The organism is Streptomyces tsukubensis, assembly GCF_003932715.1.
In the GTDB taxonomy this organism is placed as follows: domain Bacteria; phylum Actinomycetota; class Actinomycetes; order Streptomycetales; family Streptomycetaceae; genus Streptomyces; species Streptomyces tsukubensis.
Window position 1 is genome coordinate 403,701 of record NZ_CP020700.1, and the last position, 57,671, is coordinate 461,371.

A 57,671-nucleotide genomic window follows, 5' to 3' on the forward strand; every position below is an offset into this window, starting at 1 on the left:
CGCCCTTGGACCAGGAGCTGAGGAGGTACGGGCCGGTGCCCACGGGCCGGGTGGTGAAGGGGCCGGTGTTCACGTCCTGTCCGACGAGCACGTGCCGGGGCACGATCGGGTGGACGGTGCGCTGGGCGAAGGGCGCGTAGGGGTACTTGAGGGTGAAGACGACCGTGTCGCCGCCGGGAGCCGTGACGTCCTTGACGGCGTCCAGCTCGGACCGGGAGGCGTTGTTGGTCTTCGGGTCGAGGACGGTCTTGTAGGTGAAGACGACGTCCTCGGCGGTGAACGGCTTGCCGTCGCTGAAGGTGACGCCCTTGCGCAGGGTGTAGGTGTACGTCAGCCCGTCGGGGCTCACCTTCGGGAGGGCGGCGGCGAGCGCGGGCTTCAGCTGCATGTCGGGGCCCATGGCGAGCAGCCCGTCGAAGATCTTGGAGTTGCCGTCCTTGCCGAAGCCGAGGAGGGGGCTGAGGCTCTCGGGCTCGGTGGCGATGCCGACGACGGCCGAATCCTTGGCGCCGCCCGCGGAGCCGCTGCCCGGATTCGAGCAGGCGGTGGCTCCCGCGGTGAGCGCAGCCGCCAGGGCGACGGCCGCCGCCCGGTGTATCCGGTGGCCGGAACGGGCCACGCGGGCCGATGGAGCGGACACGGTACCCACACCCCTAATGAAGATCAACCGTTGTTGCGAATTCCTCGCAATTAAACATCATGTACAGGCCACGGGGCACCGGGGCCTCCTGAAACCGGGACACCCCTCCCGCGGCGTTGTGACCGGGGCCACACGCCTGGCCCGCGCACCCGGCGCGCGCCGCCTCGGACCCGGTACGGGTGCCCCGTACCCTGTGCCGGTCCCGGGGCGGGAGGTCCCGCTCCGGTGCGGGCACGGGCGGACGGTCCGGCCGTTGACGACAGGGGGTGGACAGGTGCGACGGGCGATACGGATGCCACAGCCGGTCTGGGGCAAGGTGGTTCCATGGACCGTGGCGGTGCTGGTACCGGTGCTCGTGGCGGGCTGGATCTGGTGGCGGGAGAGCGACACCGGCGCCCGCTGGCGGTTCGAGGACGCGATGGACTCCTTCTGCGGTGGACTGCTCGCCCATCGGGAGGGCCCGCTGTTCGAGGGACTGCCGGTGGGCACGATGCTGGAGAACGACCGTCGACTGCGTCAGGACGCCTGGGCCTGCGGACTGCAGTCCCGGAGGCTGCAGGTGGTCGTGGCGCGACTGCGCGAAGGCGAGGAGGAGCGTGTCGCGCGGGTCGTTCCCGACTTCCGCGGCAAGCGGTCGCCCGCTCCGGTCGGCGGCGGCTGGCAGGGGTCGTCGGACGGCGACCTCACGGTGATCGTGGTCGGCTGCCGGAACAGCGAGGACCGGATCGCGGTCTCGGTGAACTCCTACCGATCCCGTGAGGAACAGGACGAGCACCGGCTCGGCGGCTGGGCGGATTCCGATCTGTTCTGGGCCCGGTTCGCGACCGCGACGGCTGTCGAGGCCGCCGGGCGATGGGACTGCGAGCCACGCGCGGGCGAGGCGCTGACCGCGCTTCCCCCCGTACCCGCCGCGGAACCGGTCGGGCAGGCGGACGGGGCGTGCGCCGGGCTGCCCTTCGCCCGCGACCGACGGCTGGACACCGTCCACGAGACCCCACCGGGCGGGGGCGGCCTGATGGAGGGGTGCACCGTCACATCCGCGGACTTCGACGGCGCCTATGTCTTCCGGGCCCGCTTCGGCCTCGCCGCGGCGCAGCGGAGCGGCGGGGACTTCACCGGTCGCTCCGGAGATGCCGGAGCGGACGGCTCATGGCTGTGGGGCAGCGCCCGGTGCCCCGGGGACGCGGTGCGGAGCACGTTCACCGGATATCTGCCGCCGGAGGCACGGACGGCGCCGGACGGCCGGGCGACCGGCGAACGTTTCGGCCCGCCCGCCTTCCGGGCGTTCGCGGAGCGCGCGGTCGCACGGCACGGCTGCACGGATCTCAAGCTGCCCCCGACCGGGCGCTGACCGGGCCTCACTCCCCCCGGCGGGGCCGGGCGCGGACGTGCATGCGTTCGCCCTGGGGGCCGAAGAGGCTCAGGAACTCCACAGGGGCGTCGCCCGCCGTGCCGAACCAGTGGGGGACGCGGGTGTCGAACTCCGCCGCCTCCCCCGGGCCCAGTTCGATGTCGTGGTCACCGAGGACGAGCCTGAGCCGGCCGGAGAGGACGTACAGCCACTCGTAGCCCTCGTGGGTCCGGGGGTCCGGTTCGCCGGGGCCCGGCTGCTGGATCAGTTTGTACGCCTGGAGGCCGCCGGGCCTGCGGGTCAGCGGCAGCATCGTCCGGCCGTCGCGGACGATCGGCTGCGTACGCACCCGGGGGTCACCGACCGGCGGCGCCCCGACCAGTTCGTCCAGCGGCAGCTTGTGGGCACGGGCGAGCGGCAGCAGGAGCTCCAGGCTCGGCCGGCGCTGCCCGGACTCCAGCCGCGAGAGGGTGGAGACGGAGATGCCGGTGGCCTCGGAGAGCGCTTCGAGGGTGGCGCCGCGCTCCCGCCGGATCCGCCGCAGCCTCGGGCCCACCTCGTCGAGTACGGCACCGATCCCGTCCGTCCCGCCATCGTCGTCCGCCGCCGTGCTCCGGTCCCCGTGCCGCTGTCCATCTGTCATGAGTCCATTGCAGAAGCAGCAAGGCCGTTTGTCAATCCGGCAGATCGGTCCGGGCGGGCGGGGGTACCGTACGGCGCCGGATGCGGTCTAGGATCCGGGCATGGTCGTCGCGCCGGAGCCCCCCAGAGCCCAGGACACCGCCCTGTGCCGCTCGCGGCTCTGTTGTCGCAGCTGACGAGAACCATCACTGCGAAGCCCCTCTGTGTCTTCGCTGCTTTCCGCGCACCCGCCCCGTTCCCGGGGTGTCTCCGTGCGCTCTTCGCCGTCCAAAGCCGTCCGGAGGCCTCCGTGTCCCCTGCTCTCCACCGCCGTGATCTCCTCAGGCTGCTCGCCGCCGCACCGCTCTCCGCGCCCTTGGCCCTGGGGTCCGCCGCCCCGGCTGCCGCCGCGCCGGGGATCGTCAAACCGCTGCCGCCCGAAGTGTTCACCCTGCGGGGAACGAACGCCGAAACCCGTCAGGATGCCTTACGCGGCACCGGGACGCTCACCCCCGCCGACCGCTTCTTCGTCCGCAACCACACCTCCACGCCCGTCATCGACGAACGGGACTGGAAGCTGACGCTCTGGGGCAGTGGGCTGCGCGGCGGGCGGCCGGTGGACTTCGGCTACGGGCAGTTGCGTTCCCTGCCCTCCGTGACCAGGACCGCCGTGGTGGAGTGCGCGGGCAACGGCCGCAGCTTCTTCACCAGCCAGCAGGGCGAGCGGGTGAGCGGTACGCCGTGGACGCTCGGCGCGGTGGGGGCGGCACGCTGGCGCGGGGCGCGGCTGCGGGACGTACTGGAACTGGCCGGGGTGTCGCCGTCGGCGGTATCGGTGATGCCGCGCGGACTCGACGACCCGTTCGCCGTCGACGGGGTGGACCTGGGCCGGGTGCGGCGCCCGCTGCCGATCGCGAAGGCCGTCGACGACGTGATCCTCGCGTACGAAATGAACGGGGAGCCGCTCCCCCCTGACCACGGATTCCCGGTGCGGCTGATCGTGCCGTCGTGGATCGGTATCGCGTCGGTGAAGTGGGTCGGCGACATCGAGGTCGCCGAGGCGCCGCAGTCCTCGCCGTGGGATACCCGCTTCTACCGGCTGTTCGGGGCGGCCCATCCGGTGGAGGGGTCGCCGCCGCTGTCCCGGCAGACCGTGAAGAGCCTGGTGGAGCTGGAGTCCGGGGCGGCCCTGGAGGCGGGGCGGCGGCACCGGATCACGGGGCGGGCCTGGTCCGCCCACGCCCCCGTGCACCGGGTGGAGGTGAGCACCGACTCCGGAGCCACCTGGGCGGCGGCGCGGCTCTGCGATCCGCCCGCCCGGGGCGGTCTGACGCGCTGGACGTTTCCCTGGCGGCCGGAGCGGACGGGCCCGGGAGCGGTGCTGGCGCGGACCACCGACCGGGCCGGGAACACCCAGCCCGACCGGACGGTCCACAACACCCAGGGGTATCTCTTCGACGCCGTGGTACGGCATCCGGTGACCGTCGTCTGACCGGTGCAGGCGCCCGGCGGCTCGCGGTCGCCGGGCGGGGTCAGCGGGAGAAGAGTTCGAAGGCGACGGCCGGGCGGCCGCCGAAGCGGGCGGCCGTGGTCTCGGCGATCCCGGTGAGGAAGCCGCGGCAGTACTCCTCCGGGTTCTGGTCGGTGAGCACCTCGATATAGGTGCGGTGCTCCAGCAGGGAGGCGACGGAGCGTTCGAGGCCGGGGCCCGCGTCCACCGCGTGCGTGGGACTGGTGGAACCGGCGACGGCGACCCAGCGGACGCCGTCCCACGGTTCGAGGCCCTGCTCCTCGACGAGTTCGGGGAAGATCCACCGGTTGCCCGCGTCGGCCGCGGCGTCGAGGGTGGCCCGGCCGACCGCCCGGTGGTCGGGGGTGTTCCACACCGTGCCGCCCCAGGTGTCCCGGTGGTTGAGCGTGATGACCAGCTCGGGCCGGTGGCGGCGGATGGCGGCGGCGATGTCGCGGCGCAGCGCGGTGCCGTACTCGACGACACCGTCGCGGTGGTCGAGGAACTCGACGGCCGTCACCCCGACGACCGCGGCGCTCGCCCGCTGCTCGCGTTCGCGCAGCGGGGCGGCTTCGGCGGGCGGCAGGGTGTCGATGCCGGCCTCCCCGCGGGTGGCGAGGAGGTAGGCGATCTCACGGCCGCCGTCGGTCCATCCGGCGATCGCGGCGGCACAGCCGTATTCGAGGTCGTCGGGGTGGGCGACGACCGCCAGGGCCCGCTGCCAGTCGTCGGGCATCGGCGCGAGCTGTGTGGGGTGGTCCGTGGCGTCGGTCATGATCGCAGGATACGTCGCCGGGCCCGCCCCGCCCGGGCCTGCGGGGTACGGCTCAGATCTCGCCGCGGACCAGGCCGATCAGCCGGTCGAGTACGGCCGGTCCGGTCCGCAGGCCGTCGTGCTCGTACTCGTCGGTCACCCAGGTGCGCAGCCCGCGGACGGCACGCGCCGTCTCCAGGGAGTGGGCGGTGTCGACGTACATGTCGTCGTGGTAGACGACGGCCGCGACGGGGACCTCGTTGGCGGCGAGCCGGGCGGGGTCGAAGAGCGCGGGCCAGTCGGCGCGGTGGGCGAGCAGTTCGGCGGCCTCGCGCAGGGGGCTCAGGGCGGGGTCGGTCTCGAAGTGCCAGGGGTGGATGGTCTCGCCCGTGAACAGCAGGGGCGTATCGCCGTCGAGGGCCGTACGGGCGTCGAACTGCGGGAACTCGGCGCGGACCCGTTCGGCGCCCCAGGCGGTGGGGCGGCCGCCCTGGCCCCCGTAGCAGGCCTCGTGGAGCAGTGCATAGAGGGGGTGGCCCGCGAAGGAGAGGGCGGCGAGGGCCGACTCCTGGAAGGCGTCGGAGAGTTCGAAGCGGTCACCGGCCCGGATGAAGGCGTCCTCCAGCAGATAGTGGAGGCGGTGGCTGCCGTCGGACGTGCCGAGCATCAGACCGAGGGACTGGAAGGCCTCCGGGGTCAGGACGTAGCCGCCGGGCAGTACGGTGCGGTGCTCGGCGAGATGGGCCGCGATACGGCGGGCCCGGTCCACGTCCATCGGGTAGCGGTCGTAGTGGGCCTCCACCTTGCGCTGAACGCGCGAGTAGGCGGCCCGGTAGACGTCGTCCACATGGTGGTGGAGGGACGGCAGTCCACCGGTGATGAACACCTCCCGGAGTCCTTCCGGGGCGGTGCCGAGGTAGTGGGTGGCACAGAAACCGCCGAAGCTCTGGCCGAGGACGCTCCAGGGGGCGCCGCCGGTGAGCCGGGTGCGTACCGTCTCGCAGTCGCGCACGATGCTGTCGGCGCGGAAGAGGGCGAGGTGGTCGGCCTGGGCCGAGGGGGAGCCGAGGGCGGCGAGCGACTGCCGGTTCCGCGGGCTGGAGGCGCCGGTTCCGCGCTGGTCGAGAAGGAGGACGCGGTACTCCTCCAGGGCCCGGCCCAGCCAGGCCTGGCGGCCCCAGAGACGGCGGGCGCCGAAACCGGGCCCGCCTTCGAGATAGACCAGCCAGGGCAGCTCGTCACCGGCGCGCCCGGGGGCGACGATCTCCCGGCCGAAGAGCTCCAGTTGCGCCCCGTCCGGGTCCGTGTGGTCCAGAGGGACGAGGAACCGGTGGTCCGTGAGGACGGCGCCGGGCTGGTGGTAGCGGGTCACTGGGGCTCCTGCCGTGTGTTCTTCCGAGGTCACGCCCGCCCATGGGATCACACGGGTCTCCCATGGGCGGGCGTGGGTCGCCCGCGGCGGAGCAGCGGCGGCCTCGGCCGTACGGAGGGGGCCGGTCGGCGGAGCGGGGGTCAGGAGGTGCCGAAGTCGTCCGGGGTCCTCATCCGGCTGCGGATCCACTTCCCGGCCTCTTTGAGGGACGACGTCCCGGCCCAGGGCCCGCCGCGGTCGCAGGTGCCCTGTTTGAACACGGCTCCGGAGCGGTGGTCGTCGGAGTAGTTCCAGTTGATCCAGCTGATCTTCTTCTCGGCCAGCAGGTCGAGGTAGCGCCCGGCCATGGCGAAGTCGTCGGCGCCCTCGCCCGCGTAGTTCTGGGTGCCGAACTCGGTGACGAACAGCGGGATCCGGTTCGCGGCGCGCGACAGGGCCGCGTAGTACTCCTCCCGGTGCGAGGCGGCGTAGAAGTGGAAGGTGTACATGATGTTCGCGGCGTTCACGGGGTCGGCGACGACCTCGGACTCGTCGGAGCTCTCGGAGACGCCGAGGGACGACCAGGCCCGGGTGCCGATGAGCACGGGGGTCTCGGCGTCCACCCGCCGGATGACCGGGATCAGCTGCTCGGCGTAGCTCTTGATACGGGGCCAGGAGACTCCGCTGGGCTCGTTCGCGATCTCGTAGAGCAGGTTCTCGCGGTGGCCGTGGCGGCGGGCGATCTCGGTGAAGAAGGTCTTCGCCCGGGCGAGGTTGTAGTGGGGGTCCCCGGGGGTGAGCATGTGCCAGTCGACGACGGCGTACAGTCCGCGCTCCGAGGCCTGGTCGATCAGTCCGCTGACGAGGTCGGTGAAGCGGCGCGGGTCGGTCTCGTAGCCGCCTTCCTGGACGTACAGGGAGAGGCGTACGACATCGGCCTTCCAGTCCCGGGCCAGGGCGTCGAGCGCTCCGCCGGTGGCGCACTGGGGATACCACTGGAGTCCGTGGGTGGACATGCCGCGCAACTGGACCGGCCTGCCGCGCTCGTTGCAGAGCTTGGTGCCGCAGACCCTGAGCTGTCCGTTGACCGCGGCGGGTGTGCCCGCGGGCGGTTCGGCGGCCTTCGCCGGGCGGGTGTCCGCCGGGCGTTCGGCGGAGGCGGCGTTCCCGGCCTCGGCGGCGACCGCGGTGTCCGGTCCGCCGGCGGTGCCCGAAGGGGCGGCCGCGAGACCGAGGAGCAGGGCGGCGGTGACCGCCCCGATACAGCCCAGACTGCGCCAGGAGTGGCCCGAGGGTTTCATGGTGTCTCCCGTGTTCCTGCTTCGTGGGGGTTCGTGGGGATCCCGGGATGGTTAGGAAAGTTTCCTAACCCGGATGGAAGCAGCACCGCGCCACCCTTGCAAGGGTCATGACAAAAATGGCGGGTGGCTGCGCCCCCGGGGCACCGGGTGCCCTGTGGTGCGGGCGGTGCACGGTGCCCACCGGCGGCCGCCCCCGGACGGTCGCCGACCGTGTGCGGGCCCCCGGTCCCCCTTCTAGCGTGAGGGCATGATCCGGTTCGAGCAGGTCGCCAAGGTGTACCCGGACGGCACGACCGCCGTCGACGGCCTCTCGTTCGAGGTGGCCGAGGGCGAACTCGTCACCCTCGTGGGCCCGTCGGGCTGCGGGAAGACGACCACGATGATGATGGTCAACCGGCTCATCGAGCCCACGTCAGGCCGAATCACCGTCGGCGGCGAGGACATTTCGACCGTCGACCCGGTGCGGCTGCGCCGCCGGATCGGCTACGTCATCCAGCAGGCCGGGCTCTTCCCCCACCGTACGGTCCTCGACAACACCGCCACCGTCCCCGCGCTCCTCGGCTGGAAGAAGGCCCGGGCCCGGGCCCGGGCGGCGGAACTGCTCGACCTGGTCGGGCTCGACCCCGAGGTCTACGGCTCCCGCTATCCGGCCCAGCTCTCCGGCGGTCAGCGCCAGCGGGTCGGGGTGGCCCGCGCGCTCGCCGCCGATCCCCCGGTGCTGCTGATGGACGAGCCGTTCGGCGCGGTCGACCCGGTGGTCCGCGAACGCCTCCAGAACGAGTTCCTGTCCCTGCAGGCGACGGTGCGCAAGACGGTCCTCCTGGTCACGCACGATATCGAGGAGGCGGTCCGGATGGGTGACCGGATCGCGGTCTACGGGCAGGGGCATATCGCCCAGTACGACACCCCGGCGGCGGTGCTCGGCGCTCCCGCCACCGACGAGGTGGCCCGGTTCGTCGGCGCGGACCGGGGGCTGAAGCGGCTCTCGGTCACCCGTATCGAAGCCGGTGACCTCGAACAGCCTCCCGTGGCCCGGCTCGACGAGCGGGCGGACACGGCCGCCGCCCGGCTGCGTACCGAGGGCGCGCGCTGGGCCGTGGTGCTGGGCCCCGGCGGTGAACTGCGCGGCTGGGTCGCCGCGGACGCCCTCTCCATCGCCGGGGACGGCGGCACGGTCGGCGAACTGACCCGGCGGATGGAGGCCTGGGTTCCGCTGGGTGCCCCGCTGAAGAAGGCGTTCGGGGAGATGCTCCAGCACGACGCGGGCTGGGTCGCGGTCCTGGACGGCGACCTCTTCGCCGGTGTGCTGACCCCGGCCAAGCTCCACGAGGCGCTGCGCCGTTCGGTGGACGCGGAGGCGAAGGGCGTGGCGCGGGAGGACGTCGACTTCGACTCGGTGGCGGACGCCTGACGCATGCGGCGAGGCGGACCCGGGCGGCGGGCCGCCCGTGGTGGCGGACCGGGACGAGGGGGTCACCGGTTTGGGCTACGGTGCTGGTGTGCTGATCACGGGTGGGGAAACGACCGCGCCGGGGACCGCGCTGCTCATCGCGGCGGCGCCGGTCGGGAAGGGGCGTCTGGTGGACGCCGGGGCGGTGCTGCCCGCGCTGGCCGCGGTGCCGCCGAGCGCGCTGACGGGGACACGGGCGGCCACGGTCGTCGAGCTGGCGGACCCGCTGGACCCGCAGACGGTACTGACGCGCATCCGGGCCGCCGCGACGGCGGAGGGCCCGCTGTTCCTGTACGTCGCCGGGCAGCTCCAGCTCGACCGCCGACAGCACCTGCCGCATCTGGCGCTCGCCCGGACGACGCCCCACACGCTGCGCTACACAGCGCTGCCGTGGCACTGGCTGGCCTCCGAACTGACGATCCGCCGCCCCGGGACGACGACCGTCGTCGTCGACCTCGTCACCGCCCCCGAAGTCTGGCGGCGGCTGACCGACGAGGGGCCCCGGCTGCTGGCGCTGGGTTCCGCGATCCGGCTCTACGGGCGGGTGGCACCGCCCCCGGACCGCCGGGAGGCGGCCGTACCGTCGTATCTGGCGGCGTGTGCCGCGATCTGGCGCAGCGGCGCGCGGCCGGATCCCGCCGCGCTGCACGAGCAGGCGGCGCTGCAGTCGGATGCGGCGGGTGCGCTGTTCCTGGCCCCGGCCCCGGCGATGCCCTTCCCCGCGGCCGTACCCCCGCAGGCCGCTCCGGCTCCGGCGCCCGTGGAGGACCCGCATCCGGCGATTCTGGCGGCGGCGCAGGCGGGACGGCACGGCGAGGCGGCGGCCGTCGCCGCGGCCTGGGAGCAGCGTGAGCTGCGCGCGTACGGCCCCGGTTCCCTCCAGGCGGTGCACTGGCTGGAGGTCCGCGCCGATCTGGCCCGGCTCGCGGGCGATCCGGCGCTGAGCTGCGAGCTGTGGATGGCCGCGGCCGAGGCCCGGCTCACCCGGCAGCAGACGGCTGACGACCCCGATGTGGAGGGCGCGGTCGACCGGGCGCACCACCAGTGGGAGCAGATCGCGGACGCGGAGCGGGCCCGGGCCGCCGCGCCGCGGCTGGTCGCCCTGCGGCAGCGGGTGCCGGGCCGTCAGCGGGGCGCGCTGCGGGTGCTCCGGCGGCGGCTCGAACAGCTCCATGCGACTCCTGCTCCCCCGGTCGCGGGGTAAGCACGCCTCCGGTTCACAGGAGGCCCTTCGACTGCAGATAGGCGCGGGCCACGTCCTCGGGGAGCCGGCGCCAGCTGTCGACCTGTTTGTTCATCGACGCCAGATCGGCGGTGGTCAGGACGGTGTTGAGGGGGTCGAGGGCCCGGACGACACCGGGGCCGCCCGCGCGGGCGCGGTTGACGACAGGCACGATGTAGTCGGCGTTCTGGAGGTGCCGGTCGTCGGCGAGCAGGACCAGTCCGAACTGGTCGAGCGTAGCGTCGGTGGTCGTGGTGAGCACCATCTGGTCGCGGCCGCTCTCGACCGCCTGTTTGGCCTGGGTGGTGCCGACTCCCTTGGGGTCGACGGCGACGATGTCGATGCCGTACGTCTTGCGCAGCCCGGGTTCGCAGTAGGGTCGCCGGACGCATTCGTCGCCCGCGGCGAGCCGTACCGGGAGCCCCGAGCGCCCCAGGTCGCTGAGGGTTTTGAGGTGGTGCTCGGCGGCGTAGGCGCGGGTCACGGCGAAGGCGTTCTGGTCGACGGCGCGGCCGGGGTCGAGGACGGTCAGTCCGCGGGGTGCGGCCAGTCGGCGCAGCTCGGTCATGGTCTTCGTCAGGTCGGGTGAGCCGACGGTGGGTGCGTCGGGTCCGTTGGTCTTGGCGTTCAGCCAGTCGGCGAAGGTCGCCGCGTATTCGGGTACGACGTCGATGCGGCCGCTCTCCAGTGCCGGTTCGTACAGCTCCCGGTTGGTGACGGAGAGGACGGTGGCCCGGTAGCCGGCGTGCCGGAGGAGCAGTGCGTACATCTGGGCGAGCAGGTCGCTCTCGGTGAAGCCGGCCGAGCCGACGGTCAGGTCGCGGCTGTTGCCGGGGGGTGCGGTGATGTCTCCCCGGTGTTCCAGCGACGGTCCGGTGGTGCAGCCGGTGAGCACTGTCAGCAGGAGGAGGGCGGTGGCGAAGGGGCGGCGGTTCATCGGTGCTCCGCCTGTCGTGCACCGGCCGGGACGAGCCGCTCTCCGAGCACGCAGACGCCCTCCACCAGCAGGGCGAGCGCGGCGACCAGGACGGCGCCCGCGACGACCTGCGGGGTGGAGGCCAGATTGAAGCCCGCGGTGATGATCCGGCCCAGTCCGCCGCCGCCCGCGAGGGCGGCGATGGTCGCGGTGGCCACGAGCTGTACGGCGGCGATCCGCACACCGGTGAGGATCAGCGGCAGCGCGAGGGGCAGCTCGACGCCGCGCAGCAGCTGGCTGCCCGTCATGCCCATGCCGCGGGCGGCCGCGACGACGTCCCGGTCGACGCCGCGCATGCCGACGTACGCGTTGGTGAGCAGCGGTGGCACGGCGAACAGGACGAGGGCGATGACCGTGGGCCCCTCGCCGAAGTTGCCGACCGGGCTGAGCAGCAGCAGTACGAGGACGGCGAAGGTGGGCACGGCACGCCCGGCGTTGGCGATATTGACGGCGAGCGCGCCCCCGCGCCCGAGGTGGCCGAGGACGAGGGCGACCGGGAGGGCGATCAGACAGCTCAGGACGAGGCAGACGACGGTGAGGACGATGTGCTCGGTCAGCCGCTGGGTGATGCCGCCGTCGCCGGACCAGTTGTCGGCGCTGGTCAGCCAGGACCAGGCCTGGGAGAGGGTGTTCACTCGGCTCCGCCCTGGTGCTTGGCCCAGGGGGTGGCGAGTCGCTGGGCGAGGAGGAGCAGCAGATCGGCGGCGACGGCGATGACGACGCAGAGTACGGACGCGGTGAGGACCTGGGCCTTGAAGTAGGTGTTCATCCCGGCGTAGATGAGGTTGCCGAGACCTCCGTAGCCGACGATCGCGCCGATGGTGACCAGGGAGATCGCGGAGACGGTGGCGATCCGCAGTCCGGCCATGGCGGCGGGCAGCGCGAGCGGGAGTTCGACGGTGAGAAGGAGTCTGAGCGGTCCGTAGCCCAGGCCCCGCGCGGCCTGCCGGGTCTCTTCGGGGACGGCGCGCAGCCCGGCGAGGATGTTCCGTACCAGCAGGGTCAGCGAGTACAGCACCAGCCCGGCGATGACCAGGGAGGCGGAGAGCCCGTACACCGGGAGCAGCAGGGAGAACATGGCGAGGGACGGGATGGTGTAGAGGATCGTGGTGAGGGCGAGGACCGGTCCCGCGGCCCAGCGCGCGGTGCGGGCGGCGACGGCGAGCGGTACGGCGACGACGACGGCCAGCGCCACGGAGACGGCGGTGAGCTGGAGGTGCTGGAGTACGGCGTCCTGGAGGATCTCGCGGCGGGTGGAGAGATAGGCGCCGCAGATCCACTCGTTGCGGGCGAGGCAGTCGTCCGGCGGGGCGCCGGGCGCGGTCCACTTCCCGGGCACGGTCCACCTCCCGAACGCGGTCGTCTGCCCATTCGAGCGCGGGGGCGGCCGGGCCGCGCGCCGCCGGGGCCGAACGGGCGACGCCGCGGGCCGGGAACACGGCCGGGACGTCGGGGGGCCGGGCAGATCATGCGGCGGCCCGGACCGGACCGGCCGGACCGGCCGGGGCGCCCGGACGGACGGATGGCCCGGCGGGACCGGGACGGTCCGCCCCCGGGGCCGTACGGCCACCCGCTGTCAACCGACCGCCGGAGCGGCACTAGGTTGAACCGCGCAGAACGAGATCGCACGACGAGCCGGGAGGTTCACCTCTATGACAGCCGATACGCCGGACAGTGGGACGGACAGGTCGCGGCATCCCGAGTTCGACACCGGGGCCCCGCATTCGGCCCGGGTCTGGAACTACTGGCTGGGCGGCAAGGACAACTACCCCGTCGACCAGGAGGTCGGGGAGGAGTTCCGGCAGTCGTTCCCCGGGATCGTGGACCTGGCGCGGGACTCCCGGGCGTTCCTCGCCCGTACGGTGACCTATCTCGCGCGCGAGGTGGGGATCCGTCAGTTCCTCGACATCGGCACCGGTCTGCCGACGGCCGACAACACCCATCAGATAGCCCAGCGGGCCGCGCCCTCGTCCCGGATCGTGTACGTGGACAACGACCCGCTGGTCCTGGCGCACGCCCGGGCGCTGCTGGTGAGCACCCCCGAGGGCGCCACGGACTACATCGACGCCGATCTGCACGATCCGGTGGCGATCCTCGGCAAGGCCAGGGACATTCTGGACCTCAGCCGTCCGGTGGCGCTGACGCTGATGCAGGTGATCGGCCACGTCTCCACGTACGAGGAGGCCCGGTCGATCGTGGGGACGCTGATGGACGCCCTGCCGTCGGGGAGCTATCTGGTCTTCAACGACAGTGTGAACACCCATGCGGGCAACGCCGAGGCCACCCGGCAGTACAACGCCAGCGGGGCCGCGCCGTACTTCCTGCGGAGCCCGGCGGAGGTGGCCGGGTTCTTCGAGGAGCTGGAGCTGCTGGAGCCGGGTGTCGTACCGCTGTCGCAGTGGCGCCCGGCGCCGGACACGGTCACCGACGGCGAGGTCATCGCGCTGGGCGGGGTCGGCCGCAAGGCGTGACGCCCGCGCTCCGCACCCGTACCCGTACGGCACGGAACGGGGGTACGGAGCGGTGACTGCCGCCGGGGCGGGCCCACGCCCCGGCGGCGGGCCGGGCTTTTCCGGACACCGGTGGAGACGCCCCGGAAGCGGAGCCGCTACCGCGCCGGGGCGTTCCCGCCGTCACCCGCGCGCAGCACCTCTCCGAGGTCGTGGGCGATGTCGTGGAGCAGATGGCGGGTGAAGAAGTCCACGGTGAGCCGCTCGCCGGGGAACCGGGGATCGTCGTGGTCCCAGTCGGCGGCGGTGAGCGCGGCCAGCCTCAGGGCCAGCGCCCGGGCGGCCCGGCCCAGTTCGCCGGCGACCCGCCGCGGATCCTCGTCGCGGTAGAGCCCGGGCAGATGCCCGCCGGAGACCGCGGGATCCGGCAGCGGTCCGCGGCCGGTCCCGAGCGTCGCGTCGAGCCGCTGATGGAAGAGCAGGCACATGTCCCGTACGTGGCAGGCGTGTTCCAGCGGGGACCAGGCGAGCGCCCCGACGGGACGGGACGTCGTCCGCGGGTCGGCCAGTACGCGCTGCCAGCGGGCCGCGTACGCCCGCAGTACCGCACCGGCGGTCTCCCGCTCGAAGGGCCGGTCGGCGAAGTCGCAGCGGCGGCACCGCGGCAGGGGCAGGGAGTCCGGGATCGCCCGCGTCAGGGGGGTCGCGCTCATGGAAACCACGGGTTCCTTCCTCATGGCCACGCCGCCCGCCCCGCGGCCGGGTCCCCACCCGGCACGGTCGCGAGCCCCGCCGTCCCGTGTACGGGACACCGGACGCAGCCGAGTCTAGGACGCCCAGCCAATCGGTGCAATCTCCGGCATTGCCCTCGGTGCAATCACGTGATTGGATGCGGACAAAGACCATCTTGCCCGCGCCCCTCCGGCCCGGTACACATCGCACGGAAGGGAGCGGGAGTTGACGGACTATCAGAGCGTCGCGGATACGGTGACCGAGGAGATCAGGGCGGGCGGGCTGCGGCCGGGCGACCGGCTTCCGCCGCTGCGGGACTTCGCCCGGCAGCGCGGTATCGCCGCCTCCACCGCGGGCCGCGTCTACCGGGAACTGGCCCGGCGCGGGCTGACCGTGGGCGAGGTGGGCCGCGGCACGTTCGTACGCGCCGCGCCCGATACGGCCTCCCCCGCGCTGACCGAGGGCGGCCGCAGCCCGGTCGACATGGGGCTGAACTATCCGGTGGTGCCGGAGCAGTCGGATCTGCTGGCGCGGGGGCTGGGGACGATGGTCCGGCCGGGGGCGCTGGACTCCGCGCTGCGGCCGTGCGGTGCCGCCGGGACCGAGTCCGCCCGGGAGGCCGCCGCCGATCTGCTGGTCCGGGGCGGCTGGCGGCCCGATCCGGCACGGGTGCTGTTCGCGGGCAACGGACGTCAGGCGATCGCCGCCGTACTGGCCGCGCTGGTGCCGCCTGGCGGCCGGCTGGGGGTGGAGGAGGTGACGTATCCGGCCGTGAAGTCCCTGGCGGCCCGGGTCGGCGCCACCGTCGTCCCGCTCGCCGTGGACGAGGACGGGCTGGTGCCGGAGGCGGTCGAACAGGCCCGGCGCGGCGGGCCGCTGCACGCCGTCTACACGCAGCCGACGCTCCACAATCCGCTCAGTCTGACCATGTCGCCGCAGCGCCGCGCCGCACTCGCCGAGGTGGTGGTCCGGCTGGGGATCCCGGTACTGGAGGACACCGTCTGGGCCTTTCTCCGCGACGACGTTCCGCCGCTGGCCGCGCTCGCGCCCGAGGTGACCGTTCTGGTCGACAGCCTCTCCAAGCGGATCGCGCCGGGTCTCAACCTGGGCTACGCGGTGGTGCCTCCCGCGCTGCAGGCCGATGTGGCGGTCGCCCTGCGCTCGGGCGGCAGCCTGCCCATGGGGTTCGCCCTGGAGGCGGCCTCCCGCTGGCAGCGGGACGGCACGGTACGGGCGCTGGTGCTGGCGAAGCAGCGGCAGGCCGTGGAGCGGCAGGAGATCGCCCGCCGCGAGCTGGCGGGCTTCACCCTCCGTACCGAACCGCGCTCCTACCACTGCTGGTGGGAGCTGCCGGGCAGCTGGCGATCGGACGTCTTCGTCGCCGCCGCGGCGCTGCAGGGCATCGGAGTGGTCCCGGCTTCGGCGTTCGCGGTCGCCGGGCACCGCGCGGTGAACGCGGTACGCATCGGGCTCGCCTCGCCCCCGGCGCAGATCCTGCCGCGGGCCCTGGCAACCCTCGCCCGGCTGGCGCGCTCGGCGCCGGACGATCTCGTCGGCGACTGAACTCCGCTGCGGCCTTGCGGCGGTGTCCGGTGCACGGGAGCGCCGGGCGGTCCCCCGGTCAGTGCTCCGGGACCACCTCGACCGAGCCGATGTACTCCTGGGTCTCCTCCGCGGGCAGCCTGACCGCCTGGGCCCAGTAGTAGATCCCCAGACTGAAGGCGGCCACGACGGCGATGTCCCACCAGAGCGGAATCGCGCCGGTGGCACCGCAGACGGCCGTCGAAGCCGGTCCCGTACTGCAGAAGCCGCCCTGCCAGGAGATCACCCCCAGACCGAGCAGATAGACCGGCAGCCACTGGGCCGGCCACCAGTCCGGGTGCGGGCTGCGGGGGTTGAGCTTGAGGGCGGCCGACGCGCCGAGCAGGACATAGCCGATGACGATCGCCACGCCGAGCCGCCACAGCGTGTCCCAGCCCGACCAGTAGATGATCAGATTGGCGACGACGAAGGCGACCGGCGACCAGAAGTGCCCGGCGGGCAGCCGGTAGGGGCGGTGCCGGTCCGGGTCCTGTCGGCGCAGACACCCCAGGGCCAGCGGTGCGCCCGCGTACATCAGCACACTCGCCGAGGTGACGAAGCCGACCAGCTTCTGCCAGGTGGGGAAGGGCAGAAAGACGATCAGCCCGACGATGAACGCGAACAGCAGGCTGAACCAGGGCACCCCGCGCCGGGTCGTGCGCTCGAAGAGGACCGGGACGTAGCCGTTGCGGGAGAGTCCGTACGAGACCCGGGAAGCGGCGGTCGTGTAGATCAGGCCCGTACCGGTCGGGGAGATCACCGCGTCGATGTAGATCAGCGCGGCCAGCCAGCTCAGCCCGACGGAGGCGGCGAGCCCGGCGAAGGGGCCCGCCTTGTCGGCGAAGGCCAGATCCCCCCAGCCGTGGACGAAGGCGTCCGGCGGCAGCGCTCCGATGAACACCACCTGGAGCGCCACATAGATCAGCACGCCGAGGAAGATGGAGCCGATGACCGCCAGCGGGATGTCACGGGCCGGATTGCGGCTCTCCCCCGCCAACTGGTCGGCCTGCTCGAAGCCGAGGAACGCGAAGATGATGCCGCTGGTACTGATGGCGGAGAGGACGCCCTGGGCACCGAAGGGGGCGAAGCCTCCGTGGCCGAAGTTCTCGCCGTGGAAGGCGGTCGCCGCCAGAGCGGCGATCGTCAGTACCGGAATGGCCACTTTCCACCAGGTCGCCACGCTGTTGGTATGGGCCAGCCAGCGGATGCCGAAGAAGTTGACGACGACGAAGAAGGCCATGAAGGCGACCGCCAGGCCGTAGCCCGCGGCGGTGAGCTGGTTCTCGCCCTTCTGCACCCAGTCCGCGTGGACGCTCAGATAGTTGAGGGACGCCATCACCTCGATGGGGGCGGTGGCCACCGCCTGGAGCCAGGAGAACCAGCCGAAGGAGGCGCCCGCCGCGCTGCCGAAGGCATAGTGCGGAAAGCGTGCGGTACCGCCCGCGACGGGGTAGGCGGCGCCGAGTTCGGCATGGACGAAGGCCAGGATGATGATGGCGACGGCGCCGATCACCCAGGACAGCAGCGCCGCGGTCCCGGCGGCCTGGGCCGCGAAGAGGGCGCCGAACAGCCAGCCGGAGCCGATGATGGACCCTTCGGACGTCCAGATCAGACCGATCAGCCCGATGTCCCGGCGCAGCCCCGGATTGCCGGATGACTGCGCGGCGTCGCGCTGCTTCACCATGGTGCGCCCTCGTGCTTCCGGGACGGGGGCGCGCCGGGCCGGGGTCGTCTCTCGGGTGCGCGGCCACGGGGTGACGGGAAGTGCCGCTGCCACTTTAGGAATCCGGGGCCGGATTGCCGTGCGCCGCGCCGGGGCCGCCGCCGCGTCCGGGCCCGGCGTCGACCGGTCGGGTCAACGGCGCCGGGGCCGCGGCGGGAACGGGAGGGGCGTACGGCGGCCCGCCGTACGCCCCCGGCGTCAGATGCCCGCCGACGCCATCTCGATGATGGAGCGGTAGTAGGCCGCGGTCGACACCACGCAGGCCTTGTACTGGCGGTCGCCGCGCACCGCCAGGAAGTAGTCCCGGATGTTCTTCCAGTACGAGACGAGATAGCCGAGGCCGGGGCGGAAGCCGGGGGGCTTGGGCACCAGGGCGTAGGCGGCGGAACACTGGATGATGCGGTCGGTCGCCTGCGAGAGGACATCGGCCACGTCGGCGTTCATGTTCCACCCGGCGGCCAGCTCCGGGGTCCAGATGGAGGCCGCGATCTCCCGCAGCTTCTGCTGCTCGTCCGGCGTGGGGTCGGCCTGCGCCGCGAGGACGGTGGCCGTTGATGCCGGTGCGCCGGACGGGGCGGCCTGCGCCTGGCCGACGGCACCGGCGGCGAGGAGCGCCCCGGAGACGGTGAGCGCGACCGCCGTAACGATCCCCGGTCTGCGGATACGAGTGCTCATGACGGACCCTCCCTGTTGCCCGCCGTGTCGACGGGACTCCGTACGGTTAGTTGTGTCGTGCACGTTGACATGCGTGCCAGGGGTCGTCAACGGCGCCTGATCGGCCGCCGGGAGCGTCGTCCGCTATCCGAGCGCCGGACGGTGGACACGCCCAACGGAGAGCGCTACTCTCCGAGTTGGTCTAGACCTAGTTCTCTCCATGATTGCCCCGCGCACTGTTCCCGGCGGGACCGGGACACCCGGCAGCGCGCCCGGCATCGCCCCGGGGAGTCCGCTGCGGCGCCGGAGGCACCAGAACCCGGCAGCACCCGCAGCAGACGACCCGACCGCATGCGGCACCCCCACCCACTCCATCCCCCCACTCATGGAGCACAGCATGCGCAACAGATTCACCGCGTCGCTGCTCGCCGTCGGACTGGCGGGCGTCACCCTGTTCACCGCCTCGGGCAGCGCCCAGGGCCACGGCTATGTCGACTCCCCCGTCAGCCGCCAGCAGCTCTGCGGTATCGGTACGGTGCTCGACTGCGGCCAGATCGAATGGGAGCCGTGGAGCGTCGAGGGCCTCAAGGGCTTCCCGCAGCGCGGGCCCGCCGACGGCACGATCTGCGCCGGTGGCAACGGACGCTTCTCCGAACTGGACGATCCGCGCGGCGGCGCCTGGCCCACCACCCGGCTGACGGCCGGCCGGGAGCACACCTTCGTCTGGCGGATCACCGCCAAGCACGCCACCACGGACTTCCGGTACTTCGTCACCAAGGACGGCTACAACCCCACGAAGAAGCTGACCCGGGCCGATCTGGAGCCGCAGCCGTTCCTGACCGTGCCCTTCGGCGGCGCACGCCCCGGAGCGACGGTCACCCACTCCGGCGTGCTCCCCCAGAAGTCGGGCCGCCATCTGATCGTCGGCGTCTGGACCGTCGCCGATACCGACAACGCCTTCTACACCTGCTCCGACGTCCAGTTCTGACCGCTCCGAAACCCGGGCGGCGGCTGCCGGGCGCCTGCCGAGGCGCCCGGCAGCCACCCGGGACGGAGATCAGGCGCCGTCCAGCCAGCCGCGGCGGCCCAGTTCGGTGACGAACCGGCCGTAGGCATCGTCCAGGGCAGCCCGTTCGGCCGGGACCGGTTCGGTCACGGCCGGTGCCCCGGGGCCGCCGGTCATGGCGGCGGCGCAGGCGGCGAGGGAGGCATGGAGGGTGCCCGAAGCGGCCAGGAGCGCGGCGCCGAATGCCGTCTCCGCCCGTTCGGCGACCCGGACCGGCCGGTCGAGGACGGTGGCCCGGATCGCGTTCCACACCGGGCTGCGGCTGCCGCCGCCCGCCGCGAAGAGCGGGCCGGAGACCGGGACGCCCAGGTCCCGGACCCGTTCGACCGCCAGCCGTTCGACGAAGGCGACTCCTTCCAGCGCGGCACGGTGGGCGTCGGCCTCGTCCTCGGGCGTACCCAGCGCGAATCCCCGCGCGGCGGGCGCGACAAAGGGGAACCGCTCCCCTTCCCGGCGCAGCGGATAGCGGACGTACGAGGCCGGGCCCCGCTTCCGGGCCGCCCGGTCCAGGGCCGCGATCCGCGGCGCGGGCAGCGGGGCGATGGCCTCGCCGCCGGTGTTCGACGCCCCGCCGGGCAGCCACCAGCCGTCGGGGTGGCGGTGGCTGTAGAGGGCACCGGCCGGATCGCGGACCAGGGCGGTGGACACCCCCTTGAGGACGTACGTCGTGCCCAGGACGCCGACGAACTGGCCCGGTTCGACCGCCCCGGTGGCGAGCTGCCCCGCGCAGCCGTCGGTCATCCCGAGCCGTACGGAGCAGCCCACGGGCAGTCCGGTGGCCTCGGCCGCGGCCCGGCCGACCGTCCCCGCCTCGGTCCCCGGCGCGCCCACCTCGGGCAGCAGGGCGAGCGGGAAGCCGAGCGCGGCGAAGACCTCGTCGGCCCACTGCCCGGAGCGCGGGTCGTAGCCGGTCTTGAGGGCGTGGCTCCAGTCCGCCGGGACGGGACCGCCGGTCAGGGCACGGCCGATGACCTCGGGTGTGTGCAGCACCCGGCGCAGAGCCGGGCCGTGGGTGTGGAGACATCCGACGGCCCGGCCGAGGGCGGCAGTCGGCCCCACGGTCAGGCCCAGGGCGTCCCAGCGGGCGGCGCCGAGCCGCTGCGCCTCGGCGTTGGTCGCGGCGGCGCGCCGGTCGTCGTACATCAGGGCGGGGCCGATGAGCCGGCCGCCGGGACCGGCGGGGACGATCGTGCCGGAGGTGGCGGAGACCGCGACCGCGGCCACTTCCCGGCCGTGCGCGGGCAGTCCGTGCGTGATGCGGCGGAGCGCGGCCTCGACGGCGGGCCACCAGGCGCGGGCGTCCTGTTCGCTGGTGCCGCCCGGTCCGCGTACCGGCGGCGGCAGCGGCTCCCGGGCCTCGCCGTGCACCCGGCCCCGTCCGTCGACGCAGAGCGCCCGGACCGCCGCGGTGGCCACGTCGACGCCGATCACGACCGGGGAACTGCTCATGGGTACGGGGGTCCTTTCGGCGCACGGCGGAACGGCGGACCGCGACACTGCCGCGGTCGAGGTCCGGTCCGGTCCGGTCCCGTGCCGCAACACGCCCGGACCAGGACATGTTCCCTGCCGTGTGGAATTCACACCCGGCCGAACATCGAAGGGGTCCCGTCAGGGCGGTTCAGCCCGCGACGGGTGCGACCGTCACCCGGGTGTGCTCACGGAGCCCGGCCAGTAGTTCGCCGTCGACCCCGTCGTCGACGATCAGCTCGTCGAGAGCGGCCACCGGGCCGACCCGGTGAAGTGCGGTGCGCGCCGTCTTGGTGTGGTCCACGAGCATCATCTTCCGGGCGGCCGAGTTGAGCATGGCGCGTTTGACCAGCACCACGTCCTGTTCCTGGTGGTAGGCCATCCGGGCGTCCAGGGCCGAGGCGGAGACGGCGACCAGGTCCACCGAGAGGGCTTCTATCGCCTCGACGCACGGTATGCCGAGGAAGGCGTCGTGGGTACGGGAGTACTCGCCGCCCAGGGCGATCAGCCGGACGTCCTCCGCCTCGGTGAAGACGTCCACCACCCGGCGGGCGTTGGTGACCACCGTCAGCGGTACGCGGCCGGCCAGCAGCCGGGCCATGGCGAGGACGGTGGTCGAATCGTCGAGCATCACCGACATCCCGGGCTCGACGCGGGCGGCCGCGGCCCTGGCCACGGCCTCCTTCTCGGCCGTGTTGACCCCGAGCCGGTAGCCGAGACCGGCTGCGAGGACCGTGGCAGGACGGGCCGACGCGCCGCCCCGGATACGCCTCAGCAGCCCGCGGCGTTCGAGTTCGTCGAGGTCGCGGTGGACGGTCATCAGGCTCACGCCCGTCAGCGCGGCGAGGTCGGCGCCGGTCGCGGTGCCGTGCTCCGTCACATGGCCGGCGATGAACCGCCGACGCTCTTCGGCGGAGTTCCCGGCCATGGGTCTCTTCGTCACAGGTCTCTCGGTCATGGGTCTCCGGGTCATGGGTCTCTCGGTCATGGGCGGGCGGCCTCCGTCGGGCGGGTGCCGGAGCCGGTCACGCCCCGGCCGGCGGGACGTTCAGGGCGTGGTGGGGACGTTGAGCGAGTAGAGCGCCGCGCCGGCGCCGGTGAACCGGATCTCGGTGACGGCGCCGTTGTCGAGGCGGGGGAAGAGCTGCCGGTACTGCCCGAGGGGCAGTCCCAGCAGAGCGCAGAGGGCGATCCTCAGCAGGGTGCTGTGGGCCACGACCAGGACCGTGCGCCCGGGGTGGCGCTCCGTCAGGGCGCGCAGCGCGGCGGTGGCGCGGGCGGCCGCGGCGGGCAGGGGTTCCGAACCGGGGAAGCCGCCCGTTCCGGCGTCCTCGCGGAAGCGCCGTACCGCTTCCGGGTCCTCGGTGGCCATCTCCGCGATGGTCCGGCCCTCGCCCCAGCCGAAGTCGATCTCCCGCAGCTCTGCCACGATCTCCGTACGGAGCCCGAGGGCGTCGGCGGCGGGCTCCGCGGTGAGCCGGGCGCGGCCGAGCGGGGAGGCGGCGACGGCGTCCACCCCGGCCCGTACCGCCCACCGGCCGAGGGCGGCCCCCTGGGCCCGGCCCTTCGGGGTGAGGGCGACGTCCGAGGTTCCGGCGTAACGGTTCTCCGCGTGCCACTCGGTCTCGCCGTGCCGGACGAGGAGGAGGCGGGAGGTCATCGGGGCTCCTTACCCAGGGGCGGACCGGCGGCCGGATCCGGAAAACACCACAGGAAACAACAAGAACAACAAGAACAATAAAAACCCGGCAGATCTGAGGACTCGTCGGGGGACGCACGACAGCGGGAAGGAGACGGCGACCGCCACGGGCAGCGGCGGGCGAAGGGTCGTTGCCGCTCCACATCACCGCTGTTAAATTTAACAGACGATCTCTCAAACGGGCCCGGGTCCCCGGGACGGAGCCGGCCCGGTCCTCAAGAGGGCCCCGGCCGGGCCGGGGTCATGGCTTCTCCGCTCTCGTTCTGCTCCGCCTGCCCCGCAGAAGGAACGGTGTTCATGCGCATCCTCGCCGCCGGTGACCATTTCGTCCGCCCCGATCTGATCCGTACCGCCCTCTCCCGGGAACTGCCGGGGACCGGCGGCGAGAGCCCGGAGGTCACCGAGCTGACCCTGCCCTGGCCGTATGAGCCCTTCGGTTCCGTCGGCGGTGTCCAGGAGGCGAGCGGCACGGAGGAGGAGCTGATCGGGGCCCTGTCCGGGGTGTCGGTCTGTGTCACGCAGATGGCGCCGTTCACCGGGCGGGTGTTCGCGGCGGCTCCCGGGCTGCGGCTGGTCGCGGTCTCCCGGGGCGGTCCGGTCAACGTCGACCTCGCCGCCGCCACCCGGCACGGTGTCGCGGTCAGCTTCGCCCCCGGCCGCAACGCCGCCGCGGCGGCCGAGTTCGCCGTGGGGCTGATGCTCGCCGCGATGCGCCGGATCGGCACGGCGGACGCCGAGCTGAAGGCCGGCCGGTGGCGTGGCGATCTGTACGCGTACGAGGAGGGCGGCACCGAACTCGCCGGTGCCACGGTGGGTCTGGTCGGCTACGGCGCCATCGGCCGGATCGTGGCCCGGGTCCTGCTGGCCTTCGGCGCCCGGGTGCTGGTCGCCGACCCGTACACGGATCCGGTCGCCGCGGCGGCCGACGGTGTGGAGCCGGTCGAGCTGGACGCGCTGCTGCGCCGCAGTTCGGTGGTGAGTCTGCACGCCCGGCTCACCGAGGAGACCCGCGGTCTGATCGACGCCCGGCGGCTCGGTCTGCTGCCGCGCGGCGCGGTCCTGGTCAACTCGGCGCGCGGCGGGCTGCTCGACCACGCCCCGCTGCCGGACCTGTTGCGCAGCGGCGCGCTCGGCGCCCTCGCCCTCGATGTGTACGACGTCGAGCCGCCGCCCGGCGACTGGCCGCTGCGGGACGCCCCGAACGTCATCACGACCCCTCATCTGGCGGGCGCCACCCGGCAGACGGCCCATCGGGCGGCGGCGATCACGGCGGCCGAGGTGGGGCGTTTCGCCCGCGGCGAGCCACTGGCCCATCCGGCCAACCCGGAGGTCCTCGTGGCGGACCGGTCATGACCGCGGCCGCCGGACCGGGCGCGCCCCGGGGGCCGCGGACCGGACGGTTCCGTCGTCCCGCGCGGCCGGGCGGGGAAGGGGGCCGGCCGTGAGTACGGTCCTCGGAGTCGACATCGGCACGTCGGTCACCAAGGCCGTCCTCTTCGACGAGGAGGGGACGCCGCTGGCGTCGGCGGCCCGGCCCTCACGGCTGGACCGGCTGCCCGGCGGCCGGGTGGAGCAGGACCCCGACGACGTCGTGGCGAGCGTCCGGTCGGTGGTGCGCCAGGTGGTGTCGGCGGCCGGACGCCCCCCGGAGGCGCTGGCCCTGACCGGCCAGGGCGACGGGCTGTGGCTGCGGGACGGGGCCGGGCGGCCGGTGCGGCCCGCGATCTCCTGGCTGGACGCGCGCGCTTCGGAGCTGGTGACCCGCTGGCTGACGGACGGCACGATCCGTCGGGCGTACGCGTCCACCGGATCCGGGATGTTCCCCGGCTGCCACGGCCCCCTGCTGCACTGGCTCCAGGAGCACGAGCCGGAGAGCCTCGCCCGGGCCGCCACCGCCGGATACTGCGTGGACACCGTCGCGGAGCGGCTGACGGGCCGGGTCTGTCTGGACGCCTCCGACGCCACGCTCCCGTTCCTCGACCCCCGCACCCGGACGTACGCCCCCGACGCGCTGGCCGCCTGCGGGATCGCCGAGCGGGCCGGGCTGCTGCCGGAGCCCGCCGCCCCGGGGACGGTCCTCGGTCTCGACGCGCGGGGCGCCTCGCTGCTCGGCCTCGCCGAGGGCCTGCCCGTGGTCGCGGGCCCGTACGACCTGCCGGCCTGTGCCGTGGGCAGCGGGGTACGGGAGCCGGGCGACGGGCTGCTGATCCTCGGGACGACCCTGGCCTGCCAGGTGCTGACGGACCGGGTCGACCTCGACCCGGCGGCGGAGCCCGCCGGAATGTGGCTCTGCACCCCGGCGCCCGGACGGTGGCTGCGGGCCATGCCCGCGATGGTCGGCACCGCGGCGCTGGAGTGGGTGCTCGCGCTGGTCGGCGCGGGTACGGACGCGGTGGACACGCTGCTCGCCGCGAGCCCGCCCGGGGCGCGGGGGGTCCGTGCCCTGCCGTTCCTGTCCGAAGCGGGCGAGCGGGCCCCGTTCGTGGAGCCCGCGGCGCACGGCAGGCTCGACGGGCTGAGCTTGGCCACCGGTCCGGCCGACGCCGTCCGCGCGGTGTGCGAGGCCATCGCGTACGCCGCCCGGCACTGTCTGGAGACCGCGGGACTCAGCGGCACCCTGGCGCTGTGCGGCGGGGGCACCCGCTCGGTGATGTGGGCCCGGCTGATCGCCGATGTGCTCGGCAGGCCGGTCCGGATCCCGCTGGCCGAACAGGTCGGCGCGCTGGGCGTGGCGGCGGTCGCGCGCAGTGCGCTGGACACCTCCTCCCCGTCCCCGGTCTTCTCCGGCGCGCCGCCGTCGGCCCACCGGACCGTCGAGCCGGACCCCGGGAACGCCGCCCGGTACGAAGAGGGGTACGCCCGCTACCGCGCCGAACTCGCCCGGGTCCGGGCGCGGTGGAGCGAAGCCGGTCCCCCGGGGCGCTGATCACCGCCCCGGCCCAGCAGCCGGTGCGGGTTCCGGAGCCCTGATGGACCCTCGACACACAGGCGTTCCGGTATCCCCCTTCGTCCGCCCCTTCGTCCCTCTGCCGGTTCGTCCGTTCGAGAGCCACGATTCCGGAGGATTCATGCGGCTGTACGTACGCTTGCGACTCCCCGCCCTGCTGGCCGTCACCGTCCTCACCTCGGCGCTGCTGACCGGCCGGGGTACGGCAGGGGACCTGGGACCGGCCGCCGCCCCGGCCGGGCGGGCGCAGCCGCTGCCCGCGGTGATCGACGGCGGTGCCTGGCGGTCCGGCCATCTCCAGGGGATGGCCCTGGACCGGGCCCGTGGCGCGATGTACTTCTCGTACACCGACCGGCTGGTGAAGACGGATCTCGGCGGGCGGCCGACCGGCTCGGTCACCGGCATCTCCGGCCATCTGGGGGACCTCGACCTCCACCCCGGCGACGGGCGGGTGTACGGATCCCTGGAGCACAAGGCGGGGAACGCCTTCTACATCGCCGTCTTCGACCCCGGCCGGATCACCCGGATGAACATGGACGCCCGGACCTCCGGGGTGATGACGACCGTCCATCTCCAGCAGGTCGCCGACGACTACACCGCCGATATGAACGGTGACGGGGTCTTCGACGGCAACACCGGCAATACGCCCGACCACCGGTACGGGACGAGCGGTATCGACGGGGTCGCCTTCGGTCCCGCCCTCGGACCGGGCGACGGCCTGCGGCTGACCGTGGCGTACGGGATCTACTCCAACACGGCCCGGTCGGACAACGACCACCAGATCCTGCTCCAGTACGACACCACCGACTGGGCCCGGTACGAGCGGCCGCCGGGCGGGGCCGATCCGCACCGCAGCGGCCCGGACTCGTACACCGGCCGCTACTTCGTCCACACCGGCAATACGACGTACGGGGTGCAGAACCTGGCCTGGGATCCGGCGACCCGGAACTGGCTGCTGGCGGTCTACAAGGGGAAGAAGCCGGCCTTCCCGAACTACACCCTCTTCGTCGTCGACGGCGCCGTGCCCGCCCGGCCAGGGCTGATCCGCGGTCAGGCCGTGCCCCGGCCGGGGAATCTGCTGAGGCTGGAGCCGACGGGGCTGCTCCATCTCCCCAGCGGGATCCACGGCCGGCGGGGCGGGGGCCAGTACGGCCTCGTCCCCGTCGGCGACGGGACCCACTATGTCGCCGAGACGGGGACGGAGACCTCGGGCGGCGTCACGCTTCAGAAGGGACGCGCGGTGCTGCATCGCTGGACGGGAGCGGCGGATCCGTTCGAGCCGGTGGTTCCGCGGGCTGCGGCCGCCCGGCGCTGACCGGCGGGACATGCCGCAGCAGGACCCGGACCAGTCCCGCGGACGCGTTGGCGGCGGCGGGCCGCGACGAGCCCGCGGCGCTGCTGCTGGGCTGCGCGGACGCGGCCCGGACGGCGACGGGTGCGCCGTGACGACCGGCGCGTGGCCGATGCGGATGCCGTAGTCCGGGGAGACCCGGTCGGTCCCGCTGCTGCCGCGGTCGTTCTTTCCGGTGACGGCGACGAAGCCGCTGACGATCACCGGCGGATGCGGGGCGGTCGCCTCGCCCAGGACCCGCAGTCCGGCGGACTTGTTGGCGGTGTCGCCGTACCGTCCGTCGCGGCGGGCGTAGCAGCCGGAGAACAGCACGGGCCGGTTGGCGGCGCCCTTGGCGGTCAGATGCCAGCCGTCGCCGCCGTTGCGGTCGGTGGAGCAGGCGTTGTAGACGATGCCGTCGCTGTACCGCTGGAGGCGGAAGCCGTGGAGACGATTGAAGACGCTGCGGCAGTTGGTGTACGTGGTGTCGCCGGGGGCGACGTGGTAGTAGCCCGTGTTGCACTCCCCGGCCAGACAGTCGGTCAGCTGCGCGTCGGTGAGGCTGTCTAGGTGGAAGCCGTAACTGGGGGTGGCCGCGTCGGCGTCCTTGATGTTCCAGCAGGTGACCTCGTTGAGCCGCCAGCCCTTGGAGAAGTAGGTGTTGCCGTCGGCGCGGACATGGGGCTTGGTGTGGACGGCGTGCCCGTAGAACTGCCAGAAGGTGCAGCGGTCGATCCGCAGGTCGCGGACGACGCCTTCAGCGAGGAGCCCGCCGACTCCCGGCGCGGAGACTCCGTTGAACGCCAGGTCGACCAGCCGGATGCCGTCGGGGTCGGCGGCGAGCGCGGGGCGGCCCGGGACGCCCTTCTCCTTGTCCGGTATGCGGATGAGGACATCGCCGGTGAACTGGCCCGAGAAGGGCTTGATGCAGGAGGGCGCCGCGGTTTCGTAGGGCCACCGGCCCGCGTGGGCGCCGCGGACGGTGACATTGGCCGTGGAGAGGACCAGGGTCCGCTTCGTCTTGTACTTCCCGCGCGGCAGATAGACCGTGTCGCCCTCCTCCGCGGCGTCGAAGGCCGCCTGGAGCGCGGGCCCGTCGTCGGCGGCGTCGTCGCCCAGGGCGTTGTACGGTGCCTCGGTCACGTCGATCCAGCCGCGCCCGCTGCCGGGGGCCCCGGCGGGGTTCGCGGCGTGTGCGGTGCCCGCGCCCAGGGCGACCGTGGGGACGGCAGCGGCGGCGGTCCCGGCGAACAGTGCCGCGCGGCGGCTGAGCCCGCCGTCCCGGCCGCGGGGGTCCGTCCGGTTGTTCTGAGACATCTGCCGTTCTCCTTCTGGTTCCGTGTCGGCGATGCGCGGACCGGCCGGGCGCGGGCCCGGGCGGGCGGGGCGCCGGACCGCCCGGCTTCCCGTGCATGATCATCCGATACGGCGGGAGGAGAACGACAGCTATCCCGTGATGGCCCGCCCCGGACGGCGACGGCCGGAGGCGGGTGCCTCCGGCCGTCGCGTTCGGGTGGGGCGGTGATCGGCGGCCGTCCCGGAGGACGGCCGGGCGACCACGGTCGCGGGTCGGTTCACCCGCGGCCGTGACGGGTCAGTTCACCCGCAGCAGCCGGTTGGGCGAGCCCGGGCCCGGGTTGATGACCACTCCGGGAGTGGCCGCCGCCACCAGGGCGTTGCCGACCTGCGCGGGCGGCGCGGTCGGGTTGTTGCCGAGGTGGAGCGCCGCGGCGCCCGCGACGTGGGGCGCGGCCATCGACGTACCCGAGATGGTGTTGACGGCCGTGTCGCTGGTGTGCCAGGCGGAGGTGATGTTGGTGCCGGGCGCGAAGAGGTCGAGTATCGCGCCGTAGTTGGAGAAGCCGGAGCGGGCATCCGTGATGGTCGTCGAGCCGACCGTGAGCGCCTCACCGACACGTGCCGGGGAGAAGTTGATCGCGTCGAGGTTGCTGTTGCCCGCGGCGACCGCGACGGTGACTCCGGCGTTGACGACTCCGCGGACGGCGTTGTCGAGGGTGGTGTTCGCCCCGCCGCCGAGGCTCAGGTTCGCCACGGCGGGCTTGACGGCGTTGCGGGCGACCCAGTCGACCCCTGCGACGACGCCCGCGATGGTGCCGGACCCGGCGTTGTTGAGCACGCGAACGGCGACGATCCGGGCCCGCTTGGCGACACCGTGGGCGGTGCCTGCGACCGTGCCGGCGACGTGCGTGCCGTGGCCGTTGCCGTCCTGGGCGACGTTGTCGTTGTCCACGGCGTCGTAGCCGTTGACGGCGCGGCCGCCGAAGTCGCTGTGGGAGATCCGGACCCCGGTGTCGATGATGTAGGCGCTGACGCCCGCACCGGCCGAGTCCGGATAGGTGTAGCGCTGGTTCAGCGGCAGCCTGGGCTGGTCGATCCGGTCGAGACCCCATGAGGGCGGGTTGACCTGGGTGGCCTGGATGCTGACGGTCTGGTCCTGGGCGACGGACGCCACCCGGGGGTCGGCGGCCAGTCTCTTCGCCTGCCGCTCGGAGAGGTTGACCGCGTAACCGTTGATGGCCTTGGTGTAGGTGCGCTTGACGACCGCGCCGTACTGCTTCGCGAGCGCGCGGCCCTCGGCGGAGGCCGAACGGACCCGGCTGTCGCGGAGGGTGACGATATAGCTGTCCTTGACCGCGTTGGGCGTTCCGGCGTCGACGATCCTGCCCTCGCGCGGTTCGGGTGCCGCGGCTGCGGGCAGCGCGGTCACGAAACCGAGGGTCAGGGCGGCCGCGAGGGCGGCGCCGAGGGGAGAGAACGTCCGCCGGGAACGGCCGGTGTCACGTCGGCCGTGGTACTGCGTCACTGCCATCAGAGGGATCCTCCTCGTCGGTGGTGCGCTGGTGGGGGGTGGTGCGGGTGGATCGTTGTGCGGCTCCACGGATGTGTCACACACCCAGAGACGGTCAGGAACATGTCAACTCCTGCCGTCAGCACCACACCCTGGCGCGACGGCGGCGATTGCACAAGAGGGGACCGCCCCGAACTCCCCCGGACCGCCTGGGAACGGCGTGCCGGGGCGCGCACCGGGCGGACGATCACCGCAGGCAGACAGGCGTACGCGGTGGTACCGGTGGCGGAGTGTTACAGGCGTATGGCGTTTTCGTACGGCGCCTCCGCCGCCGGCCCCGCCGGGGCGCCCGGACCGGGTGCCGAAGGTGAACACCCCGCCCCCGGGAGCGCGTCGGGGGTCCCGGGGTGGCGGTGCACGGCGTTGCTCCGTCCGGCCCGGCGTCCGGAACCGGCGTTGCCGGTTCCGGACGGCGGACGGGCCGTCGCCGGGGGCGCGCATCGGTGCGCACCCCCGGCGACGGCCGGTCCTGCCCTCCGGCTCAGTAGGGGCCGAAGACGTTGTCGATGGAGCCGTAGCGGTCGGCCGCGTAGTTGGCGGCGGCGACGATGTTGGCGACCGGGTGGAAGGGGTCGTTCGGGGTGCCCGCGACCCAGTAGGCGCGGAACGTCGGGTCGATCACCTGGAGCAGCCCCTTGGACGGGGTGCCGTTGACCGCGTTGATGTCCCAGTTGTTGACGGCCAGCGGGTTGCCGCTGGACTCGCGCATGATGTTGCGGTGCAGTCCCTCGTACGTACCGGGGATGCCGTTGAGGCGCATCACGTCGAGCGCCTCGATGATCCAGCCGTTGAGGGTGCCGGCGTAGGCGGCGGGAGCGGCCTGCGGCGCCGCCGCGGGAGCGGAGGCAGGGGCGGCGGAGGCGGTGCCGGGGACGGCGAGGGCGAGCGTGACGGCCAGGGTGCCGGCGGCGGTGAGCCCTCCGGCCCAGGCCCGGCGGCGGGGCCGGGTGGTGCGCGTGCTGAGTACGGACATACCGGGGAGCCCTTCGGATGGGGAAGCCGCACACGGGGACGGGAGCGGAGCGCTCCGGTGGCGGCGTGGGCAGATTCTTAGCGGTGACGGGGAGCGCTAGCAACGAGCTCGCTGCTAAGCCGGATAGTGGAAGAGCTCCCGGCGCCGGGCGCCGCATCGCACCCGCAGGGCAACCCACAGGGAAACCTCAGTGGCGGAAAACCACTAAGAGGCGTCGTATGTGATGTACGTCCCAGAACAAAACGCCCGGGGGATATGAGGAATATTCAATGACATGTCCGGAATGCCCCTAGGGGGTAGTGGGGCCCGGATCGCGGTCCGCGCCTCCGCCCTCTCGGCCCGCGCCCGCCGCCCTTCCCAGGGGCCGGGCCCGCAGGGACCCCCACCGCGCCCCGCCACGCGGGAGGGCACCCTCCCGCGCCGGGGCGCGCACGGACCCGCGGAGCACGGACCTCGTGGAGCACGCGGGCCCGCCGCCGTACACGGAAACAGCCGGGCGTGGGACGGGGGACGTATCGGGCGGAATGCGGGCGCGCGGTACGGATCCCGGGCGCCGGGCGCGAAGTGCGTCCGCCGATGCCCGGGTTGGCGCGGAGAGCGGAACAACTCGCCGCGCGGAGCGCGCCGCCGTCCCGCCGACGGCCCCCCGACGGAACAGCCGAGGGGCCCACCCCCGTAGGGCCCCTCGGCTCCGTTCACCTGCTCACGGCCGGGCCTGCGGCCCGTTTCCCGACAGCGTGAACGTGGCCATACAAAGCCTTGCGCGCGTAGATTGCAAGCGACAAGGTATGCACTGGCCGCAGATTGCGGGAAGTGTCGACGGGGAGGTGCGCATGGCCCGGGAGCGATCCGGCCGGACCGTGGCGCACCTCGTGCTGGCCACCCGGCTGACGGTGCTGCGCGAGGCCGCGGGGCTCTCCAGGGAGCAGGCGGCCCGGGCGCTCGGGGCCCATCCCGCGACGGTCCGCCGGATCGAACAGGCGCAGACCTCCCTCGACGACGGGCAGGTCCGCACCCTGCTGACGGCCTACGGCGCGACCCCGGCCGAGACCCGGGAGATCCTCGGGCAGCTGGCCGCCGCCAACCGGCCCGGCTGGTGGCATCCCTGGCGGTCCGTCATGGACCCCTGGCAGTTGGATCTGATGAGCGTGGAGTCGGCGGCCCGGATCGTCCGGAGCTGGGATCCGGCGCTGGTGCCGGCCCTGCTGCGCACTCCGGCGTACGCCCGTGCCGTCGACGACGTCCTGCGCCCCGATCTCTCCCCCGCCCAGCGGGACCGGCGGGCGGAGCTGCTGGTCGAGCGCCGGGAGAGGCTGCGGGAGCAGCGGACCCGGGTCTGGGCGCTGATGACGGCCGCCGCGCTCCGGACGGAGGTCGGCGGCAGCGGGGTGATGACCGAGCAGCTCGCGGCCCTGCGGGCCGCCGCCGACCAGCCGGACGTGACGCTCCAGGTCCATCCGCTCGACCGGCCGCCGCACGCCCTGACCGGGATTCCCGCGCTGACGTTCTTCCGGGTCGAGGTGCCGGGGATCCCCGACCACGTGGTCCGCGAGGGCGGGCTCCCCGGCACCGCCGACGTCTGGAAGGCCGACCCGGCCGTGGTGACCTACCGCCGACTGCTCGACTACTCCTGCGCCACCGCGCTCCATCCCGACACGTCGAAAGAGGCACTGGTATGAGCGAACCGACCGAACAGCCCCCGCGGATCGACACCTCCGTCGCCCACAGCGCCCGGGTGTGGAACTACTGGCTGGGCGGCAAGGACTGGTTCGACGCGGACAAGGCGGCGGGCGACGCCTACCGGGCGAAGTACCCGCTGATCGAGCCCTTCGCCCAGGAGTCGCGGGGCTTCCTGGTCCGTACGGTCACCTGGCTGGCCCGCGAGGCCGGGGTACGGCAGTTCCTCGACGTCGGCGCCGGGCTGCCGACCGCCAACAACACCCACGAGGTGGCCCAGCGGATCGCGCCCGATTCCCGGGTGGTCTACGTCGACCACGATCCGCTGGTGCTGCTGCATGTGCACGCGATGGGCCGCAGCACCAGCGAGGGGGCGATGGACTACGTCCTGGCGGATATGCGCGATACGGACGCCGTCCTGGCGGGCGCGGCCAGGACGCTGGACCTGACCCGGCCCGTCGCCCTGGTGATCAACGATGTGCTGGGGCATATCGTGGAGTGGCCCGACGCCCTGGGGCTGGTGCGCCGGCTGGTGGACCGGCTGCCTCCGGGGAGCTATCTGTCGCTCAGCCACTCGACCGCGTCGGACGAGGAGCACCGGCTGGTGCAGGAGGAGTACAACAACTCCGGGGCCATCCCGTACATCTTCCGCGAGCCGGAGGTCACCCGGGCCTTCTTCGACGGTCTTGAGCCGGTCGAACCCGGATTCGTCTGCTGGCCGGACTGGCGGCCCGACGCCACCACCGGACGGCTCACCGAGCGCGCCGGCTGGGGCGGCGTGGCACGCATCCCGTGACCGCAGGCGGTGCGGGGCGGCCGGGGCCCGTGACCCCGGCCCCGGTCCCGGCCGAGGGACCGCAGGACCGTACGGCGGTACGGCGGCTCATCCATGCGGCCGCCCACTCGTCGGCGCTGCTGATCGCCGAGGCCGCGGCGCTGACCGGCGGCTGGGCCGTGCTGGTGGATCCCCTGGCGGGCGCGGTGCACAGCACGCCCGCCAGCGCGGCGCCCTCGGGCGTCCGGGGCGCCGCGCACCCCCGCGCCCATCCGCATCTGACGGTCCGCCCGGTGGCCGGGGCGGTCCTGGTGGTCTCCCCCGGGCGCGGTACACCGGTCGAGCGTACGGAGCTGATCGCCGCGACCGTCGCGGATCTGCTGCGGGTCCAGGCCCGGCGGGCGGACGAGACCCGGGCGGCCGAACAGCGGCTGCACCGTGCGGTGCTGCGGCTGCTGCGGGACGGTCACCACCGGGCCGCCTTCGATGTCCTCGGCGGTACGGACGCCACCCATGCCACGGTCTACCGTCTCACCGGAACCACTGCCCGCACCGCGCACCAGGCGCTGTGGCGCGCGCTCCGGCCGGGCGTCGAGCGCACCCGGGTCCTGGTGTGCGCGGAGGACACCGAACTGACGGTACTCGCCCTCCACGACGCTCCCGGCGACCCCCATCCCGCGCACGGCGTGGTCACCCGGATCGCGGAGCAGTACCGGCTGACGGGCGGCGCGGCGCCGCCGGTGGCGCTGGACCTGGTCCCGGCCGCCTGGGCCGAGGCGGGCCGGGCGCATCCCGCCCCGGCGGGCGGCCGGCTGGCGGCGGCGACGGGCCTGGGCGAGCACGATCTGCTCCGGATCGTGCCCGCAGGCCGGCTCGCCGTCTGGTCGGCGGCGGTCCTCCAGCCCCTCGACCGGGAGCGGCGCAGGATCCTCGCGGCCTGGCTGCGCACGGGATCGGCACAGGCCGCCGCCCCGGCCGTCGGACTGTCGGAGGGCACGGTCCGCGCCAGGCTGCGCGAGATCGGCCCCCTGCTCGCGGCCGATCTCGGGCACCCCACGATCGCGGCCCAACTGCTGCTGGCGGTACGGGCGTCCGCCGCCCCGGCCCCGGCCTCGGCACTGAGGCCGGTGGCGGCGCCCGCGCTGCCCGCCGCTCTGCTCGGCGCCGAGGAGGCCCGTGACTGGGCCGCCGCCCTGCTGGCTCCGCTCGACACCCGGCTCCGGATCGCCCTGCGCCTCTGGCTGGGACACCGCGGCCGGACGGCTCCCGCGGCCGCCGAACTCGGTGTGCACCGTACGACGTTGGGCAACTGGCTGGCCGAATGCGGCGACCTCCTCGATCTCGACCCCGCGTCGGTGACCGTACGGGCCCAACTGCACCTGGCCGCCGAGACAGTGGCGGGTCCGGACGACGTACCGTCGGCGCTGCCGCGGCGGGGCGGCCGCACCTATCGGGCACCGCAGCAGTGATACGGCCCGGCGGCGGGCGGCGCCCGTTCGAAGCCGGGCGCCGCCCGCCGGTGTCGTCGGCCGTGTCGGCCGGGTCGGCCGGGTTCGTCAGTGGGTGGCGGCCCGGGACGCGAGGGTATCGGCGGAGACGAAGCGGTAGTCCTGCTCCAGCAGCCCTTCGAGCACCGCGGGCAGGGCCAGGACGCTCTGGCGGCGGTCACCGCCGCCGTCGTGCATCAGGATCATGGAACCGGGCAGCACATGGTCGAGCACGGTCCGGGTGATCTTCTCGGGGCCCGGCCTGGCCCAGTCCCACGAGTCGACGTCCCAGAGCGCCAGCGCGGGTCCGCCGGCCAGGAGTTCGCTCAGCATCTCGGGGGTGCGGCAGCCGTAGGGCGGGCGGAAGACCGTGGGCACGGTGCCCACCGCCCGGTCGAAGGCATCGGCGGTCCGGTCGATCTGGAGCCGGAACTGCCGGGCGGTGAGATCCGGCAGGAAGGGATGGGACCAGGTGTGGTTGCCGAGGCTGTGGCCCGCGTCGACGATCCGCCGCACCTCGTCGGGGAGGGCGTTCACATGCAGACCGACGCAGAAGAAGGTGGCGTGGACGCCGTAGCGGGCGAGGAGGTCGAGGACCTCCCGGGTGTGCGCGGGGTCCGGGCCGTCGTCGAAGGTGAGGGCGATCTCCCGGCGGTCGCGCGGACCGTGCCGGAAGCACCGCCCCGCCCGGGTCAGTTCGGCCTCGGCGTCGGCGCTGCGCCGGATACCGTCGTGGTAGTCGTCGTCCCGGCCGGTCTGCCCGCCGCCCTCGGCGGTCAGCGGTGAGAGTCCGGCCAGGCCGCGTCTCGCCCGGTCGGCCAGGGACCGTGCGGGTACGGAGCCGAAGTCGGGGCGCTCGGGCAGCACCCAGGGGTCGGCGCGGTGGACGTCGAGTCCGGCGGCCGTGAACAACCCGTCGACCAGCCCGTTGGTGCTTTCGACCACGACCGCGAGCGGCTCCCCCGACTCCCGGCCGGTCCGCTCCAGCCAGTCCGTCAGCTCGGTCACCCGCTCGGCGCCCCAGCGCGTGGGGGCCTGGGCCCGCTCCCCCGTGTCGTCGACGATCTCGACCTCGTAACCGTCGGCGGTCCAGGCGATTCCCGCGTACTGCATCTGTACTTCCTCCTGGCTTGCCCGGGAACGGCAGTGCGCCCGGGCCGGGATGGTCGGGGGTCCGGGCGGGCCGGACGGAAGAGGGGCGGATACGGCCGGACCCGGCCGGAGGCGTACCGGCCCGTGATGCCGGGGGCATACGGGGCGTACGGCATACGGCGCAGTCGGGGTCGGCGGACCCGATGAAACGCTCCGGTGTCCGAAAAAGGACAGGAACGCGGCAGTGGAGCGGCCGGAGAAACTTCAGCTACTCCGGTTTGGTGCGTGTGCTCTTGGTGCACCCACTCTGACGAGGGGTTTCTCCGGAGTGACCGGGGCTTGCGGGGTCACCGCGTCCGTACCCGATCCCCACCGATGTCCACGAACTCTCCATCATTGCGACACAAGTACGACAGTGGCGCGCTATCCTTCGCCGTACCCCGCCAATGGTCCAGACCATACCCAAGGCGACAACCGCGCGCTATGCCCATGACCGTCTCCGTGTCACCGCACCTGCCGAGTTAACTCCCGTGCAGGTCAACGAACTTGGAGGGCATCATCAACGCACCGCCCGCTCCGCTCACCGTCCCGGATCTGCTTGACGCCCGGGCCGCGAAACAGCCCGACGCGATCGCGATCCAGGTCATCGGCGGGGGCATCCTGAGCTACGGTTCCTGGCGTGATCGGGCCGTTCGGGCCGCCCGGGGGCTGGCGGACGCCGGGGTGCGGCCCGGGGATCTGGTGGCCCTGCGGTTCACCGAGGACGAGTGGGACCGGTACGCGGTGGCGTTCCTGGCCCTCCACTACGCGGGCGCGGCCGGGCTGCCGCTCCGCGCCGACGCGGCCGACTCCGAGGCGCTGCGGATCACCGGCCTGTGCGGAGCCGTCGCGCTGCTGCGGGGGTCCGTTCTGCCCGCCCTGCCCGGGGTCACGGATCACACCCTGGATGCGGTCGAGGCCGCCGGGTCCGCCGGGGAGGCTCCGCACCGTCCGGCGCCCGGGGACCCGGCCCAGGTTGTGGGGACCTCGGGAACGACCGGACGTTCCAAGGGAGTCATGGCCTCCCATGCAAGTCTGACGGCGGGTCAGCCCCTGAATCCCCGTCCGCGTCCGTACGCCCACTCCCGGCACGCCCTGCACGCCTTCCCGATCGGCACCAACGCGGGCCAGATGATGGTGATGACCGCCCTCACCGGGGCTCCGGCCGTCGTGGCGCTGCCGCGTTTCGACGCCGAGGAGTTCGGCCGCGCCGTCGAGGAGCTGCGGACCGGTACCGTCTTCGTCGTTCCGTCGATGGCGATCGAACTGCTGAACTCCGGGGTGATCCGCCGCCGTGACTTCTCCGGTGTGCTGCTGTTCAGCTCGTCGGCCGCCGCACTGCCCGCACCCGTCGCCCGGCAGCTGACCGAAGCGCTGCCCGGGGCCACGGTGGTCAATGTCTACACCTCGGCCGAGTCCTCGCCCGCCCAGGTGTCCATGGTGGTCGACCCGGGCAGGCCGGGTTCCGTCGGCCGCCCCGCGAGCCCCGGTGATCTGCGGATCCTCGGTGCGGACGGCGCCACCGTACCGGCCGGGGAGACCGGGGAGGTATGGCTGCGGCAGCACGGGCCGCAGCGGGGCTACGTCGGCGACGCCGCCGCTTCGGCCGGGGTCTTCCGGGACGGCTGGGTACGGATGGGAGACCTCGGGCGGCTGGACGCGGAGGGCTATCTGCATCTCGTCGACCGGGAGAGCGACGTCATCAAGTCGGGTGCGCTGAAGGTCTCCACGCTCCGGATCGAAGACGCCCTGCACGAACACCCGGACGTCGCCGACGCGGCGGCGCTCGGTGTGCCGCACCCGGTGATGGGCTCGGTGCCGGTGGCCGTGGTGGTGCCCGCGGCGGACGGTGTCGACCTCGACGGTCTGCGGCTGTTCCTGAGCGGCAGACTGGCCAGGGCGGAGCTGCCGGTACGGATCCTGCTCGCCGGTGACCTGCCGCGCAACGCCACGGGGAAGGTCGTCAAGTACCGGCTCCGGGAGCTGTTCGAGACGCCGGACGCCCCCGGGGAGGCGGAGCCTTCGGCACCGGAGCCGCGTACCGAGACCGAGATCCGGCTCGCCGGGCTCTGGCACGAGGTGCTGGGACGCCCGGTGCGGACCGTCGCCGACGAGTTCTTCGCCCTCGGCGGCGACTCCTTCCGCGCCGTCCAGCTGGCTGCGGCCGTCTCCGGGCGGTTCGGGGTCGAGGCGGGTGCGGCCGTGGTCTTCGGGCGGCCGTCGCTGCGGGCGCAGGCAGCGTGGCTGGACGAGACGGCCGCGGCTCCCACCTTTGAGGCAGCCGGTGGCGAGGGAGCGGAGGAGCCGGCGATCCCGTCCTTCCTCCGCGCGCTGCGGGAGCAGGCCCACGAGATCCCCCTCACCAGCCAGCAGGAGAATTTCCTAGACTGGATGGCCGAGGAGTCCGGCCGGGACGTCGGAGCCGTCACCGCCCTCTTCCGGGTGACCGACCGGCTCGACACCGAGGCACTCGGCCGGTCCCTCACCGAACTCGTCCGGCGCCACCCGGCGCTGCGCACCCGCTTCGTGCCCGTCCCCGGCCCCGTACCCGGGCTGGTGCGGACCGTCCTGGACGGGGAGCCGAACGCGCGGATCACCCTCCGCTCGGTGCCGGGCGCGAGCAACGACGAGGTGAACGGGCTGCTGATCGACGAGCGGGACCGGCTCAGCGATCTGGCGGCCGATCCGACGGCCCGGCTGCTGGTGGTCTCCCGCGCCCCGGACGACCACATCGTCCTGCTGGCGGTCCATCACATGGTCTCCGACGGCTGGTCGGTCGGTGTGCTGCTGCACGAACTGGGGCTCGCCTACGACGCCCTGCGCCGCGGCCGCACCCCGAGGCTCCCCGAACAGCCCCTGCCGTACGGGGACCTGGTGCGCTGGGCGAACGACCGCTGGGCGGCCGGGCGGCGGCACTTCGCCGCCGCGCTGGCCGGCGCCCCGTCCGCCGTCGACCCGTTCCCGGGCCGCCGCGCGGTCGACCATGTGCACACCGTCGCGCGCCCGTTCACCGTCGGCGCCGATCCGGCCGCCCGGCTGCGCAAGCGGGCGGGGGAGCTGGGCGTGACCCCGTTCATGGCCGTCGCCGCGCTCTGGAGCGGGCTGCTGGCGGACCGCAGCGGGCAGTCCGATCTGGTGCTGATGACCCCGGTGCCGGGACGGATCCGCCCGGAGGCGGAGCGGGCCGTGGGCTGTCTGGTGCAGTCGCTGCTGCTGCGGGTGGACTGTTCCGGCGGTCCCGGCTTCGCCGAGCTGGCGGAGCGGGTCCGGCGGGCGGCGACCGGCGCACTGGACCACCAGATGTATCCGTACGCCGAGTTCAAACCGTCGGTGGTGGCCTTCCCGGCCTGGCTGCGGTACGAGAACTGGGCCGCCGACGCCCATCTCCCGGGCCTGCTCTGCGAGCCCTGGGAGCTGCCTCGCGGCACCACCGTGCCGTGGCCGCTGCCCGGCGGCGACCTCGGAGTCCCCGAACTGACGGCGGTGGAGCAGCCGGACGGCGCCCTCCACTGCTGGATCCAGTACAACGCCCTCGCCTTCGACGAGACCGTGATCGCCGCCCTGTCCGAGGACTTCACGACCGCGCTGACCGCCGCGGGCGCGTAACCCCCTCCACCCCGCACCCGGCACCTCCGCACCTCCCCGTTCCACCGCGCACCTCCCGCACCCGGCACCTCCGCACCTCCCCCGTTCCACCGCGCACCTCCCGCACGACGGCCCGGATCCGCCAGTGGCGCCGGATCCGGCCCGCCCTCCCGAACCCGTTGCCGGGCCGCAGTCGCGGTATGCCGTGCCGGCGACCGGGGCCACCCGGTCGCCGGTCGCCGGCCGCCGGGCGCATGCCCCCGGGAAGGCCGGGCTCCGTCCCCGTACCCCCGTCCGGTTCCCGTCCAGCTCAACGGCCGCTGCCGCACCGCCCCACCGCCCTGTCCCGACCGTCCCCCGGCCTGTGCCGGGCTCCGACCGCCGAGGGGCCTCTCCCGCCCCGCTCTCGTGCCCCCCACCGACCGATTCTCCCGACCAGTCCAAGGACCCCCCGTGACCAGCATTCCCGTCAGACCCGCCCAGCACGGCCTCTGGATCAACGAGCGGCTCGCGCCCCTCGGCGCCATCCACCACATGCCGTTCGCCGTGCGCTTCGAAGGCTCCCTCGACATCCCGGCGCTCGCCGCCGCCGTCGCCGACCTCACGGCCCGGCATCCGGCGCTGTCGCAGACGGTCCGCGACGAGGACGGCGTGCCCGTCCTGGTGCCCGGTCCGATACCCGAACTCGCCGTACGCCGGTGCGATCCGGAGCGGCTGGAGGCCGAGCTGGCCGGGGAGTGCGCCGCGCCGTTCGACCTTGAGGCCGGTCCCCCGGCCCGGTTCGTGCTGCTGCGCACCGGCGACCGGAGCGCGACCCTGCTGGTGGTGGCGCACCACCTCGTCTTCGACGGCACCTCCACCGACCTCCTCCTGGGCGATCTGTCCACCGCCTACGCCCACCGCACCGGCGCCGGACCGGCCCCCGAACCGCTGCCCGCGCCCGCCGCCGTCCCCGCCGACCTCGGCGAGGCGGAGCTCGCCGCCGCGACCGCCCACTGGTCGGACCGGCCGCTGCCCGCTCCGGCCGTGGCACTGCCCGGACTGGCCGAAGGGGCGGGCGACGGCTCCCAGGACGGGGTCGGGCCGGGCGCGGCCGCCGCCTTCGACCTCGACCCGGAACTCCGCGCCGAACTGGCCGTCACCGCCGAGAAGCTCGGTGTCACCTTCTTCGAACTGCTGCTGACGGCCGTCCAGACCCTGCTGCTGCGGTACGGCAACGAGCGCCCGGCGACCGCCGTCGGCCTGGGCACCCGGGGCCCGGACGACACCGGCCGGATCGGGATGTACGCCAACGAGCTGCCGGTGGTCACCGCCCCGGACCCGGCCCTCCCGTTCGGTGAGTTCGCCCGTACGGTACGGGCCGAGGTGCGGGCCTGCTCTCCGCACCGGGACGTACCCCTGGCACGGGCGGTCCGGTCGGCGCGGCCCGCGGTGACGGCCGCGCCGGTCACCGTCACCTACCGCCGCCGGATCGCGCCGGTCGACTTCGCGGGGGTGCGGAGCACCATCGACTGGGTACTGTTCCCCGGGACTGCCCGGGGCGCCTTCCGGCTTCATCTGCTGGACGGGCCCGACCGCTTCGGGGTCCTCCTGATGCACCGTACGGAGCTGCTCTCCCCCGCCGCCGCCGAACGGATCGCGGACCATCTGCGGAGGCTGCTCGCCGCGATCGTGGCGGCGCCCGGAACCCCGCTGGCCGATCTGCCGTTCCTCGACGAGTCCGAATCGGCGCCGCTGCACGGCCCCGTGCCCGCCGCCGAAGCGGCCGGGGCCACCCTGCCCGCGCTGCTGGCCGACGCCTTCGCCGTACACCGGGACCGGATCGCGCTCACCGCCGACGGCCGCGACATCACCTATGCGGAGCTGGCGGCCGCGGTCGGCGGGCTCGCCGCCCGGCTGACGGCGGCCGGGGTGGGGCCGGGCACCGTGGTGGCCGTCTGCGCCGAGCGGTCGGCCGAGGCGGTGGCCGCCGTACTCGCCGTCCAGTGGGCCGGGGGCGCCCATCTTCCGGTCGACCCGGCGTATCCGGCGGAGCGCGTGGCCTTCGTGCTCGGGGACGCCGGTGCGCCGCTCGCCCTCGCGCAGCGGCGGACGGCGGACCGGGTCGCCGGTCACGGCCGGACCCTGCTGCTGGACGATCTCTTCACCACGCCCGCGGCCGAGGTCTCCCCGGCCGCCGCCCCGTCCCCCGCCGACCTCGCCTATCTCATCTACACCTCGGGCTCCACCGGCCGCCCCAAGGGCGTCGAGGTGCCGCACGGCGCGCTGGCCCATCTGCTGCTGGCCTTCCGCGATCTGCTGGACTCGGCCCCCGGCGACGTCTGGCTCGCCGTCACCTCTCTCTCCTTCGACATCTCCGCGCTGGAGCTGCTGCTGCCGCTGATCACCGGCGGCCGGGTGGTGGTCGCGGGCGAGGAGCAGACCCGCGACGGCCGGGCGCTGACCGGACTGGCAGGGAAGCACGGCGTCACCCATCTCCAAGCCACCCCGTCGAGCTGGCGGCTGATGCTCGACGCCGGACTCACCGCGCCGGGGCTCACCGCGCTCAGCGGAGGCGAGGCCCTGCCGCTGCCCCTCGCCCGCGCGCTGCGCGAGCGGGTCGGACGGCTGTGGAACGTGTACGGGCCGACCGAGACCACGATCTGGTCCACCGCCGCGGAAGTACCCGCCGGGCCCACCGCGGTGACGGTGGGGAAGCCCATCGCCGGGACGGCCGTGCTGGTGCTGGATCCGGGCGGACACCCCGTACCGCACGGGGTCACCGGCGAACTGGCGATCGGCGGGGCGGGGCTGGCCCGCGGCTACCGCGGCCGCCCGGAGCTGACCGCCGCGCGGTTCGTCACCGACCCGGTCGCCGGTCTGCGGCTGTACCGCACGGGCGATCTGGCCCGGATCCGGCCGGACGGCAGCCTGCTCTGCCTGGGCCGGATCGACGACCAGGTCAAACTGCGCGGCCACCGCATCGAGCTGGGCGAAGTGGAGACGAGGGTCCAGGAGCATCCGTCGGTGGCGGCGGCCGCCGCCGCCGTCCGCGGCAGCGCCGACGATCCGGGCGGGCAGGTGCTCGCCGTCTACCCGGTGTGGCGGCCGGGCGTTCCCGTTCCCACCCTGTCCGAGCTGCGGGCCTTCCTCGCCCTCACGCTGCCCGATGCCATGCTGCCCGGGGCCGTGCACGCCCTGCCCTCGCTGCCGTTGACACCGAACGGGAAGACCGACCGGCGGGCCCTTCCCGAACCCGTCCGCGAAACACCCGGGGACGAGGCGCCCGGGGCCGGGGCGGACGAGCCCTGGGACGAGATCACCACCGAGGTCGCCGCCGTCTGGTGCGAGGTCCTCGGGCTGCCGTCGATCGGCCTCGACGACGATGTCTTCGACCTCGGCGCGCACTCGCTGACGATCACCCGGGTGGCCGCCCGGATCCGTGACCGCATCGGAGCCGAGGTGCCGCTCCATGTGTTCTACGAGGAGCCGACGGTCGCCGCGATCGCCGACGCCGTCACCGTCGAGCTGCTCGCCGGGGAGCAGTGATGGAGCGCGAGACCAACGCCCCGCTGACCGTGGACCGGCCGCGCCGGGTCCTCAGCCCCGAGCAGCGCGCCCTGCTCGCCCGGAAGCTGCGCGAGCGGCCCGCGGCGGCCGGGCGGCCCCCGTCCGTCGCCCCGCTGCCGGCCGGTGTGCCCGTACCGCTCTCGCCCGCCCAGGAGCGGCTCTGGTTCGTGGAGCAGCTCACGCCCGGGACCGCCGCCTATGTGCTGCCCACGGCAGGGCGGCTGACCGGCCCGCTGGAGCCGGGGGCGCTGGCCGAGGCGCTGCGGCTGGTGACCGTCCGGCATCCGGTGCTGCGCAGCGCCTACCCGGCGGACGAGGACGGTACGCCCCGGGTGGAGACCGTTCCGGCGGAGGAGTTCGCCGTGCCCTGGGAGACCCGGGACCTGAGCGGTCTGCCGCCCGGGGAGCGGGAGTCCGCCGCGCGGGCGGCGGTGGAGGCGGAGGTCGACCGGCCGTTCGCCGTGGAGGAGGGGCCGCTGGTCCGGGCCCTGCTGCTGCGGCTCGCCGACGACGACCATGTGCTGGTGGTGTGCCAGCACCATCTCACCGGCGACGGCTGGTCCGCGGGGATCCTCCTCGACGAACTCCTCTCCGGCTACCAGGCGCTGACGTCGGGTGAGCGGCCCGTGCTGCCGCCGCTGCCCGTCGGGTACGGCGACTACGCGCACTGGCAGCGGGAGCGGCAGGAGCGGCCCGGGGCGGCCGCGGGGCTGCGCTACTGGTGCGAGGCGATGACCGGGGTGGCGCCCCTGGAGCTGCCCACGGACCGGCCGCGCCCGGCCGTACCGGGTCCGCGGGGGGCGACGTACGCCTTCCGGGTCGACCCTGCGGTCCACGAGGCGGCGCGGGCCCTGTCCCGGGACCGGGGCGCGACGCTCTACATGACGCTGCTCGCCGCCTTCCAGATCGTCCTCGGGCGGTGGTCGGGGCAGCGGGACTTCGCCGTGGGCACCCCGTTCGCGGGCCGTCCGACGGAGGAGACGGAGGGGCTGATCGGTCTGTTCAGCACGGTCCTGCCGATGCGGGCCGATCTGAGCAGCAGCGGCAGCGGTACGTCGGCCGGGACCGGGACCGGGACCGGCGCCTCCCCCGGCGGCGGTGCGGATGCCCTGCCGGACTTCGCGACCGTCCTGTCCCGGGTCCGGAGTGCGGCCCTCGGGGCCCAGCAGCACCAGGACACGCCGTTCGAGAAGCTGGTGGAGGCCCTCGACCTGCCGCGGGACGTCAGCAGGCCGCCCCTCTACCAGGTGTCCTTCGCGCTCCAGAACCACCGGGCGCAGACCGTCCGGCCGCGTGACGTCCAGTGGCGGACGTTCCCCTTCGAGGGCAGCGGTGTCCATCTGGACCTGGGGCTGTACTGCACCGAGACCGACGAGGGCCTCGAAGCGTTCCTCACCTACCGTACCGATCTGTGGGACGCGGACACCGTCGCCCGGCTAGCGGGGCACTGGCAGCGGATCCTGTCCGGGGCCGCGGCCGATCCGTCCGCTCCCGCGGGCACGCTCGGCATGCTGTCGCCCGAGGAGCGCCGCCGGGTGCTGTACGAATGGAACGACAGCGGCAGCGCGGTCCCGGTCGCGGCGACCCTTGCCGATGCCGTCGCCGCGCAGGCCGCCCGTACCCCCGGGGCGACCGCGCTGGTGCACTCCGGCCGGGCGCTGGACTACGCCGCGCTCGACGGGCGCGCGAACCGGCTGGCGCAGGTGCTGCGGGCCGCCGGGTCGCGGCCCGGCGCACTGGTCGGGGTCTGTCTCGACCAGGGGCTCGACCAGGCCGTCGCGCTGCTGGCCGTGCTGAAGTCGGGGGCGGCGTACGTACCGCTGGACCCGGAGCAGCCCGCCGAACGCCTCGGGCACATGCTGACCGATGCGGCGCCCGTCGTGCTGCTGACCACCTCGGCCCACCGGGAGCTGCTGGACGGGGCGGACGCCCCCGTACTGCTTCTGGACGAACTGGCGGCGGAGCAGGCGGCGGCCCCCGCCGGTCCGCCCGAGGGGGGAGCCGGTCCGGACGATCTGGCGTACGTCATCTACACCTCCGGGTCCACGGGCCGGCCCAAGGGGGTCGCGGTGCAGCACCGTCAGGTGCTGACCTATCTGGCCGGTGTGCGGCAGCGGTTCGCGGAGGCGGGTCTCGGGGACGGGGCGCGCTACGCCCTGCTCCAGTCGCTGGCCTTCGACTTCGGTCTGACGACGCTCTATCTGTCGCTGACCACGGGCGGCGCCCTGCATCTGCTGGCGCCGCGCACCCCGGGTCCCGAGCTGGCCGGGTATCTCGCCGCCGAGCGGATCGACTGTGTGAAGCTGACGCCGTCCCATCTGGCGGCGCTCACGGCCGAGGTGGACGATCCGGGGCTGCTGCTGCCGCGCCGGCTGCTGATCCTCGGCGGGGAGGCGTCGGGCTGGGAGTGGAGCCGTGCGCTGGCCGCGACGGCGGCGCGGACCGGCTGCCGGGTGGTCAACCACTACGGCCCGACCGAGGCCACCGTGGGCGTCACGACCCTGCTGGTCGATCCGGAGCGGCCCGCCGAAGGGCCCACCACGCCGATCGGGCGGCCGATGCCGGGGGCCCGGGTGTATCTGCTGGACCCCTGCGGCGAGCCGGTGCCGCCGGGGGTGACCGGGGAGCTGTGGATCGGCGGCGACCGGCTGGCCCGCGGCTATCTCGGGCTGCCGGAGCTGACCGCCGAACGGTTCCGGCCGGACCCCTTCGCCGAAGGGACGCAGGAGGAACCCCGGATGTACCGGACCGGGGACCTCGCCCGGCACCGGCCGGACGGCACCGTCGAGTTCCTCGGCCGCGGCGACGACCAGGTCAAGATCCGCGGCTACCGGGTCGAGCTCGGTGAGGTGGAGGCCCATCTCCGGCAGCTGCCCGGAACCGCGGAGGCCGTGGCTGCGGCCCGGGGGCCCGCCGGTGAGCCGGTGCTCGTCGGCTATCTGGTGCCGGCCGAAGGCGCCGCACCGCCGCCGGTCGCGGAGCTGCGGGCGCTGCTGGCGCGGCGGCTGCCGGACTATCTGATCCCGTCGCGCTTCGTCGTACTGCCGGAGCTGCCGCGGCAGGCCCACGGCAAGGTGGACCGGCGGGCGCTGCCCGAACCGGGCGCGCCGGAAGCGGGGGAGGGCGCGGAGTACGTGGCGCCCCGCACCCCGGCGGAGGAGGCGGTGACCGCCGTCTGGGCCGAGCTGCTCGGCCTGGAACGGGTCGGTGTCCACGACGACTTCTTCGGTCTGGGCGGCCACTCCCTGCTGGCGATGCGGATGGTGGCGGCGCTGCGGCGGGCGCTCGGCGGCGAGGCGCGGATCACTCTGATGGACGTCTTCCAGGAGCGTACGCCGGCCGCTCTCGCCGCTCTGGCCGACCGGTCGGACGAGGAGCGGGGGCCGCGCAGGCTGCTGCACGAACTGACCCCCCGGCAGTCCGCGGACGCTGTCACCCTGTCGCTGGTGTGTCTGCCGTACGGCGGTGGCAGTGCCGTCGTCTACCAGCCGCTCGCGGACGCCCTGCCGCCCGGTGTCGCCCTGCACGCGGTCGCCGTCCCCGGGCACGACCTGGGCATGTCGGAGGATTCGCTGCCGCTGGAGGAGGTGGCCCGGAGGTGCGCGGACGAGGTGCTGGCCGGGGTGCCGGGGCCGGTCGCGGTGTACGGGCACTGCGGGGTGGGCGCGGCCCTCGCCGTGGAGCTGGCCCGGCTGCTGGCCGCCGCGGGGCGGGAACCGGCGGCCGTCTATCTGGGCGGGATCTTCCCGTTCGCCCGGCCCACGGAGGGGCTGCTCGGTCTGCTGTCCCGGTCCTCCTGGCTGGACCGGCGGCGCAGCGGCCGGCTGCATCTGAACTGGCTGCGTTCCATGGGCGCGGATCTGGAAGGCCTTGAACCCGAGCAGCTGGCGACGATCGTGGCGAACGTCCGCGCGGACTCGCGGGCGGCGGAGGCGTACTTCACGGAGCGGCTGGCGGCCCCGGCCGACGGACTGTCGACACCGGTGGTCTCGGTGATCGGCTCGGCCGACCCGGGGACCGAGTTCCACCGGGAGCGGTTCCGGGAGTGGGGCTTCCTGGGGACGACGACGGCCGTCGCCGTACTGGACGAGGGCGGCCACTACTTCCTCAAGCACCGGGCGGCCGAGCTGGCCGAGATCGTCACCTCCGTCCATCCCGCGGTCGCCGGTGCGGAACCGGCGCGCCTCGGCCGGCAGGACCGGCCGGAGGATGCCACCTGGTGGCTGGACGGGGTGCACCGCGAGGATGCGGATCCCGGCCCGGAGCCGGATTCGGCATCGGCGCCGACGTCCGCGACCGCGACCCGGCAGGACACGCGGCGGTTCGTCGCGGTCGCGGCATCGCAGATGGTGTCGCAGACGGGTTCGGCGCTGACCGAGTTCGCGCTGCCGCTGTGGATCTTCCTATCGACCGATTCGGTGGCCTGGTTCGGTCTCTTCGCGGTGCTGGGCATCGTGCCCGGACTGCTGGCCGCGCCGGTCCTGGGCAGTCTGGTGGACCGGATCGACCGGCGCCGGGTGATGCTGGTCTGCACGGCGGTCTCCGGTACGACGGAGGCGCTGCTCGCCCTGCTCTATGCGCTGGGCGAGTTGCGGGCCTGGCACGTCGGGGCGCTGATGGCGCTGCTGTCGGTCTCCCTGACGGGGCAGCGGCTGGCGTTCCAGTCGGCGATCCCGCAGCTCGTACCGAAGCGGTATCTGGGCCATGCCAACGGCGTCGTCCAGATCTCCGGCGGTATCGCGCAGGTCGTCGCCCCGCTGGCGGCGGTCGGCCTGCTGGCCGCGATCGGGCTCGGCTGGGTGCTGCTGCTGGACGTCGTCAGCTATGCGATCGCGGCCCTGGTCCTGAGTACCGTACGGTTCCCGCGGACGCTGGGCGCGCGGCGGCGCGAAACGCTCCGGCAGGAGATCGTGGCCGGGTTCCGGCTGGTGACCGGGCAGCGCGGGTTCCGGGCGATGCTGATCTTCTTCGCCGTCCTCAACCTCTTCCTGCCGGTGCTGTTCCAGCTGGTGTCGCCGCTCGTCCTCGGCTTCTCCGGTCTGGGTTCGGTGGCGACGGTCTCCCTGGCGGGCGGTGTCGGTGCGGTCGTCGGCGGTCTGGCGATGGGCATCTGGGGCGGTCCGCGGCACCGCAGGATGCGCGGCATGCTGCTGGTGATCCCGGTCCTGGCACTGTTCTCCGCGCTGACGGGGCTGCGGCCCGATCTGCTCGTGGCGGGTGCCGGGGTGTTCGGCATGGCGGCTTCGCTGTCGCTGCTCAACGGCATCTATCTGACGATCGTGCAGGTGAAGGTCCCGCAGCGGTTCCACGGCCGGGTGATGGCCCTGAACCAGCTGGTGGCCTGGTCGACGCTGCCGGTGGGCTTCCTGCTGATCGCCCCGCTGGGGACCGCTTTCCTGGAGCCGCTGATGGCGGCCGACGGAGCACTGGCCGGAACGGTGGGCGCGGTCCTCGGCACGGGCGACGGGCGGGGCATCGGGCTGCTGTATCTGCTGCTTGCCGCCGGGATCCTGCTCCTCGGGGCGGTGTCGCTGCGGTTCCGGGCGCTGTCGGGCTTCGACCGGGACGTCCCGGACGCCCAGGCCGACGATCTGGTGGGGCTGGCAGCGCTGACGTCGGACGGGCGGGGCCGTCCGGCGGACCGGCCGGTCGCCGCGGATGCGCTGACGAAGGCGAGCTGAGCGACGGCGGCCGCCGCCCCGTCCCCCGTGGCGGGGCGGCGGCCGTCCGGTCGGCACCGGTGGCGTCCCGGCCGGTATCCGTGCCGGGCAGCACTCCCCGGTCGTGTCAGGGCCGGTGGGGTCAGGGCCCGGTGGGGTCAGGGCCCGGTGGGGATGATCAGCTTGCGGCCCGCGCTGACGCCGCCGTCCACCAGGACCGAGGCGCCCGTCATATAGGGGAAGTCCGGGGAGGCCAGCCCGAGTACGGAGCGGGCGATCTCCTCGGGCTCCGCCATCCGCTGGAGTCCCTCCACGTTCAGCGGACCGAAGGCCGCCTTCAGACGGGCCCACTCGGCGTCGGGAATGCCCGGCGGACGGACCATGGCGGTATCGGTGGGGCCGGGCAGCAGGGCGTTGATCCTGATGCCCTTCGGCCCGTACGCCAGGGCCGCGCACTTCACCAGGCTCTCGATGGCCCGTTTGCTCGCGGCGTAGGCGGCGCCGTCGGGGCGGCCGCGTTCGGCGGCCACCGACGAGGTGCAGACGATCACGCCGCGGCCCGCCCGGAGCATGTGCGGTATCTGGTATTTGAGTGCGAGGAACACCCCTCGCACATTGGTGTCCTGGATGTCGTCCCACTCCTGGACGGTCAGCTCGTGGAGGAGTCGGCTGCCGCCGATCCCCGCGTTGTTGAAGGCGATGTCGATGCCGCCGTAGCGGGCGGCGACCCGGTCCGTGAAGTCCTGTGTCTCCTCGGCGCTGCGGACGTCGGCCCGGACGTAGAAGGCCTCTCCCCCGGCGTCGGTGATCTCGCGTTCGACCCGGCGGCCGGCGTCGGTGCGGCGGCCGCAGAATCCGACGGACGCCCCGGCGGCGGCGAAGGCGATCGCCGTCGCGCGGCCGATGCCCGAGGTGCCTCCGGTGATGAGGACCGAACTCCCGCGGAACCGCCGGTCCGGGGCGGGCTTCGGGGCCGGTCCGGCCGCATGGGCACCGGTTGCGGTGACGCCCGCGATACCGAGAGCGGCGGCCGTGCCGAGCAGGGCGCGGCGGCCTGGATGTGCGCTGCTGTGCTTCTCCATGGCGTCCACCCTCGCGGGTGCGGCGCGATCCGCGGATCCTGCCGCAGGGCCCTTCCCGCGGCCGGGAGGAGGATCCGGCCTCCTCCCGCGGCAGGAGCCGCGGAGCCCGGTCACGGCCCTATCGTGGAGCGGGTGAACCGGCCATGGACCGACCTGGTGTTCGACGACCGCCGCCGGGGTGTGCGTGCCCTGGTGTACACGGCCGCTCTGGCCACCGACTTCGTGCTGGTGCGGCAGCCGCCGGGGGGCGGTGACCGGGCGCTGGCAGCTGTCGGTCTGCTGCTCTGCCTGGCCGGGTGGCGCTGGGCCCTGACCGCGCTGGTGGCGCAGTCGGCGCTGCTGGTTACGGCACACACGCTGGGCGCGGGGGTCGTTCCTTCGCTGAAGGTGCTGGCGGCGATCACGCTGTTCGAGGTGGCGGTACGAGGGCGGGGGCGGGCACCCGCGGTGGGCTGTGGGGTGCTGGCTCTGGCCGTCGTACTGAACCGGTTCGGGGGCCTGCCGGGCGATCTGGCACCGGTGCTCTTCAAGGCGGCGGTGGTCGCCGGACTGCCGTTCTTCCTGGGGTCCTACGTCCGGATGTCCCGGGAGGCCGCGGCGCACGCACGGGAGCAGGCTGCGCGGCGGGCGCTGCGGGCGGAGCAGGAGGCCGTGGCCGCCCGGGCGGCGGAGCGCGCGGCCATCGCCCGCGAGCTGCACGATCTCGTGGCCCATCATGTGTCGTCGATGGTGCTGCGCGTGGGGGTGGCGCGGCATGTCGTCACGGACGCGGCGGCAGGCCCCGGCGGGGGTACGGTCCCGGACCCCCGGGTCACCGACGTACTCGACGATCTGCACAGCTCCGGCCGGGCGGCGCTGACCGATCTGCGGAGGCTCGTGGCCGTGCTGCGGGCCCCCGGCACGGAGCCGGGGACGGCTTCCCTGGTCTCGGACGGGGCCCTGCCCGCGGTGCTGGCGGCGGTCGCGGCACGGGCCGGACGGGCGGGGCCCACGGTGACGGCGTCGGTGGATCCCGCCGTCGCCGGGCTGGACGCGGTCCGGGCCCTGGCCGTGCTGCGGCTGGCCCAGGAGGGCCTGGCGAACGTCGCGCGGCACGCGGGTTCTTCGGCGCGGGCCGATCTGGCGGTACGGATGGACGGGGGGACCGTACGGCTGACGCTCCGGGACGACGGCGGAGCCGGACGGCCCGGGCCGCAGGCTCCCGACCCGGGCGGCGGTCATGGTCTGGTCGGCATGCGGGAGCGGGTCGCGCTGCTCGGCGGCACGCTCGACGCGGGCCCCGCGGACGGGGGCTGGCGGCTGACGGCCGTTCTGCCCGCCCCGGCGCCGGTGCCGGAGCCCCGACCGTGATCCGGGTTCTCGCCGTCGACGACCAGCAGTTGGTACGGATGGGGCTGCGGATGCTGTTCGAGCAGGCTCCCGGTATCGAGCTGGCCGGGGAGGCCGCGGACGGTGCGGAGGCGGTCCGGCTGGCCGCCCGGCTCGCCCCCGACGTGGTCCTGATGGACCTGCGGATGCCGGGTACGGACGGCATCACGGCCACCCGCCGGATCCTCGCCGACCGCCCGGCCGTCCGGGTCGTCGCGCTCACCACCTTCGACGACGACGAGCATCTGTATCCGGCGCTCGCGGCAGGGGCCTGCGGCTTCCTGGTCAAGGACACCCCGCCGGGGGAGATCCTGGACGCCGTACGCCGGGCGGCGCACGGGGAGGCCCCGTTCAGCCGGGACGCCCTGGCCCGGCTCGTCGACCGGGCGGTGACGGCCCCGGCGCCCTCCGGTCCGTCCGCGCCCCCGGAGCTTCCGGCGGTGACTCCGCGCGAGCGCGAGGTGCTCGGGCTGATCGGGGCGGGTCTCACCAACAAGGAGATCTCCGACCGGCTGCACATGGGGGTGACCACGGTGAAGACGCATGTGGCGAGCCTGATGGCGAAGACGGGGCGGGACAACCGGATCCGGCTCGCGGTTCTCGCCGTGCTCTGCGGCATCGTCCCGGACTGACCTACGGGCTCCCGCGCGGACGGGGCGCCCGCGCGGGAGGATTCCGTGCCCGGGAATGTCAGAGGCGGTGGACCGTCCGCAGCTTGGTCGCGTAGGTGCCGGTGCCGGTCAGCGTGGAAGCGCCGCCGAGATCCGCCGCGGTCGGCCCGTTGGGCGTCTTGCGACTGGAGAGGAACCTCGGTACGCCCGCGGTGTCCCGGCCCAGATGGATCCCGACGTGGTCGATGCCGTCCTCCGGGGCGCCCTCCGCGTCGAAGAAGACGAGATCGCCCACCTGGAGTGCGGTCAGCGGCGGGGGTGATGCCGAGGCGGAGTGGGCGATCCGGGTGCCCGGGGCCCGGGCCGCCTGGTTCTTCGCGGTCCGGGGCAGCAGCCCGGGGGACGTGTGGTCGCTCTCGTGGGCGAGCGGGACCCCCAGGTGGTAGCCGTAGACCATCCGGATGTAGCCGGAGCAGTCCAGGGCGCCCAGGAAGCGGGGTTCGGCCGTCTTCGTCAGGGAGCCGGCCGGAACCCGGGCGAAGGTCCAGTTCACGCCCATGTATTCGTGGAAGTCGGCGCCTTCCTCGCGCGCGCCGCCGGTGAGGGGCGGCCCATAATCGGATTCGCCGAGCACGGGGGCGCCGTGCTCCGGTGGTCCGGAGCGGTACGAGGTGACCCGGGGCGCGCCGGGCAGGAACTGGAAGCCGTAGGCGAGGGCGTCGGGTGCGGTCGACCCCAGCCAGCCGCGGATCTGCTGCTCCACCCCCGCGGTCCAGGTCCCGGTGAAGGGTTCGGGGAGCACCCGGACCCAGGAGCGGTGGACCACCGTGACCGGTACGGCCCAGGTCGCGGTGAGGATCCGGATCCGGGAGATACGCAGTTCGGCGGCGAGGGCTGTGCTGTCGGCGGCGGCGCGGACCCCGATCCGGCCCGGGGCGGGCGGCTGGTCATCGACGGTGGTCTGCCAGGCGGAGCCCTCGGTGAGGTCGGCGCGCCAGGCGCGGGCCTGGATGCGTCCTCCGGTGCGGTTGACCCGGATGCACCACGAGGAGCCCGCCGGATTGCCGGTCGCGACGGGTGCGGGGGTCACGAGTTGGGTCACGGAGGTGGCGCTGACGGCTCTCTCCAGATGGAGGGTGACCGCGCCGCCGGCGGCGAAGGAGAGCCGGGCCCGGAAGTGGTCGGTCGGGCCCGTGTAGCCGAAGGTGAGGGCGAACGAGCGGGCCGCGTCGGAGGGGTCCTGTGCGAAATGCCCGGTGATGACGGCGTCGAGGTCGGCGACCTGTTCGTCCTTGAGCGTGGCGTGGCGGCTCACGGAACTGGTCGCGGGGATGCGGACGATCCCGGCTCCGGGGGTGACCTCGTAGTCGGCCGTGGTGCCGTTGGCGGTGTCCCAGGCACCGCCGCCGGGCGACAGGCCCCAGCCGCCCGGTGCGACGGTCCGCCGGAAGGTGTCGTCGAAGGCCCGCTTGTCCTCGCGGAAGGTCCGCTCGGGGCCGGTGAGCAGCACCGTGCGGGAGCCGTGGGTGAGGACGGCGAGCGGTTCGTCCCCGAAGGCGACCTCGGTCCGGCCGGGCGTCCCGGTCACAGGGGTGACGGTGAGCGGGCCGAGGGCGGCGCGGGTGTAGACCGCGGGGTCGTGGGCGGCGACGGTGACGGAGGTACGGGAGCTGCCCACCGCCTCCTCGACGGGCACGGTGGCGGGTTGCGGGGCCGGTGCGGCGACGGCGGCCCGGGTACCGGCGCCGGTGAGCAGCGTTCCGGCGCCGACGGCGGCTATCAGCGAACGGCGGGAAGGGCCCGGTGATCTGGTCATACCCGATGATCGCCGAGAGGCGGGAACGCTGTCGCCCCCTTCCCGCGGTGATGATCCGGGGGGCCGGATCGCGGCACCCTTCCCCGCGGCCGTACGGTCCGGCGGCGGGCGGGGGCGCTGCGCCGCAGGACACCGGGGCCTCGGCCCGTGTCCGTACTTTCAGCCGGGGTTAAGCGGTCGTTTGGTCCGGGGGCCGAGCCTTCAGGGGCAGGCCGGTGGATACCCGGTCGCGGCCCGGACCGGGCCCGTGCCGCCCGCCGCCGGACCGGACGATCGGAGCTGCGATGACGCACGGCGGTATCGGTCCCCACACGCGTGAGGACTTCCGGACCCCGTATCTGGCGGTCCGCCCGGAAGCGGTGCCGGACGCGCCGCTGAGACTGTTCTGTCTGCACCACGCGGGCGGTGGTGCCTCCATTTTCCGTGACTGGCAGCGGGCGCTGGGACCGTCGGTCGCGGTCCTGCCGGTGCAGTTGCCCGGCCGGGAGCGCCGGGTGCGTGAGCCCCGGTTCACCGATATGGCCACGCTGGTAGGGGAGTTGAACGTACAGCTCGACCCGTATCTGCGGGTGCCGTACGCACTGTACGGGCACAGCATGGGCGCGCTGGTGGCCTGGCAGCTCTCGGCCGTCCGGGCCGCGGCGGGCCGGCGGCTGCCGGAGGCGCTGCTCGCGGGGGCGTGCAATCCGCCTGATGTGCCGCCGGTCTCCGCCGCCACCCGGGACATGTCGCAGCAGCGGCTGGTGCGCTGGCTGCTCGACGCGGGCGGTATCTCCGAGGAGCTGCTCCGGTACCCGGACTGGGTCGATGCCGCCGTGTCGGTGCTCCGCGACGATCTGGACCTGTGCAACAGCCACCGTCCGCCGGACGCGGACGGCCCCGGGCGACTGCCGTTCCCGATCCATGTCTTCGCGGGCGCCTCCGACTCCCTGGTCGGCGCCGGGACGATGACGGGCTGGGCCCGGCACAGCTCGGTGCCCGGCGAGCGGCACACCGTACCCGGCGGGCATCTGTTCCTGCGGGACTCGCCGGACCATCTCTTCGGGCTGCTCCGCCCCGTGCTGGCCGGCCTCGCGCCGGGGCTCGCGGACTGACACCGCGCCGTCGTTGCCCGGGCGGCCCGCAGGGACCGTACGACCACCTCCGCCGGAACAGTGACCGAGAGAGTGAGGCATTCATGGAGACCGAGACGTCCGTGGACGGCAGGAGCACCGGAAACGCCGTTCTCCGGGGCAGCCCGCACGCCTCGTGGGCGGAGGGGCAGGCGGAGGGCCAAGTGGTGACGGTCGACGATCCGGACCTGACCCTCAAACTGCTGCACGGCAATCACTACGACCACTTCGTGCCCACGGCGGAGTCGCTGGAGCGGGACGGGCGGACCCTGCGCGTGTTCCGGTGGAGCCACGAGACGTACATCGCCGAATGAGGCGGTCCCGCCGTGCCGGACGGCGGGACCTCCGGCGCGGTGCGGCCGCTCAGCCCGCGGGATCCGCGGCCGCGCCGCCCTGTTCCGTACCGAAGGCGCCGTAGCCGCCGCGGTAGCTCAGCAGCGGGCCCTCGTCGCAGGGCAGCAGCTCCGTCCGTACCACCCGGCAGAGCACTATCTCGTGGTCCCCGGCCGGGAGTTCGGCGGCGACCTCGCACTCCAGTTCCGCAAGCCCGCCCACCGGGACGGGCAGACCGCTGGGCGATTCCGTCCACTCCAGATTCCGGAACTTGTCGCGGCCCCGGCCCGCCAGTCCGGCGCTCACGGCGCGCTGCGCCTCGCTGAGGACGACGACTCCGATGCGCCCGCTGCCGCGCATCCGGGGCCAGGAGGAACTGGTGCGGGCCATGCAGAAGGAGATCAGCGGCGGGGAGGCCGAGGCCAGCACGAAGGAGTTGGCGACCATGCCGACCGGCTCGCCGGTCGCCGTATCGCGTCCGACGACGGCCACCACTCCGGTGGCGAAGTGGCCGAGGACGGTGCGGTAGTGGGCGTGGTCCGCGGCGGACGCGGTCTTCGTCGCCCGTGCGGTGCCGGGGGGCGGTTCATCGGACATGGCCACGACCTCGTTCACGGTATCGACGACTTTTCCACGGCAACTCGACGGCACTTCAACGGCTGTTCGACTGCGGCTGGGCGGCGGGCGGAAGAAGCGGCACCGGCCGCGGGCCCGGGGCTCCGGCGGCCCCTCCACAGCCACGATACGTAGGCACCCTCCGCTTTTCAATGTCCCGTTCACACGGGCCGATCCCGCTTTAGAGCGCCCTTAGCCCGGTCCAGGCCCGGTTTGTGACGCTCGGTTGGCAAGGGTGCACGGCAGTGGGAGGTGGGAGTGTTCAGCAGTGGTTCAGCGGGCGGCCCGTGGAGACGGGTCCTCATCGGGTGTCTGGTGCTCGCGGCGGCGGTCTCCGGATGCGGTCTCCCGGCCGGTGCGGCCCGGTCGGCCGACACCCTCGTCTATGCCGTCGAAACCGAACCGGACTGCCTCGATCCGCAGGTCAGCCCGCTCGACGCCACCGCCGCCCTGGTCCGCAACACCCATGACTCGCTGATCTCCATGGACCGCGGCGGCACCTTCCACCCGTGGCTCGCCGAGCGGTGGACCAGGTCGGCCGACGGTCTCGCGTACACCTTCCGGCTCCGTCCGGGGGTGCGTTTCCACGACGGGACCCGGCTCGGCGCATCGGCGGTACGGGCGACCCTCGACCACGCGGTGAATCCCAAGACCCGGTCCATGTACGCGGCGAGCCTGCTGGAGGGCTACCGGCGGACCGTGGTGGTGGACGAGCTGACGGCCCGCGTCGAACTGGGCCGGCCCAACGCGGCGTTCCTCCAGGCCCTCAGCACCGCCTATCTGGGCATCCAGTCGCCCCGGGCCCTGGCGAAACCGGCAGGTGAGCTGTGCACCCGTCCGGTCGGATCCGGCCCGTACGAGCTGGTCTCCTGGTCGCGCAAGCACAGCATCACGCTGCGCCGCAACCCCGACTACCGGTGGGGGCCCGGCCCCGGGGGCCGCAGCGCGCCGCCGCGGATCGCGGAGATCACGTACCTCTTCGTCGCCGAGCAGTCCGTCCGGCTGGGGCTGCTGACCAGCGGTCAGGCGGACGCGGTGGACAACGTGCCGCCGCGGAACGTCGCCGCGCTGCGGCGCTCCAGCGGCTACGAGGTCCAGCGCACCGACAATCCCGGACTGCCGTGGACGCTGTTCCTCAACCCCAACCGGGGACCGCTGGCGGACGTCCGGGTGCGCCGGGCGCTGACGAAGGCGATCCGGCTGAACGAGCTGGTGGACGCCGTCTACCACGGGCAGCGCACCCGGGCCTTCGGACCGCTCTCCCCCACCACCGTGCACCACGCCGCCGGGACACCCTGGAAGGACGATCCGGAGGAGGCCGCCCGGCTGCTGGACGCGGCGGGCTGGAAGGACCGCGACGGCGACGGCTACCGCGTCAAGGACGGCAAGCGCCTCTCCCTGTTCTGGCCCTACAGCGACTTCCTGGCCCGCGACGGCCGGGACGTGATGGGGCAGGGCATCCAGGCCGAGGCCCGCCGGGCGGGATTCGAGCTCCGCTACACCAGGCTGGACCCCGGGCAGTTCGCCACCCGGGCCGGTTCGGGCGACGCCGACGTTCTCGCGTTCAGCTTCACCCGGGCCGAACCCGACATCCTGCGCCACTACTTCGGTTCCGGAAAGACCGCCGAGAAGGGCGGGTCGAACCTGTTCCGCATCGCCGATCCGGCACTCGACGGCTGGCTGGACCGGGCGATCACCAGCCCCGACGCGGCGGTCAGGGCCACGGCCTACGAGAACGCCCAGCGGTACGTCCTCGACCGGGCGCTGGCCGTTCCGGTGTACGTACCGGCCACCACCGTCGGATACGTCTCGGACCTGCGCGGACTGCGCTGGGACCCCAGCGGCTACCCCGTCTTCCAGGACGCCCTGCGGGAGGACTCGTGAACCCACTGCTGAGATGGCTGGCCCGGCGGCTGCTGCTGGGCGTGCTCGTGGTGCTGGGCGCGGCGTCCGCGGCGTTCGCCGCCCTGCATCTGACGCCGGGCGATCCGGCCGAGGTCATGCTCGGCGGCACGGCGACCTCACCGGCCGCGGTGGCCGAGGTCAGAAAGGACCTGGGGCTGGACCGGCCGCTGGCGGCGCAGTACGCGTCGTTCCTGGGCCGGCTCCTCACCGGCGATCTGGGGACCTCGTACCAACTCCAGCGGCCGGTCACGGAACTGATCTCCGAACAGGCGGCGCCCACCCTCTGGCTCGCGCTGAC

42 protein-coding genes and 1 pseudogene (2 of these 43 cut by a window edge) are annotated in these 57,671 nt (G+C 73.8%); 22 read left to right on the plus strand and 21 right to left on the minus strand.

Annotation, left to right across the window (positions count from 1 at the left end; genetic code table 11):
- On the minus strand, positions 1-619 hold the 5' portion of the coding sequence (locus B7R87_RS01095; RefSeq protein WP_006350974.1) for an ABC transporter substrate-binding protein. The gene continues 980 nt to the left of window position 1, outside the view; the window shows 619 of its 1,599 coding nt (coding positions 1-619); its start codon is at positions 617-619; its stop codon lies off the left edge, out of view.
- A gap of 352 nt (positions 620-971) precedes the next feature.
- On the opposite strand from B7R87_RS01095, the gene B7R87_RS01100 reads away from it, so the two are divergent.
- Complete coding sequence (locus tag B7R87_RS01100; RefSeq protein WP_040917118.1) at positions 972-1,991, plus strand: hypothetical protein; 1,020 nt, start codon at positions 972-974, stop codon at positions 1,989-1,991.
- Between the two features lie 7 nt (positions 1,992-1,998).
- Here the strand turns inward: B7R87_RS01100 and B7R87_RS01105 are convergent, their stop codons facing one another.
- Positions 1,999-2,634, minus strand: a complete 636-nt coding sequence (locus B7R87_RS01105; protein ID WP_006350972.1) for a helix-turn-helix domain-containing protein — start codon at positions 2,632-2,634, stop codon at positions 1,999-2,001.
- A gap of 288 nt (positions 2,635-2,922) precedes the next feature.
- Here B7R87_RS01105 and B7R87_RS01110 point away from each other — a divergent pair, with 288 nt between their 5' ends.
- Positions 2,923-4,104, plus strand: a complete 1,182-nt coding sequence (locus B7R87_RS01110; protein ID WP_006350971.1) for a sulfite oxidase — start codon at positions 2,923-2,925, stop codon at positions 4,102-4,104.
- A 40-nt stretch (positions 4,105-4,144) separates the two neighbouring features.
- On the opposite strand, the gene B7R87_RS01115 is transcribed toward B7R87_RS01110, so the two are convergent.
- From B7R87_RS01115 to B7R87_RS01125, 3 genes are all read right to left on the minus strand, one after another.
- On the minus strand, positions 4,145-4,897 hold the full coding sequence (locus tag B7R87_RS01115) for a PIG-L deacetylase family protein (RefSeq protein WP_006350970.1): 753 nt from the start codon (positions 4,895-4,897) through the stop codon (positions 4,145-4,147).
- 52 nt (positions 4,898-4,949) lie between these two features.
- On the minus strand, positions 4,950-6,248 hold the full coding sequence (locus B7R87_RS01120; RefSeq protein ID WP_006350969.1) for an alpha/beta fold hydrolase: 1,299 nt from the start codon (positions 6,246-6,248) through the stop codon (positions 4,950-4,952).
- Positions 6,249-6,388: 140 nt separating this feature from the next.
- Entirely contained in the window at positions 6,389-7,528 is a 1,140-nt protein-coding gene (locus B7R87_RS01125) for a glycoside hydrolase family 5 protein (protein WP_130585405.1), read from the minus strand.
- Positions 7,529-7,775: 247 nt separating this feature from the next.
- On the opposite strand from B7R87_RS01125, the gene B7R87_RS01130 reads away from it, so the two are divergent.
- The gene (locus B7R87_RS01130) at positions 7,776-8,939 is read left to right on the plus strand and encodes an ABC transporter ATP-binding protein (protein ID WP_006350967.1); all 1,164 of its coding nucleotides are present in this window, start codon (positions 7,776-7,778) and stop codon (positions 8,937-8,939) included.
- Between the two features lie 88 nt (positions 8,940-9,027).
- A complete protein-coding gene (locus tag B7R87_RS01135) occupies positions 9,028-10,182 on the plus strand; it encodes a hypothetical protein (protein WP_187144593.1) in 1,155 nt (384 codons plus the stop codon).
- A gap of 13 nt (positions 10,183-10,195) precedes the next feature.
- Here the strand turns inward: B7R87_RS01135 and B7R87_RS01140 are convergent, their stop codons facing one another.
- Genes B7R87_RS01140 through B7R87_RS01150 form a run of 3 tightly spaced genes read right to left on the minus strand, consistent with a single transcriptional unit; the run spans position 10,196 to position 12,515 of the window.
- A complete protein-coding gene (locus B7R87_RS01140; protein WP_006350965.1) occupies positions 10,196-11,137 on the minus strand; it encodes an ABC transporter substrate-binding protein in 942 nt (313 codons plus the stop codon).
- Positions 11,134-11,811, minus strand: a complete 678-nt coding sequence (locus B7R87_RS01145; RefSeq protein ID WP_006350964.1) for an ABC transporter permease — start codon at positions 11,809-11,811, stop codon at positions 11,134-11,136. The genes B7R87_RS01140 and B7R87_RS01145 overlap by 4 nt, the downstream gene beginning before the upstream one ends.
- Positions 11,808-12,515, minus strand: a complete 708-nt coding sequence (locus tag B7R87_RS01150; RefSeq protein ID WP_006350963.1) for an ABC transporter permease — start codon at positions 12,513-12,515, stop codon at positions 11,808-11,810. The genes B7R87_RS01145 and B7R87_RS01150 overlap by 4 nt, the downstream gene beginning before the upstream one ends.
- Before the next feature lie 313 nt (positions 12,516-12,828).
- Between B7R87_RS01150 and B7R87_RS01155 the strand changes: the two genes are divergently transcribed.
- On the plus strand, positions 12,829-13,647 hold the full coding sequence (locus tag B7R87_RS01155; protein ID WP_006350962.1) for an SAM-dependent methyltransferase: 819 nt from the start codon (positions 12,829-12,831) through the stop codon (positions 13,645-13,647).
- 137 nt (positions 13,648-13,784) lie between these two features.
- On the opposite strand, the gene B7R87_RS01160 is transcribed toward B7R87_RS01155, so the two are convergent.
- Positions 13,785-14,339 (minus strand): DinB family protein, encoded by a 555-nt coding sequence (locus B7R87_RS01160; RefSeq protein ID WP_006350961.1) that lies wholly within the window; start codon positions 14,337-14,339, stop codon positions 13,785-13,787.
- A 244-nt stretch (positions 14,340-14,583) separates the two neighbouring features.
- On the opposite strand from B7R87_RS01160, the gene B7R87_RS01165 reads away from it, so the two are divergent.
- The gene (locus B7R87_RS01165; RefSeq protein ID WP_006350960.1) at positions 14,584-15,921 is read left to right on the plus strand and encodes an aminotransferase-like domain-containing protein; all 1,338 of its coding nucleotides are present in this window, start codon (positions 14,584-14,586) and stop codon (positions 15,919-15,921) included.
- Positions 15,922-15,979: 58 nt separating this feature from the next.
- On the opposite strand, the gene B7R87_RS01170 is transcribed toward B7R87_RS01165, so the two are convergent.
- Together B7R87_RS01170 and B7R87_RS01175 are read right to left on the minus strand one after the other, a co-directional pair.
- Complete coding sequence (locus B7R87_RS01170) at positions 15,980-17,623, minus strand: APC family permease (RefSeq protein ID WP_006350959.1); 1,644 nt, start codon at positions 17,621-17,623, stop codon at positions 15,980-15,982.
- Between the two features lie 237 nt (positions 17,624-17,860).
- On the minus strand, positions 17,861-18,337 hold the full coding sequence (locus tag B7R87_RS01175; protein WP_006350958.1) for a hypothetical protein: 477 nt from the start codon (positions 18,335-18,337) through the stop codon (positions 17,861-17,863).
- Positions 18,338-18,713: 376 nt separating this feature from the next.
- On the opposite strand from B7R87_RS01175, the gene B7R87_RS01180 reads away from it, so the two are divergent.
- Entirely contained in the window at positions 18,714-19,304 is a 591-nt protein-coding gene (locus tag B7R87_RS01180; protein WP_006350957.1) for a lytic polysaccharide monooxygenase auxiliary activity family 9 protein, read from the plus strand.
- A 69-nt stretch (positions 19,305-19,373) separates the two neighbouring features.
- Here B7R87_RS01180 and B7R87_RS01185 read toward each other — a convergent pair whose 3' ends face one another.
- The 3 genes from B7R87_RS01185 to B7R87_RS01195 all read right to left on the minus strand — a co-directional run bounded on the left by B7R87_RS01185 (position 19,374) and on the right by B7R87_RS01195 (position 22,509).
- Positions 19,374-20,831, minus strand: a complete 1,458-nt coding sequence (locus B7R87_RS01185; protein ID WP_130585407.1) for an FGGY-family carbohydrate kinase — start codon at positions 20,829-20,831, stop codon at positions 19,374-19,376.
- A gap of 169 nt (positions 20,832-21,000) precedes the next feature.
- A complete protein-coding gene (locus B7R87_RS01190) occupies positions 21,001-21,777 on the minus strand; it encodes a DeoR/GlpR family DNA-binding transcription regulator (RefSeq protein ID WP_006350954.1) in 777 nt (258 codons plus the stop codon).
- 120 nt (positions 21,778-21,897) lie between these two features.
- Entirely contained in the window at positions 21,898-22,509 is a 612-nt protein-coding gene (locus tag B7R87_RS01195; RefSeq protein ID WP_130585408.1) for a histidine phosphatase family protein, read from the minus strand.
- A 336-nt stretch (positions 22,510-22,845) separates the two neighbouring features.
- Between B7R87_RS01195 and B7R87_RS01200 the strand changes: the two genes are divergently transcribed.
- The 3 genes from B7R87_RS01200 (at position 22,846) to B7R87_RS01210 (ending at position 26,810) form a co-directional block, all read left to right on the plus strand.
- The gene (locus tag B7R87_RS01200) at positions 22,846-23,901 is read left to right on the plus strand and encodes a 2-hydroxyacid dehydrogenase (protein ID WP_006350951.1); all 1,056 of its coding nucleotides are present in this window, start codon (positions 22,846-22,848) and stop codon (positions 23,899-23,901) included.
- A gap of 88 nt (positions 23,902-23,989) precedes the next feature.
- Complete coding sequence (locus B7R87_RS01205) at positions 23,990-25,474, plus strand: FGGY-family carbohydrate kinase (RefSeq protein WP_130585409.1); 1,485 nt, start codon at positions 23,990-23,992, stop codon at positions 25,472-25,474.
- 142 nt (positions 25,475-25,616) lie between these two features.
- Positions 25,617-26,810: a hypothetical protein gene (locus B7R87_RS01210; protein WP_130585410.1), complete on the plus strand. Its 1,194-nt coding sequence runs from the start codon at positions 25,617-25,619 to the stop codon at positions 26,808-26,810.
- Between the two features lie 993 nt (positions 26,811-27,803).
- Here the strand turns inward: B7R87_RS01210 and B7R87_RS34355 are convergent.
- From B7R87_RS34355 to B7R87_RS01225, 3 genes and pseudogenes are all read right to left on the minus strand, one after another.
- Positions 27,804-28,142 (minus strand): annotated as a pseudogene (locus B7R87_RS34355) (glycosyl hydrolase family 28-related protein); the annotation flags it as partial.
- A gap of 277 nt (positions 28,143-28,419) precedes the next feature.
- Entirely contained in the window at positions 28,420-29,655 is a 1,236-nt protein-coding gene (locus B7R87_RS01220) for a S8 family peptidase (RefSeq protein ID WP_045853201.1), read from the minus strand.
- A gap of 520 nt (positions 29,656-30,175) precedes the next feature.
- Positions 30,176-30,667, minus strand: a complete 492-nt coding sequence (locus tag B7R87_RS01225; RefSeq protein ID WP_130585411.1) for a transglycosylase SLT domain-containing protein — start codon at positions 30,665-30,667, stop codon at positions 30,176-30,178.
- Between the two features lie 833 nt (positions 30,668-31,500).
- On the opposite strand from B7R87_RS01225, the gene B7R87_RS01230 reads away from it, so the two are divergent.
- Genes B7R87_RS01230 through B7R87_RS01240 form a run of 3 tightly spaced genes read left to right on the plus strand, consistent with a single transcriptional unit; the run spans position 31,501 to position 34,588 of the window.
- A complete protein-coding gene (locus B7R87_RS01230; protein ID WP_006350945.1) occupies positions 31,501-32,346 on the plus strand; it encodes a helix-turn-helix domain-containing protein in 846 nt (281 codons plus the stop codon).
- Positions 32,343-33,140 carry an SAM-dependent methyltransferase gene (locus B7R87_RS01235; RefSeq protein ID WP_006350944.1) on the plus strand — a complete coding sequence of 266 codons (798 nt, stop codon included), beginning with the start codon at positions 32,343-32,345 and terminating at the stop codon, positions 33,138-33,140. The genes B7R87_RS01230 and B7R87_RS01235 overlap by 4 nt, the downstream gene beginning before the upstream one ends.
- A 29-nt stretch (positions 33,141-33,169) precedes the next feature.
- The gene (locus B7R87_RS01240; RefSeq protein ID WP_233168730.1) at positions 33,170-34,588 is read left to right on the plus strand and encodes a helix-turn-helix domain-containing protein; all 1,419 of its coding nucleotides are present in this window, start codon (positions 33,170-33,172) and stop codon (positions 34,586-34,588) included.
- An 87-nt stretch (positions 34,589-34,675) separates the two neighbouring features.
- On the opposite strand, the gene B7R87_RS01245 is transcribed toward B7R87_RS01240, so the two are convergent.
- Positions 34,676-35,719: a polysaccharide deacetylase family protein gene (locus B7R87_RS01245; protein WP_006350942.1), complete on the minus strand. Its 1,044-nt coding sequence runs from the start codon at positions 35,717-35,719 to the stop codon at positions 34,676-34,678.
- 525 nt (positions 35,720-36,244) lie between these two features.
- On the opposite strand from B7R87_RS01245, the gene B7R87_RS01250 reads away from it, so the two are divergent.
- The 3 genes from B7R87_RS01250 (at position 36,245) to B7R87_RS01260 (ending at position 48,552) form a co-directional block, all read left to right on the plus strand.
- Positions 36,245-39,343: a class I adenylate-forming enzyme family protein gene (locus B7R87_RS01250; RefSeq protein WP_006350941.1), complete on the plus strand. Its 3,099-nt coding sequence runs from the start codon at positions 36,245-36,247 to the stop codon at positions 39,341-39,343.
- 432 nt (positions 39,344-39,775) lie between these two features.
- Positions 39,776-42,850 carry a non-ribosomal peptide synthetase gene (locus tag B7R87_RS01255; RefSeq protein ID WP_233168731.1) on the plus strand — a complete coding sequence of 1,025 codons (3,075 nt, stop codon included), beginning with the start codon at positions 39,776-39,778 and terminating at the stop codon, positions 42,848-42,850.
- Complete coding sequence (locus B7R87_RS01260) at positions 42,850-48,552, plus strand: non-ribosomal peptide synthetase/MFS transporter (protein ID WP_130585412.1); 5,703 nt, start codon at positions 42,850-42,852, stop codon at positions 48,550-48,552. The genes B7R87_RS01255 and B7R87_RS01260 overlap by 1 nt, the downstream gene beginning before the upstream one ends.
- Before the next feature lie 137 nt (positions 48,553-48,689).
- On the opposite strand, the gene B7R87_RS01265 is transcribed toward B7R87_RS01260, so the two are convergent.
- On the minus strand, positions 48,690-49,613 hold the full coding sequence (locus tag B7R87_RS01265; protein ID WP_006350937.1) for an SDR family NAD(P)-dependent oxidoreductase: 924 nt from the start codon (positions 49,611-49,613) through the stop codon (positions 48,690-48,692).
- A gap of 132 nt (positions 49,614-49,745) precedes the next feature.
- On the opposite strand from B7R87_RS01265, the gene B7R87_RS01270 reads away from it, so the two are divergent.
- Both B7R87_RS01270 and B7R87_RS01275 read left to right on the plus strand, forming a co-directional pair.
- Positions 49,746-50,963, plus strand: a complete 1,218-nt coding sequence (locus B7R87_RS01270; RefSeq protein WP_233168732.1) for a sensor histidine kinase — start codon at positions 49,746-49,748, stop codon at positions 50,961-50,963.
- Positions 50,960-51,613 carry a response regulator transcription factor gene (locus B7R87_RS01275; protein ID WP_006350934.1) on the plus strand — a complete coding sequence of 218 codons (654 nt, stop codon included), beginning with the start codon at positions 50,960-50,962 and terminating at the stop codon, positions 51,611-51,613. Before B7R87_RS01270 ends, B7R87_RS01275 begins: the two co-directional genes overlap by 4 nt.
- Before the next feature lie 58 nt (positions 51,614-51,671).
- Here B7R87_RS01275 and B7R87_RS01280 read toward each other — a convergent pair whose 3' ends face one another.
- Complete coding sequence (locus tag B7R87_RS01280) at positions 51,672-53,408, minus strand: NlpC/P60 family protein (protein WP_006350933.1); 1,737 nt, start codon at positions 53,406-53,408, stop codon at positions 51,672-51,674.
- Positions 53,409-53,692: 284 nt separating this feature from the next.
- Between B7R87_RS01280 and B7R87_RS01285 the strand changes: the two genes are divergently transcribed.
- Positions 53,693-54,502, plus strand: coding sequence for a thioesterase II family protein (locus tag B7R87_RS01285; protein ID WP_006350932.1), 810 nt, complete (start codon positions 53,693-53,695; stop codon positions 54,500-54,502).
- An 83-nt stretch (positions 54,503-54,585) separates the two neighbouring features.
- Positions 54,586-54,834 (plus strand): DUF5988 family protein, encoded by a 249-nt coding sequence (locus tag B7R87_RS01290; protein ID WP_006350931.1) that lies wholly within the window; start codon positions 54,586-54,588, stop codon positions 54,832-54,834.
- 49 nt (positions 54,835-54,883) lie between these two features.
- Here the strand turns inward: B7R87_RS01290 and B7R87_RS01295 are convergent, their stop codons facing one another.
- Positions 54,884-55,450, minus strand: a complete 567-nt coding sequence (locus B7R87_RS01295) for a flavin reductase family protein (RefSeq protein WP_045853199.1) — start codon at positions 55,448-55,450, stop codon at positions 54,884-54,886.
- 276 nt (positions 55,451-55,726) lie between these two features.
- On the opposite strand from B7R87_RS01295, the gene B7R87_RS01300 reads away from it, so the two are divergent.
- Complete coding sequence (locus B7R87_RS01300) at positions 55,727-57,352, plus strand: ABC transporter substrate-binding protein (protein WP_130585414.1); 1,626 nt, start codon at positions 55,727-55,729, stop codon at positions 57,350-57,352.
- On the plus strand, positions 57,349-57,671 hold the 5' end (the start) of the coding sequence (locus B7R87_RS01305; protein WP_006350928.1) for an ABC transporter permease. Its footprint extends 613 nt past the window's final position; the window shows 323 of its 936 coding nt (coding positions 1-323); its start codon is at positions 57,349-57,351; its stop codon lies beyond the right edge, outside the window. The genes B7R87_RS01300 and B7R87_RS01305 overlap by 4 nt, the downstream gene beginning before the upstream one ends.

Coding starts and splice junctions, on each gene's coding strand:
- B7R87_RS01105 (WP_006350972.1), bottom strand. CDS start 2,634: ATGACAGATGGACAGCGGCACGGGGACCGGAGCACGGCGGCGGACGAC.
- B7R87_RS01115 (WP_006350970.1), bottom strand. CDS start 4,897: ATGACCGACGCCACGGACCACCCCACACAGCTCGCGCCGATGCCCGAC.
- B7R87_RS01125 (WP_130585405.1), bottom strand. CDS start 7,528: ATGAAACCCTCGGGCCACTCCTGGCGCAGTCTGGGCTGTATCGGGGCG.
- B7R87_RS01130 (WP_006350967.1), top strand. CDS start 7,776: ATGATCCGGTTCGAGCAGGTCGCCAAGGTGTACCCGGACGGCACGACC.
- B7R87_RS01140 (WP_006350965.1), bottom strand. CDS start 11,137: ATGAACCGCCGCCCCTTCGCCACCGCCCTCCTCCTGCTGACAGTGCTC.
- B7R87_RS01155 (WP_006350962.1), top strand. CDS start 12,829: ATGACAGCCGATACGCCGGACAGTGGGACGGACAGGTCGCGGCATCCC.
- B7R87_RS01160 (WP_006350961.1), bottom strand. CDS start 14,339: ATGAGCGCGACCCCCCTGACGCGGGCGATCCCGGACTCCCTGCCCCTG.
- B7R87_RS01170 (WP_006350959.1), bottom strand. CDS start 17,623: ATGGTGAAGCAGCGCGACGCCGCGCAGTCATCCGGCAATCCGGGGCTG.
- B7R87_RS01175 (WP_006350958.1), bottom strand. CDS start 18,337: ATGAGCACTCGTATCCGCAGACCGGGGATCGTTACGGCGGTCGCGCTC.
- B7R87_RS01180 (WP_006350957.1), top strand. CDS start 18,714: ATGCGCAACAGATTCACCGCGTCGCTGCTCGCCGTCGGACTGGCGGGC.
- B7R87_RS01185 (WP_130585407.1), bottom strand. CDS start 20,831: ATGAGCAGTTCCCCGGTCGTGATCGGCGTCGACGTGGCCACCGCGGCG.
- B7R87_RS01190 (WP_006350954.1), bottom strand. CDS start 21,777: ATGGCCGGGAACTCCGCCGAAGAGCGTCGGCGGTTCATCGCCGGCCAT.
- B7R87_RS01195 (WP_130585408.1), bottom strand. CDS start 22,509: ATGACCTCCCGCCTCCTCCTCGTCCGGCACGGCGAGACCGAGTGGCAC.
- B7R87_RS01200 (WP_006350951.1), top strand. CDS start 22,846: ATGCGCATCCTCGCCGCCGGTGACCATTTCGTCCGCCCCGATCTGATC.
- B7R87_RS01210 (WP_130585410.1), top strand. CDS start 25,617: ATGCGGCTGTACGTACGCTTGCGACTCCCCGCCCTGCTGGCCGTCACC.
- B7R87_RS01220 (WP_045853201.1), bottom strand. CDS start 29,655: ATGGCAGTGACGCAGTACCACGGCCGACGTGACACCGGCCGTTCCCGG.
- B7R87_RS01225 (WP_130585411.1), bottom strand. CDS start 30,667: ATGTCCGTACTCAGCACGCGCACCACCCGGCCCCGCCGCCGGGCCTGG.
- B7R87_RS01230 (WP_006350945.1), top strand. CDS start 31,501: ATGGCCCGGGAGCGATCCGGCCGGACCGTGGCGCACCTCGTGCTGGCC.
- B7R87_RS01235 (WP_006350944.1), top strand. CDS start 32,343: ATGAGCGAACCGACCGAACAGCCCCCGCGGATCGACACCTCCGTCGCC.
- B7R87_RS01245 (WP_006350942.1), bottom strand. CDS start 35,719: ATGCAGTACGCGGGAATCGCCTGGACCGCCGACGGTTACGAGGTCGAG.
- B7R87_RS01260 (WP_130585412.1), top strand. CDS start 42,850: ATGGAGCGCGAGACCAACGCCCCGCTGACCGTGGACCGGCCGCGCCGG.
- B7R87_RS01265 (WP_006350937.1), bottom strand. CDS start 49,613: ATGGAGAAGCACAGCAGCGCACATCCAGGCCGCCGCGCCCTGCTCGGC.
- B7R87_RS01280 (WP_006350933.1), bottom strand. CDS start 53,408: ATGACCAGATCACCGGGCCCTTCCCGCCGTTCGCTGATAGCCGCCGTC.
- B7R87_RS01285 (WP_006350932.1), top strand. CDS start 53,693: ATGACGCACGGCGGTATCGGTCCCCACACGCGTGAGGACTTCCGGACC.
- B7R87_RS01290 (WP_006350931.1), top strand. CDS start 54,586: ATGGAGACCGAGACGTCCGTGGACGGCAGGAGCACCGGAAACGCCGTT.
- B7R87_RS01295 (WP_045853199.1), bottom strand. CDS start 55,450: ATGTCCGATGAACCGCCCCCCGGCACCGCACGGGCGACGAAGACCGCG.